The sequence below is a fragment of the Bacillus sp. CCNWLW194 genome, from assembly GCF_037120585.1.
GTDB classification, from domain to species: Bacteria; Bacillota; Bacilli; order Bacillales; family Bacillaceae_G; genus Bacillus_A; species Bacillus_A basilensis.
In genome coordinates this window covers 186,995-244,665 of record NZ_JBBBBL010000010.1, presented here as the reverse complement: position 1 = coordinate 244,665, position 57,671 = coordinate 186,995, and the positions used below count along the sequence as shown (strand labels likewise).

General features: G+C 34.5%; 50 protein-coding genes and 2 pseudogenes (2 of these 52 running past the window's edge). 35 read left to right on the top strand and 17 right to left on the bottom strand.

The annotated features are described in order from the left end of the window. The 8 genes from walK to V7S50_RS22570 all read left to right on the top strand — a co-directional run. A protein-coding gene (gene walK, locus V7S50_RS22605) for a cell wall metabolism sensor histidine kinase WalK (RefSeq protein WP_063223987.1) crosses the window boundary here: on the top strand, window positions 1-1,076 show its 3' portion. The gene continues 766 nt to the left of window position 1, outside the view; the window shows 1,076 of its 1,842 coding nt (coding positions 767-1,842); its start codon lies beyond the left edge, outside the window; the stop codon is at window positions 1,074-1,076. Then, on the top strand, window positions 1,073-2,389 hold the full coding sequence (locus tag V7S50_RS22600) for a YycH family regulatory protein (protein WP_242254058.1): 1,317 nt from the start codon (window positions 1,073-1,075) through the stop codon (window positions 2,387-2,389). Before walK ends, V7S50_RS22600 begins: the two co-directional genes overlap by 4 nt. After that, window positions 2,370-3,212: a two-component system regulatory protein YycI gene (locus tag V7S50_RS22595; protein WP_060633058.1), complete on the top strand. Its 843-nt coding sequence runs from the start codon at window positions 2,370-2,372 to the stop codon at window positions 3,210-3,212. The genes V7S50_RS22600 and V7S50_RS22595 overlap by 20 nt, the downstream gene beginning before the upstream one ends. After that, on the top strand, window positions 3,196-3,990 hold the full coding sequence (locus tag V7S50_RS22590; protein WP_000522836.1) for an MBL fold metallo-hydrolase: 795 nt from the start codon (window positions 3,196-3,198) through the stop codon (window positions 3,988-3,990). The genes V7S50_RS22595 and V7S50_RS22590 overlap by 17 nt, the downstream gene beginning before the upstream one ends. 63 nt (window positions 3,991-4,053) lie before the next feature. Further along, window positions 4,054-5,229: a S1C family serine protease gene (locus V7S50_RS22585; RefSeq protein ID WP_242254060.1), complete on the top strand. Its 1,176-nt coding sequence runs from the start codon at window positions 4,054-4,056 to the stop codon at window positions 5,227-5,229. A 53-nt stretch (window positions 5,230-5,282) separates the two neighbouring features. Further along, the gene (locus V7S50_RS22580; RefSeq protein ID WP_001052824.1) at window positions 5,283-5,468 is read left to right on the top strand and encodes a CxxH/CxxC protein; all 186 of its coding nucleotides are present in this window, start codon (window positions 5,283-5,285) and stop codon (window positions 5,466-5,468) included. Window positions 5,469-5,527: 59 nt separating this feature from the next. After that, the gene (gene rlmH, locus V7S50_RS22575; RefSeq protein ID WP_001027003.1) at window positions 5,528-6,007 is read left to right on the top strand and encodes a 23S rRNA (pseudouridine(1915)-N(3))-methyltransferase RlmH; all 480 of its coding nucleotides are present in this window, start codon (window positions 5,528-5,530) and stop codon (window positions 6,005-6,007) included. A gap of 181 nt (window positions 6,008-6,188) precedes the next feature. After that, window positions 6,189-7,067: a radical SAM/SPASM domain-containing protein gene (locus tag V7S50_RS22570; protein ID WP_000713633.1), complete on the top strand. Its 879-nt coding sequence runs from the start codon at window positions 6,189-6,191 to the stop codon at window positions 7,065-7,067. Window positions 7,068-7,105: 38 nt separating this feature from the next. On the opposite strand, the gene pepF is transcribed toward V7S50_RS22570, so the two are convergent. Together pepF and guaC are read right to left on the bottom strand one after the other, a co-directional pair. Continuing rightward, window positions 7,106-8,923 (bottom strand): oligoendopeptidase F, encoded by a 1,818-nt coding sequence (pepF, locus tag V7S50_RS22565; protein ID WP_242254062.1) that lies wholly within the window; start codon window positions 8,921-8,923, stop codon window positions 7,106-7,108. Window positions 8,924-9,059: 136 nt separating this feature from the next. After that, the gene (guaC, locus tag V7S50_RS22560) at window positions 9,060-10,043 is read right to left on the bottom strand and encodes a GMP reductase (RefSeq protein ID WP_063223981.1); all 984 of its coding nucleotides are present in this window, start codon (window positions 10,041-10,043) and stop codon (window positions 9,060-9,062) included. 240 nt (window positions 10,044-10,283) lie between these two features. Here guaC and V7S50_RS22555 point away from each other — a divergent pair, with 240 nt between their 5' ends. Continuing rightward, complete coding sequence (locus V7S50_RS22555) at window positions 10,284-11,315, top strand: acyltransferase (protein ID WP_063223980.1); 1,032 nt, start codon at window positions 10,284-10,286, stop codon at window positions 11,313-11,315. A 188-nt stretch (window positions 11,316-11,503) separates the two neighbouring features. After that, window positions 11,504-12,949, top strand: coding sequence for an ATP-dependent RNA helicase DbpA (dbpA, locus tag V7S50_RS22550; protein WP_242254063.1), 1,446 nt, complete (start codon window positions 11,504-11,506; stop codon window positions 12,947-12,949). A 42-nt stretch (window positions 12,950-12,991) separates the two neighbouring features. Here the strand turns inward: dbpA and V7S50_RS22545 are convergent, their stop codons facing one another. After that, complete coding sequence (locus V7S50_RS22545) at window positions 12,992-13,552, bottom strand: DUF1836 domain-containing protein (protein WP_242254065.1); 561 nt, start codon at window positions 13,550-13,552, stop codon at window positions 12,992-12,994. Between the two features lie 164 nt (window positions 13,553-13,716). On the opposite strand from V7S50_RS22545, the gene trhA reads away from it, so the two are divergent. Together trhA and galE are read left to right on the top strand one after the other, a co-directional pair. Continuing rightward, window positions 13,717-14,364, top strand: a complete 648-nt coding sequence (trhA, locus tag V7S50_RS22540) for a PAQR family membrane homeostasis protein TrhA (protein ID WP_063223977.1) — start codon at window positions 13,717-13,719, stop codon at window positions 14,362-14,364. Between the two features lie 223 nt (window positions 14,365-14,587). Next, window positions 14,588-15,604, top strand: a complete 1,017-nt coding sequence (gene galE / locus V7S50_RS22535) for a UDP-glucose 4-epimerase GalE (protein ID WP_242254067.1) — start codon at window positions 14,588-14,590, stop codon at window positions 15,602-15,604. Between the two features lie 170 nt (window positions 15,605-15,774). Here galE and V7S50_RS22530 read toward each other — a convergent pair whose 3' ends face one another. Beyond that, a complete protein-coding gene (locus V7S50_RS22530; RefSeq protein WP_242254069.1) occupies window positions 15,775-16,176 on the bottom strand; it encodes a hypothetical protein in 402 nt (133 codons plus the stop codon). 423 nt (window positions 16,177-16,599) lie between these two features. Between V7S50_RS22530 and V7S50_RS22525 the strand changes: the two genes are divergently transcribed. After that, complete coding sequence (locus tag V7S50_RS22525) at window positions 16,600-17,190, top strand: AmiS/UreI family transporter (RefSeq protein WP_000542569.1); 591 nt, start codon at window positions 16,600-16,602, stop codon at window positions 17,188-17,190. A gap of 105 nt (window positions 17,191-17,295) precedes the next feature. Continuing rightward, window positions 17,296-18,177: an NAD-dependent epimerase/dehydratase family protein gene (locus V7S50_RS22520; RefSeq protein ID WP_242254311.1), complete on the top strand. Its 882-nt coding sequence runs from the start codon at window positions 17,296-17,298 to the stop codon at window positions 18,175-18,177. A gap of 88 nt (window positions 18,178-18,265) precedes the next feature. Here V7S50_RS22520 and sodA read toward each other — a convergent pair whose 3' ends face one another. Continuing rightward, window positions 18,266-18,892 (bottom strand): superoxide dismutase, encoded by a 627-nt coding sequence (sodA, locus tag V7S50_RS22515; protein ID WP_242254071.1) that lies wholly within the window; start codon window positions 18,890-18,892, stop codon window positions 18,266-18,268. Between the two features lie 216 nt (window positions 18,893-19,108). Between sodA and V7S50_RS22510 the strand changes: the two genes are divergently transcribed. Both V7S50_RS22510 and V7S50_RS22505 read left to right on the top strand, forming a co-directional pair. Further along, a complete protein-coding gene (locus V7S50_RS22510; protein ID WP_242254073.1) occupies window positions 19,109-20,179 on the top strand; it encodes a nitric oxide synthase oxygenase in 1,071 nt (356 codons plus the stop codon). 361 nt (window positions 20,180-20,540) lie between these two features. Continuing rightward, window positions 20,541-22,109, top strand: a complete 1,569-nt coding sequence (locus V7S50_RS22505) for a BCCT family transporter (protein WP_242254074.1) — start codon at window positions 20,541-20,543, stop codon at window positions 22,107-22,109. Between the two features lie 117 nt (window positions 22,110-22,226). Here V7S50_RS22505 and V7S50_RS22500 read toward each other — a convergent pair whose 3' ends face one another. Then, complete coding sequence (locus tag V7S50_RS22500) at window positions 22,227-23,525, bottom strand: MFS transporter (RefSeq protein WP_242254077.1); 1,299 nt, start codon at window positions 23,523-23,525, stop codon at window positions 22,227-22,229. Window positions 23,526-23,852: 327 nt separating this feature from the next. Here V7S50_RS22500 and lytS point away from each other — a divergent pair, with 327 nt between their 5' ends. The 7 genes and pseudogenes from lytS (at window position 23,853) to msrB (ending at window position 30,058) form a co-directional block, all read left to right on the top strand. Continuing rightward, the gene (gene lytS / locus V7S50_RS22495; protein WP_098555263.1) at window positions 23,853-25,622 is read left to right on the top strand and encodes a two-component system sensor histidine kinase LytS; all 1,770 of its coding nucleotides are present in this window, start codon (window positions 23,853-23,855) and stop codon (window positions 25,620-25,622) included. Continuing rightward, a complete protein-coding gene (locus V7S50_RS22490; RefSeq protein ID WP_242254079.1) occupies window positions 25,600-26,340 on the top strand; it encodes a LytR/AlgR family response regulator transcription factor in 741 nt (246 codons plus the stop codon). The genes lytS and V7S50_RS22490 overlap by 23 nt, the downstream gene beginning before the upstream one ends. 132 nt (window positions 26,341-26,472) lie before the next feature. Beyond that, window positions 26,473-26,904 (top strand): antiholin-like murein hydrolase modulator LrgA, encoded by a 432-nt coding sequence (gene lrgA / locus V7S50_RS22485; RefSeq protein ID WP_060633042.1) that lies wholly within the window; start codon window positions 26,473-26,475, stop codon window positions 26,902-26,904. 34 nt (window positions 26,905-26,938) lie between these two features. Then, window positions 26,939-27,631, top strand: coding sequence for an antiholin-like protein LrgB (gene lrgB, locus V7S50_RS22480; RefSeq protein WP_224201039.1), 693 nt, complete (start codon window positions 26,939-26,941; stop codon window positions 27,629-27,631). 327 nt (window positions 27,632-27,958) lie between these two features. Then, window positions 27,959-29,002 (top strand): AI-2E family transporter, encoded by a 1,044-nt coding sequence (locus tag V7S50_RS22475; protein ID WP_242254081.1) that lies wholly within the window; start codon window positions 27,959-27,961, stop codon window positions 29,000-29,002. Between the two features lie 90 nt (window positions 29,003-29,092). Then, window positions 29,093-29,560: pseudogene (gene msrA / locus V7S50_RS22470) on the top strand (peptide-methionine (S)-S-oxide reductase MsrA); the annotation flags it as partial. 45 nt (window positions 29,561-29,605) lie between these two features. Beyond that, complete coding sequence (gene msrB, locus V7S50_RS22465; RefSeq protein WP_257148876.1) at window positions 29,606-30,058, top strand: peptide-methionine (R)-S-oxide reductase MsrB; 453 nt, start codon at window positions 29,606-29,608, stop codon at window positions 30,056-30,058. Window positions 30,059-30,086: 28 nt separating this feature from the next. Here the strand turns inward: msrB and V7S50_RS22460 are convergent, their stop codons facing one another. Continuing rightward, window positions 30,087-33,203: an efflux RND transporter permease subunit gene (locus V7S50_RS22460; protein ID WP_242254084.1), complete on the bottom strand. Its 3,117-nt coding sequence runs from the start codon at window positions 33,201-33,203 to the stop codon at window positions 30,087-30,089. Window positions 33,204-33,343: 140 nt separating this feature from the next. Here V7S50_RS22460 and V7S50_RS22455 point away from each other — a divergent pair, with 140 nt between their 5' ends. After that, window positions 33,344-34,216: a TetR/AcrR family transcriptional regulator gene (locus tag V7S50_RS22455; protein ID WP_242254086.1), complete on the top strand. Its 873-nt coding sequence runs from the start codon at window positions 33,344-33,346 to the stop codon at window positions 34,214-34,216. 29 nt (window positions 34,217-34,245) lie between these two features. On the opposite strand, the gene V7S50_RS22450 is transcribed toward V7S50_RS22455, so the two are convergent. Further along, a complete protein-coding gene (locus V7S50_RS22450) occupies window positions 34,246-35,217 on the bottom strand; it encodes a glycosyltransferase family 2 protein (protein ID WP_060633037.1) in 972 nt (323 codons plus the stop codon). Between the two features lie 36 nt (window positions 35,218-35,253). After that, entirely contained in the window at window positions 35,254-35,637 is a 384-nt protein-coding gene (locus tag V7S50_RS22445) for a GtrA family protein (RefSeq protein WP_063223961.1), read from the bottom strand. Window positions 35,638-35,940: 303 nt separating this feature from the next. On the opposite strand from V7S50_RS22445, the gene V7S50_RS22440 reads away from it, so the two are divergent. Then, window positions 35,941-37,398, top strand: coding sequence for a glycosyltransferase family 39 protein (locus V7S50_RS22440; protein ID WP_063223960.1), 1,458 nt, complete (start codon window positions 35,941-35,943; stop codon window positions 37,396-37,398). Between the two features lie 106 nt (window positions 37,399-37,504). Here the strand turns inward: V7S50_RS22440 and V7S50_RS22435 are convergent, their stop codons facing one another. The 4 genes from V7S50_RS22435 to V7S50_RS22420 form a co-directional block, all read right to left on the bottom strand. Beyond that, window positions 37,505-39,058 (bottom strand): ABC-F family ATP-binding cassette domain-containing protein, encoded by a 1,554-nt coding sequence (locus tag V7S50_RS22435; RefSeq protein ID WP_060633034.1) that lies wholly within the window; start codon window positions 39,056-39,058, stop codon window positions 37,505-37,507. A 195-nt stretch (window positions 39,059-39,253) separates the two neighbouring features. Continuing rightward, window positions 39,254-40,075 carry a glycosyltransferase family 2 protein gene (locus V7S50_RS22430; protein WP_336376478.1) on the bottom strand — a complete coding sequence of 274 codons (822 nt, stop codon included), beginning with the start codon at window positions 40,073-40,075 and terminating at the stop codon, window positions 39,254-39,256. A gap of 28 nt (window positions 40,076-40,103) precedes the next feature. Then, on the bottom strand, window positions 40,104-41,558 hold the full coding sequence (locus V7S50_RS22425) for an oligosaccharide flippase family protein (RefSeq protein WP_242254090.1): 1,455 nt from the start codon (window positions 41,556-41,558) through the stop codon (window positions 40,104-40,106). Between the two features lie 385 nt (window positions 41,559-41,943). After that, window positions 41,944-42,456: an acyl-CoA thioesterase gene (locus V7S50_RS22420; RefSeq protein WP_000412135.1), complete on the bottom strand. Its 513-nt coding sequence runs from the start codon at window positions 42,454-42,456 to the stop codon at window positions 41,944-41,946. Window positions 42,457-42,768: 312 nt separating this feature from the next. Between V7S50_RS22420 and V7S50_RS22415 the strand changes: the two genes are divergently transcribed. Beyond that, window positions 42,769-44,082 (top strand): ArnT family glycosyltransferase, encoded by a 1,314-nt coding sequence (locus V7S50_RS22415; RefSeq protein WP_242254092.1) that lies wholly within the window; start codon window positions 42,769-42,771, stop codon window positions 44,080-44,082. Window positions 44,083-44,172: 90 nt separating this feature from the next. On the opposite strand, the gene V7S50_RS34085 is transcribed toward V7S50_RS22415, so the two are convergent. The 3 genes and pseudogenes from V7S50_RS34085 to V7S50_RS22405 form a co-directional block, all read right to left on the bottom strand. After that, window positions 44,173-44,979 (bottom strand): methyl-accepting chemotaxis protein, encoded by an 807-nt coding sequence (locus tag V7S50_RS34085; RefSeq protein WP_375296236.1) that lies wholly within the window; start codon window positions 44,977-44,979, stop codon window positions 44,173-44,175. Then, window positions 44,977-45,354, bottom strand: a pseudogene (locus tag V7S50_RS34080) (protoglobin family protein); the annotation flags it as partial. The gene V7S50_RS34085 and the pseudogene V7S50_RS34080, both read right to left, overlap by 3 nt. A gap of 249 nt (window positions 45,355-45,603) precedes the next feature. Continuing rightward, window positions 45,604-46,236, bottom strand: coding sequence for a trimeric intracellular cation channel family protein (locus V7S50_RS22405; protein ID WP_000924376.1), 633 nt, complete (start codon window positions 46,234-46,236; stop codon window positions 45,604-45,606). Between the two features lie 271 nt (window positions 46,237-46,507). On the opposite strand from V7S50_RS22405, the gene V7S50_RS22400 reads away from it, so the two are divergent. From V7S50_RS22400 to V7S50_RS22365, 8 genes are all read left to right on the top strand, one after another. Continuing rightward, window positions 46,508-47,914: an O-antigen ligase family protein gene (locus V7S50_RS22400; protein ID WP_242254096.1), complete on the top strand. Its 1,407-nt coding sequence runs from the start codon at window positions 46,508-46,510 to the stop codon at window positions 47,912-47,914. A 78-nt stretch (window positions 47,915-47,992) separates the two neighbouring features. After that, on the top strand, window positions 47,993-49,093 hold the full coding sequence (locus V7S50_RS22395) for a glycosyltransferase family 4 protein (protein WP_242254098.1): 1,101 nt from the start codon (window positions 47,993-47,995) through the stop codon (window positions 49,091-49,093). Window positions 49,094-49,108: 15 nt separating this feature from the next. Further along, window positions 49,109-49,849: a WecB/TagA/CpsF family glycosyltransferase gene (locus V7S50_RS22390; RefSeq protein WP_242254099.1), complete on the top strand. Its 741-nt coding sequence runs from the start codon at window positions 49,109-49,111 to the stop codon at window positions 49,847-49,849. Window positions 49,850-50,137: 288 nt separating this feature from the next. Next, window positions 50,138-51,337 (top strand): MFS transporter, encoded by a 1,200-nt coding sequence (locus V7S50_RS22385; protein ID WP_242254101.1) that lies wholly within the window; start codon window positions 50,138-50,140, stop codon window positions 51,335-51,337. A 265-nt stretch (window positions 51,338-51,602) separates the two neighbouring features. Then, window positions 51,603-52,319, top strand: a complete 717-nt coding sequence (locus V7S50_RS22380; RefSeq protein WP_242254103.1) for a LytR/AlgR family response regulator transcription factor — start codon at window positions 51,603-51,605, stop codon at window positions 52,317-52,319. 121 nt (window positions 52,320-52,440) lie between these two features. Further along, window positions 52,441-54,516, top strand: a complete 2,076-nt coding sequence (cstA, locus tag V7S50_RS22375; protein ID WP_242254105.1) for a carbon starvation CstA family protein — start codon at window positions 52,441-52,443, stop codon at window positions 54,514-54,516. Beyond that, the gene (locus V7S50_RS22370; protein WP_063223950.1) at window positions 54,509-54,712 is read left to right on the top strand and encodes a YbdD/YjiX family protein; all 204 of its coding nucleotides are present in this window, start codon (window positions 54,509-54,511) and stop codon (window positions 54,710-54,712) included. The genes cstA and V7S50_RS22370 overlap by 8 nt, the downstream gene beginning before the upstream one ends. Window positions 54,713-54,858: 146 nt before the next feature. Beyond that, window positions 54,859-55,914 (top strand): GGDEF domain-containing protein, encoded by a 1,056-nt coding sequence (locus V7S50_RS22365; protein ID WP_242254107.1) that lies wholly within the window; start codon window positions 54,859-54,861, stop codon window positions 55,912-55,914. Between the two features lie 78 nt (window positions 55,915-55,992). Here the strand turns inward: V7S50_RS22365 and pdxK are convergent, their stop codons facing one another. Continuing rightward, window positions 55,993-56,817: a pyridoxine/pyridoxal/pyridoxamine kinase gene (gene pdxK, locus V7S50_RS22360; RefSeq protein WP_000174258.1), complete on the bottom strand. Its 825-nt coding sequence runs from the start codon at window positions 56,815-56,817 to the stop codon at window positions 55,993-55,995. 134 nt (window positions 56,818-56,951) lie between these two features. Between pdxK and V7S50_RS22355 the strand changes: the two genes are divergently transcribed. Next, window positions 56,952-57,671, top strand: the start of a protein-coding gene (locus tag V7S50_RS22355) for a GAF domain-containing sensor histidine kinase (RefSeq protein WP_242254109.1). Its footprint extends 831 nt past the window's final position; the window shows 720 of its 1,551 coding nt (coding positions 1-720); its start codon is at window positions 56,952-56,954; the stop codon falls past the right edge of the window.

Sequence of the window (57,671 nt, the reverse complement as noted above, 5' to 3'; positions counted from 1 at the left end):
AATTACAACAAGCTCGTTCTTCAACGGAAAGTGAAAGACGTAAATTATCATCCGTTTTATCACATATGACAGATGGGGTAATTGCTACTGACCGAAAAGGGGACATTATTTTATTAAATGATCCTGCAGAAAAGATGCTAAATGTTTCGCGTGAAACCGCGCTCGATCAATCTGTTTTAGAAGTATTAGGGATACAAGAAGAATTTACGCTCGATCATTTATACGAAGAGCCTGATTCTGTTTTATTAGATTTTAGTACGAGAAATGAGCCATATATTTTACGCGCAAGTTTCTCTGTTATTCAAAAAGAGACAGGGAAAGCGAATGGTTTAATTGCCGTATTATATGATGTAACTGAGCAGGAGCGTATAGAAAGGGAACGCCGCGAGTTTGTGGCAAACGTTTCTCATGAATTAAGAACGCCATTAACAACAATGCGCAGTTACTTAGAAGCACTTACGGACGGTGCGTGGCAAGATCCGAATATTGCACCGCAATTTTTAACAGTTACACAAGAAGAAACAGAAAGAATGATTAGACTTGTAAATGCGTTATTGCAACTATCTAAACTTGATAGTACAGAACATCGTTTAATGAAAGAATGGGTCGACTTTACTGACTTCTTTAATAACATTATTGATCGTTTTGAAATGTCTAAAGAGCAAAATGTAAGTTTCAAACGATCTTTCTCTAAAAAATCTCGATTTATTGATATGGATACGGATAAAATTACGCAAGTATTGTATAACATTATTTCGAATGCATTAAAGTATTCACCAGAGGGTGGAACAGTAACATATCGCTTACGTGATCGCGGGGAATTATTAGAGATTAGTGTAAGTGACCAAGGAATGGGTATTCCGAAAGAAAACGTCGATAAAATCTTTGAACGTTTTTATCGCGTAGATAAAGCACGTTCAAGACAAATGGGCGGTACAGGACTTGGGTTAGCAATTGCGAAAGAAATGATTGAGGCACATGGTGGCTCGATTTGGGCGAAGAGTGAGGAAGGAAAAGGGACAACGATTTATTTCACTTTGCCAATGGCAGCGGATGAAGAGGACGATTGGGAATGAGTATGGAAAATGTTAAAACAATAGTTTTAATTAATTTAGTTGTAATTAGCCTATTTCTTACTTTTAACTTATGGACGTATGTGCCAGATTCCACGTCTATGCAAAACGCGAAATTTGTGCAGGGGAATGAAGGAATTACTCAAACTAAAATCGCTGATGTTGTCCGCCCTACTTCTATCATCGTGCATAAAGATAAAAATCATTACGGAAGCAAAAGAGAGGGAGATATAGAATCAATCTATAAACCTTTGGAGGCCGGGGAATTACATGGTTTCAAAGAGATATCGATTGCTAAGGCTGACTTCCTTTCTTATGTGCATGGTGAAGGGAAAATTGAACTTATTTTCCCTACCAACATCCCATTTGATGCAGTTAAATCTATGTTTAGTATGAAAGAAAAAAGTATAGATAAGCCGAAACACTTTAATCGAATTATTCTCGATCCTTCTAGAAGTAGGGACCAGGAAATTAAAATTAGTTTCGTTTCTGATGGTGATAACTCTAGAATATATGAAGCAAAATTAAGTGGTGTGTATTTAAAAGATATTGTAAATGCACAAAATCAATTTATAGTATCAGCGAAACCTTATTTTGACTATCAAATTAATGATATGAAAAAGCTATTTTTACCAGATGGAACGACAGAATTAAGTAATATAACATATATTTCATCTAATTTAGCAGTTGATACATTTAAGAATGCTCTTTTTAGTGACCCACGTTATTTAAGCCCGATTGTCGAGCAATCGAAAGAAATATTTACAGATGGTATTAGGTCCATGGAGATTGAAAACAATCAGCATATGCTAAAGTATAAAAATTCTTCTGTTTCAAGCGACAAAACGACAGATAATTTAATGCTTTTACAAAAAAGCTTTGATTTTGTAAATGGTCACAGTGGAAGCCTGGATTCATATCGTTTGGACTATATGAATAAAGGGCAGACGGTATTCCGTTTACATGAAGATGGATATTCCGTATTCAATACAGATGGATTAGCTGAATTGAGGCAAGTATGGGGATCAGAAGAGGTAATGGAATATGAAAGACCATTGTTGTCTTTAAATACGAAAGGTATAGAACAGAAGGTTACTCTTCCATCAGGGCACGTTGTGATAGCATCCTTAGAAAATAATGCCGCTGTAGATAAACGACTCATTAAAGACATTGGTATTGGATACAAATTATCACTAGATGGGCAAGTAGCTCGACTACAGCCAATTTGGTATGTAAAGTTTGTTGAAGATGAAGCTGGCAAACAAAAAATATATGAGTGGAGTGAGGGAGGACTAAATGGATTGGGATCGGATTAAAACCATATTTATTGTGACCTTTTTTGTTTTGGATCTCTTTCTCATCTTTCAATTCATTCAAAAGCAAGATAGTAATCAATTGGAGCTTATTGCAGAAACAAAGATAGATCAAGAATTAAAAGCAAACAAAATTACTATGGGTAATTTCCCTAAAGAACCGAAAAAAGAGTCATTTATTAGAGCAGAAAACAAGGCATTTAAAGAAGAAGATGTACAGTCTTTAAAAAATCAAACAGCGCATATACAAAATATGTACAAGATAGAAAGTAAGCTAAAAGAGCCCTTTTTAAATACAAAATCATTATCCAAAGATAAGTATAATGATTTTTTGAAGAACTATGTATTGGATGGACAAAAGTATGAGTTTGGGGCAATGAAAGACTCTAAAATTTACTTCTTCCAAAAATATAAAGATAAGCCTATTTTCTATAACGAACAGGCAATGATTGTCGTGGAATTAAATGAAAAAAATGAACTTGTGTCTTACACGCAGACGATGCTAACTGATTTAAAAGAAATGGGCGAAAGTGAAAAAACGAAACAGCAAGAAATTATTACGGCCCAAACGGCTTTAGAAAACCTGTATTTAAAAAATAAAGTTCATGGGAATACACATGTAAAAGAAGCACAAATTGGTTATGCCACCCTTACCGCGTCTACTTCTAATAACCAAGTACTCGCTCCAACCTGGAATTTAAAAACGGAGCAGAAGCAGGACTTCTTTGTAAATGCAATTGAAGGACAAGTTATGGAATTAGGTGAAAGGGAAAATCAAGTGGTTGATGAACATACTGGAGTGAGAAAGAATGGGGTTGCATTTTAGCGTACTTGCAAGTGGAAGTACAGGGAATATGCTATATGTAGGAACGGATGAAAAAAAATTACTCGTCGATGCAGGTTTAAGTGGTAAAGCAACAGAGGCTTTATTTAAACAGGCAGAACTAAATATAAATGATGTATCAGGTATTCTTGTAACGCATGAACATAGTGATCATATTAAAGGATTAGGTGTATTGGCACGTAAATATGATTTACCTGTTTATGCAAATGAGAAAACATGGAATGCAATGGAACACTTAATAGGAAATATCCCAACTGAGCAAAAGTTCATTTTCTCAGTTGGGGATGTGAAAACATTCGGTGATATTGAGGTCGAGTCATTTGGGGTTTCTCATGATGCGGCAGAGCCGATGTTCTATGCCTTTCATAACAATAATAGAAAGTTAGCCCTTATTACAGATACGGGATACGTAAGTGACCGTATGAAAGGTGTGATTAAGGGGGCGAATGCTTTCGTGTTTGAAAGTAATCATGACGTGGAAATGCTTCGTATGGGTCGTTATCCATGGAGTATTAAGCGACGTATTTTAAGTGATGTAGGGCACGTTTGTAATGAAGATGCTGCATTAGCGATGGCGGATGTAATTACAGATGAGACAAAACATATTTATTTAGCCCATTTAAGTTTAGATAACAACATGAAAGAACTAGCGCGTATGTCAGTATCACAAGTATTAGAGGAAAAAGGATTTGGAGTGGGAGAAGCCTTCGAAATTCATGATACAGATCCAAAAATGCCTACAAAAATTCAATACGTATAATTCTTTATTTTAGTAAACAATAAAGGTGAATATAGTTGTTTTCAGGAAGATGGGTGAACAAATATGTCCTTTATTGATGAAGAAAATTATCGTATGAAACGTGCAAAGAAAAAGAAGCATAAAGGTATTGTTATTTCTAGCATAGCAGGAACAATTGTAGGAGCTTCGTTATTTGCATTTGGAGCTCCTTTATTTTCAAATGATGGGGGCGCGCTTCCGCAAGCTGAAGCAAGTGGAAGTAATATGGCCGAAGCTCAAGGAATTAAACAGATTAGCTTTGTGGATGCTGTTGATCGTGCGTCTGAAGCCGTTGTTGGCGTTATTAATATCCAACGAGATAATTTTTCAGAGGCAGATTCAGAAGCTGGCACAGGATCGGGTGTCATTTATAAAAAGACAGATGGCCAAGCTTATATTGTAACGAATAATCATGTTGTTGCTGGAGCAAATCGCATTGAAGTAAGTTTAAGTGACGGTAAGAAGGTTCCAGGAAAAGTATTAGGGACCGATGTAGTCACAGATTTGGCTGTACTAGAAATCGATGCAAAGCATGTGAAAAAGGTAATTGAAATTGGCGATTCCAACACTGTTCGTAGAGGAGAACCAGTCATTGCGATTGGAAATCCGCTCGGGCTGCAATTTTCTGGGACTGTCACACAAGGCATTATTTCGGCTAATGAACGTATCGTCCCTGTAGATTTAGATCAAGACGGACATTATGATTGGCAAGTAGAAGTATTGCAAACAGATGCAGCAATTAATCCAGGTAATAGTGGTGGTGCACTTGTAAATGCGGCAGGTCAATTAATTGGTATTAACTCAATGAAAATTGCAGCAAAAGAAGTAGAAGGAATTGGACTAGCTATTCCTGTTACTAGAGCTGTTCCGATTATGAATGAGCTGGAGAAGTACGGAAAAGTAAGGAGACCGTATGTTGGAATTGAACTTAGATCATTAAATGAAATTCCAAATTATTATTGGTCAAAAACATTGCATTTACCAGGCAATGTAACAGAGGGAGTTTGTATTTTAGATGTGAAAAGTCCTTCGCCAGGTGCAGATGCTGGTTTAAGAGAACACGATGTAATTGTAGCAGTAGATGGAAAACTGGTTCGCGATATTATCGGATTCCGTACGGCCTTATATGATAAAAAAATTAATGATAAAATGACTCTTACGTTTTATCGTGGTACAAAACGAGCAACAACAACCGTTAAACTAGGCATTCAAAAGTATTGAAAACAGGAGGGCCTACCTCCTGTTTTCTATTGTAGAAAAGTGAGGTGAAGAATATGAATTTACCTTGTTGTTTAGAACATGTTGAATTAGCTTTAGATATTATTGTGGATGAGTGTGAAGTTGCACCGGTTATTAACAATGTGGATAACTTAGAAAAAGAGAAAAAAACATGTGAATTTTGTCAAAATGAGGCGACATATGTTGTATCGAACACAGATTCTCACACAATATGTGGGTAACAATTGTGGATATGTGGATAAGTTATGTGGATAACATGTTTGTAAGGTGGGGAATAAGTGTGAATATCTCTATTATTTCAATTGGGAAATTAAAAGAAAAATATTTAAAACAAGGTATAGCAGAATACTTAAAAAGATTATCTGCATACGCAAAAGTAGAAGTAATTGAATTACCAGATGAAAAGGCACCAGAAAATTTAAGTGAAGCAGAAATGTTAATTGTAAAAGAAAAAGAAGGTATACGTATACTGGATAAAATTTCTGATGATACGCACGTAATTGCGTTAGCGATAGAAGGAAAACAAAAGTCATCAGAAGAATTTGCAGTAAGTTTAGATCGTCTTGCTACATATGGAAAGAGTAAAGTTGCGTTTGTAATTGGTGGATCACTTGGACTAAGTTCAGAAGTAATGAAGCGTTCAAACGAGTCACTTTCCTTTTCAAAGATGACGTTACCACATCAATTAATGCGATTAGTGTTGCTTGAGCAAGTGTATAGAGCATTTCGTATTAATCGTGGGGAACCGTATCATAAGTAAAATTACTTTTTCTATATAAAAAGAGTAAAAAAGGCCATTGGACAAAAATTACCGATGGTCTTTTACATATTAATAGGTGGTATATAGATTTCCTAAAATAAGTATGTTTCTATTTCTAAAAAAGTGTGCTGTAATATGAAGAGGAAAAAGTATAAGTAGTCATAGAAGTGAGGAGTTAAAGGTGAAGAAGTTTAAGAAATTTTACTTGGAGATTACGAGTGTATGTAATCTTGCGTGTAGCTTTTGTCCGCCGACGGAAAGGCAGAAGCAATTCATTTCTGTGGAGGATTTTGCTAAAAGATTAGACCAAATTAAACCTCACACAGACTACATTTATTTGCACGTGAAGGGTGAGCCGTTGCTACATCCGAAAATAGATCAATTGTTAGATTTAAGCCATGAAAAAGGGTTTAAAGTTAATATTACAACGAACGGGACGTTAATTAATAAGAGAAGGCATAGACTGTTAAATAAACCTGCTCTAAGACAAATGAATTTTTCATTGCATAGTTTTGATGGACACCCAGGTTCACAGGATAAAGAAGGCTATGTAAGAAGTATACTTTCCTTCATTAGAGAAGCGACAAGTCAATCGGATTTAATTGTTTCACTACGTTTATGGAATTTAACGCAGGATAATAAAACAAATGCTGAAATCCAGAAAAATAGAGAGTTATTATCCATCATTGAAAATGAGTTTGATTTATCTTATCAAATTGAAGAGAAGCTTACACCAGGAAAAGGTATAAAAATTGCGGAACGTGTCTTCATTAATCAAGACTATGAATTCCAGTGGCCAGCATTGCACGAAGAAGAGGATGATGGAAAAGGATTCTGTCATGGTCTTCGAAATCAAGCTGGTATTTTAGCGAACGGAACGGTTATTCCTTGTTGTTTAGATGGTGAAGGGATTATTAACCTTGGGAATATTAATAATGATTCATTTTCTAACATTATAGAAGGTGAGAGAGCGACAAACATTGTCGATGGATTTTCGAAAAGGGTTGCAGTCGAAGAACTATGTAGGAAATGTGGATACCGTAAAAGATTTGGAAAGTAAATATGAAATAAGCCCTCATAAAGCGAGGGCTTATTTTTTTATTCTTGATAAGAGCGCTCTAATTGATCGATTAAGGAACCGACGTAAGAAACAGCTTTACGGATTGCATCTGGTTTTGACATATCTACTCCGGCGTGTTTCATTAATTCAAGTGGTTTCATCGTACCACCAGCGCGAAGTACATCTAACCAACGATCAACGGCAGGTTGCCCTTCCTCTTTAATCATTTGAGCTACCGCAGTAGATGCAGTGAGGCCTGCGGAATAGGTGTAAGAATATAAGCCCATATAATAATGAGGTTGACGCATCCAAGTTAAGCCAGCACCTTCATCAATTTCTACAGAATCACCCCAGAATGTCGAAAGTACATTTGTTTTTATTTCAGTTAAAGTTGTGGCTGTAAGTGCTTCTCCTTCTTCTGCTAGAGTGTACACTCTTCTTTGGTATTCTCCCTCAAGTAAGTGAGTAACAAAGTTATGATAATATGTGCCGAGTAGTTGCAGAATCACCCATCTGTGCATTCTCTTATCGTCAGTAGTCGCTAATAAATGCTGGGCTAATAATAATTCATTCATTGTAGAGGGTGCTTCAACAAAGTACATGGATGGACGTACATTCATAATACGCTGGTTTTTATTTGCTAAATAAAAATGACCAGCATGCCCAAATTCATGGGCTAATGTGAAGCATCCACGCATCGTATTTTGCCATGTAATTAAAATGTATGGATGAGAACCATATGGGCTTGAACAAAATGCTCCAGTTGATTTGCCTACGTTATCTGCAAGATCGACCCATCTTTCTTTGAATCCTTTTTCGATAATGGAACTATATTCATCGCCGAGTACTTGTAAAGAGTCTTGAATAAGTTTTCCAGCTTCTTCGTAAGTAATTGCCGGATTAAATTCGGGATCTAAAGGTGCATGTAAGTCGCAGAACAGCATTTGATCGAGTCCTAATACTCTCTTTTTTAAATCTGCAAAACGGCGCATATGAGGCGCTAATTCTTTATAAATAATATCAAGTTGATTGTTATACATTTCAAGTGGGACTTTTTGTGGTTCTAAAAGCATATGAGTAACAGATTCAAATTTGCGTAAACAAGAAAGTGTTACTTGTTTTTTTACTTCAGTCGCATATGTTGTTGCCACTGTATTTTTATATCGTTTCAAGGTGGAAACAAATGATGAGTATGCTTTTCTACGTATGTCTACGCTTGGAGAAAACTCATATTTGCTCTCAAATAATGCAAATGAGACAGGTAGTTCCTTTCCTTGTTCGTCTTGTATAGAGGTAAAATCCATATCGGCTAATTTAGTCATACCGTAAATTTTGTATGGAGAACTATGTACTTCGCCAAGCGCAGCAAGAACTTCTTCTGTTTCGGGAGAGAGCGTGTGCGGCCTTTTTTGTAGTATGTCTAGTAATGATTTACGGAAAGGTTCAAGTTTTGTTTCTTCAGTTATATATTTTTCAATTGTGCCTTCATCGAATGAAAGGATTTCATTGTGAATAAAGGAAAGTGCAGTATGTACTTTCGTCCATAAAGCAGCAATTTTGGAAGAGTTCGCTTGAATAACTGGATTTGTACGATCAGCAGATTCTTTTAAATTTGCATAGGAGTATAGTTTTGTTAACTTCATTAAAAGCTCTTCTTCTAAAAGTAGGCAATGTAATAAGGTAGTGGGGCTAGTGTGTAATTGCCCTTTAAACGCATCAAGTTTTTTTATATCATTTGTTAATACACGTAATGCAGTTTCCCACTCTTTATCAGATTCGAATAAATCAGAGAGGTCCCATGTTAGTTCAGTAGGAACTTCTGCACGAATATGGCGTTTCTCAATTACATCTTTCATTTATTATATCCCCCTTATTATAAGTATCTAAAAACATGATACTAGAAAATTCAGTAAAATGAAAATATTTAACATTTTTATACATGAAAAGAAGGACAAGTATAAAAATACTTGTCCTTCGAGTTAAATTTTAAAATTAATATACTTTATCACCGTTGAAAATAGAGTTTTTCACGACTACATAATCTACAGTACGAATCGATTCTAATTTTGTTCCACCAGCGTAAGAGATAGAAGATTGAAGATCTTGTTCCATTTCGATTAAAGTGTCTTCTAAAGAACCTTTATGCTCAACGAACATTTTCTTACCTTCAACGTTTTTCTTCTCACCCTTTTGGAATTCAGAAGCTGAACCGAAGTACTCTTTATAAAGTTTGCCGTCTTTTTCGATTGTTTCCCCTGGAGACTCTTCGTGACCAGCGAATAGAGAACCGATCATAACCATAGTCGCCCCAAATCGAATAGATTTAGCTACGTCGCCGTGTGTACGAATACCACCGTCAGCGATAATTGGCTTACTTGCAGCTTTTGCACACCAGCGAAGTGCAGCTAGTTGCCAACCGCCAGTTCCAAAGCCTGTTTTAATTTTAGTAATACAAACTTTACCAGGTCCAATACCAACTTTTGTTGCGTCAGCACCAGCGTTTTCTAATTCTCTTACCGCTTCTGGAGTTCCAACGTTTCCAGCGATAACGAAGCTTTCTGGTAAATGCTTTTTAATATGTTGAATCATGTTGATCACAGCATTAGAATGTCCGTGTGCGATATCAATCGTGATGTATTCAGGTGTAAGTTGCTCAGCAGCTAATTGTTGTACGAATTCATACTCATCCTCTTTTACACCAACGCTAATAGAAGCAATTAATCCACGTGATTGCATATCTCTAATGAATGAAATTCGTTCCTCTGGTTGGAAACGGTGCATGATATAGAAGTAATTATTTTCAGCTAAATAAGTTGCAATTCTTTCATCAATAATTGTTTGCATATTTGCAGGTACGACAGGTAATTTAAATTTATGTTTTCCTAAAGTGACAGTTGTATCACATTCAGAGCGGCTATTTACAATACATTTTGCAGGAATTAATTGAATGTCTTCATAGTCGAATACGTTTTCCATCATTTACACCCCTAAAATACGAATATTTTATTCATTTTGTTTAAAAATGTTCGTCCAAAAGATAATTTACATTATTTTCACTCATAAGTCAAAGGTTTTCATGTTTATATTTGAAAATTAAAGTTTAGCTACGTATTTTGTAAGTTCATGTGATGAAAATGTGTTTAAACATAGTATTATTTGATGTAAAATTATGTTTGGAAAATAAAAGTTAAAGAGGGAATTTTAGGAGGGGTACTAATGAAGCGTCTAGTATATATGGATTGGTTACGAGTATTAGCGACAATCGCAGTTGTTACAATTCACGTTTCGGCTGGTTATGTTTCCGTTTTAGATGCAAATAATGCTTCACGCTGGATGGCTGGAAATCTATTTGAATCGATTTCACGTGCAAGTGTTCCGATTTTTGTAATGATTAGTGGAGCTTTATTGTTAAAGGGGACAAAGGATATTTCAGTCGGGGAATTTTTACAGAAGCGCGCAAGTAAAGTGATTATACCTTTTGTAGCTTGGAGCGCTATATTTTATGCATATGGGGCCTATGCAGGGTATTTTCCGGCATCTTTAAAGCAAGGGATAAAGCACTTTTTAACGGATACCATTGGGGGACATTTATGGTTCTTATACATGATTGTAGGGATATACTTAATTACACCTCTACTGAAAATCTTTGTGAAGAACGCTAAAAAAAGAGAGATAGAATACTTTTTAATTTTATGGCTATACGCGTCTGTTGTAGTCAATTTAGTTAAATATTATTATCCTATCAACTTTAATATTGAATTATTTTACGTTACAAATTATGTAGGGTATTTCTTACTTGGTTATTATCTGTCTAATTTTGACATTTCGAAAAAATGGAGAAATATTTCTTACATTGGAGGATTCGTAGGATTTATTAGTACATTCTTTATTACGTATTACTATACAGTAAAAGCAAATGGGCAGTTAGAGCAGTTTTGGTATGGATATTTTGCGCCAGGTGTCGTACTGATGGCGATTGGATTATTTATATTTTTTAAATATGCATTCCAAAAATCAGAACGAGAATTACCATTGTTATTCCGTTTTATAAATCAAGCAAGCCTTGGAATCTATATTCTTCACTTCTTCTTATTAAATAACTTGTTGTACATGGTTTTCCCTAAGGTAAATGAGCGTGTGCATGCAATATTGGCGATACCTATTAATGTAACGATTACAATTGTTCTTAGTATGGTAATTACGTTAGTATTGCAAAGAATACCAGTTGTGAAAAAACTAGTTCCGTAAAAAATGAATATGGTATAGATAGGGCAGACTTATTATTAAGGCTGCCCTTTACTATTTTAAAATTATACTTAGATAAATTTAGGTTTAAATGAATTAAAAACAGTGGATTAATATAGTATCTTACTATAGTCTAAAGTGAGGTATGAAGAACATAATAGGTTAAATATAAAATCAAATGAGGTTAATATATGAGTAAAAAAAGTTTTAGTAATTATGCATTAAGTAAAGAGATAAGACGAGCACTTACTGGTTTAGGATATGAGCATCCAACAGAAGTACAAGGAGAGGTTATCCCAGTTGCATTGCAAAAGAAGGATCTTGTTGTAAAGTCGCAAACGGGAAGTGGAAAAACGGCTTCGTTCGGTATACCACTTTGTGAAATGGTAGAGTGGGAAGAGAATAAACCACAAGCGTTAGTCTTAACACCAACGAGGGAACTTGCTGTTCAAGTGAAAGAAGATATTACGAATATAGGGCGATTCAAGAGAGTTAAAGCTGCTGCAATTTATGGAAAATCCCCATTTGCACGTCAAAAATTAGAGTTAAAGCAAAAGACGCATATAGTAGTAGGGACTCCAGGACGTGTATTGGATCATATTGAAAAAGGGACCCTTTCTTTAGAACGGTTAAAATATTTAGTGATTGATGAAGCAGATGAAATGCTAAACATGGGCTTTATCGATCAAGTAGAGGCAATTATTGATGAATTACCTACAAAAAGAATGACAATGCTATTTTCAGCAACCTTACCGGAAGATGTTGAAAGGTTATCCCGTACATATATGAATGCACCAACTCATATTGAAATTAAAGCGGCTGGGATTACAACAGATAAAATTGAACATACCCTTTTTGAAGTAAGGGAAGAAGAGAAACTTTCACTTCTTAAGGATGTAACCACGATTGAAAATCCAGACAGTTGCATTATTTTCTGTCGTACACAAGAAAACGTAGACCATGTATATAGACAGCTAAAACGAGTTAATTATCCTTGTGACAAAATACACGGTGGTATGGTACAGGAAGATCGTTTTGAAGTGATGGATGATTTTAGAAAAGGAAAGTTCCGTTATTTAGTAGCAACGGATGTAGCTGCGAGAGGAATTGATATTGATAATATTACACACGTTATTAATTATGATATTCCATTAGAGAAAGAAAGCTATGTACACCGTACAGGAAGAACAGGACGAGCTGGTAATAGCGGAAAAGCCATTACATTTATAACGCCTTATGAAGATCGATTTTTAGAGGAGATTGAGGCGTACATCGGTTTTGCAATTCCGAAGGCACACGCACCTTCAAAAGAAGAAGTTATAAAAAGGAAAGCTGCATTTGAAGAAAAAATACACGCTAAACCAATGATCAAGAAGGATAAGAATGCGGATATAAATAAAGGAATTATGAAATTGTACTTTAATGGCGGAAAGAAAAAGAAAATTAGAGCGGTGGATTTCGTCGGTACAATTGCTAAAATTCAAGGTGTTTCCGCTGAAGATATAGGCATTATTACAATACAAGATAATGTTTCTTATGTTGAAATATTAAACGGAAAAGGACCACTTGTTTTAAAGGTTATGAGAAATACAACGATAAAAGGTAAGCAATTGAAAGTTCATGAGGCAAATAAGTAAACAAAAAAACTATCCACTTTAATAGGTGGATAGTTTTTTTGTTTAAGATCCTTTTAAATCATCGACTAACTTCTCTGCTAAACGTCTATACATATTACTCATGTTCACTAAGGAGTTTAGTAATAGAAACTTTTCTAGTTTTGGATCTTCTAAGGAAGAAATCTCACTTACTTCTGAAACGCGGTTATTTATATCTTGTTTAAAGCTTTCGACGTTGTTTTCGGTAAGAGTAAGATAATCTTTATAGAGTGTATTTAATTCGAATGAACCATCGCTTAATAAGGATTCATTTATATGTTCTAAGGAACTTTTTATGTCATTAATGGAAAGAGCCCCTTTTAATTGATAAATTAAACTGATTAAAATCATATGCTCTTTTGAGTATTTTTTATTTTTGATTGGAATAAACAATTTACCTTTTGCATAATTGTTAATCATTGTTTTTGTTAATACCTTTTCATCATCGGTTCTTGTTGTATCCGTATAAGTGTTTTCAAATAGTTGGACAACCTGGTCTACATACAAATCGACATTTGGAATGTCTTTCAGTGTAATATTTTTTTCTAAATGTAATGTTTCAAGCAATTTATTTATATTTTCCACGTAGAACCCCTCACTTTTATGATTTAGTGGAGCGTAATGTTTAGTTTATCTCTAAATATGGTATTACGAAACAAATGAATTGTAAATGTTGACCTCTAATAATAATGTGTATATAATTACATATAGTTATTAAAACTACATGTAATTATATGAGGGGTGTTTATATGAATGCTTATATAAGAGAACCGGTTAATGCTTTTACCCATTTGGGAGGAGCTGTATTATCATTTATTGCATTACTAGCTATGCTTGTAAAAGTTTCTATTAAGATGCCATCTTTTGCGGCAATTACAGCTGTTATTTTGTTTGGCATCGGAATGATGGTTCTGTATACAGCATCAGCTGTATATCATAGTGTTGTAGCCAGTGAACGTGTTATTTATTTCTTTAGGAAGCTTGATCACTCTATGATTTTTATATTGATTGCAGGTACATATGCACCATTTTGTTTAATTACATTACATTCCGCACACGGTTTATTATTATTTTGTTTAGTTTACGCAACCGCCATTTGTGGTATTGTTTTTAAAATGTTTTGGTTCAATTGTCCAAGATGGCTATCAACAGCAATTTATATTACAATGGGGTGGTTAATTGTTCTGTTCTTTGCGCCGTTAGCTGCTAACTTAAGTACAGGTGGTATGGTGCTCCTAGTGCTTGGAGGTATTCTTTATACAATTGGTGGATTTATTTATGGAACAAAGCCCAAATGGTTAGAGTTTAACCATATGGGGCATCATGAAATTTTTCACGTGTTCGTGTTATTGGGAAGCCTTGCCCACTTTTTAAGTGTATATTGTTACGTAATTTAACAGTATGAAATTTCTGAGCAAATTTTATTTTTCTTGATTAATAAAAAAAGATATAGACACATATGTATGTTGAAGAGTTGCATAACGTAAAGGTTATGTGGCTCTTTTTTATATAAAAATAATTAAAGATAAATTTTTAGAATTATCAGTCTTTTTGTGGTAGGATAGATTTGTATTGAGGTTATAAAATTTTATAATTAATAATTAGTGGGGGACTATATATATGGCGATACTTATAACGGGTGGAGCAGGATATATTGGTAGTCATACATGTATAGAATTATTAAATAGTAATTATAAAATTATAGTCGTAGATAATCTTTCAAATAGTTCAATCGAGTCCTTAAACCGAGTAAAAGAAATAACAGGAAAACAATTTGAATTTTATAAAGAAAGTGTTTTAAATCGTGAAAAAATGAATGAGATTTTTTTGGAAAATAACATTGAAGCGGTTATACATTTTGCTGGGTTTAAAGCAGTGGGGGAATCTACTACAATCCCACTTACATATTATTATAATAATATAATAAGTACGATCGTACTATGTGATGTGATGCAGAAACATAATGTTAAAAATTTTATTTTTAGTTCATCTGCAACTGTATATGGAATTCCAAAAACATCACCAATTACAGAAGAATTTCCACTGAGTGTGACAAATCCGTATGGGCAAACAAAATTAATGATTGAGCAAATTATGCGTGATGTAGCAAAAGCTGATGATGAGTGGAGTATTGCGTTACTTCGTTATTTTAATCCATTTGGAGCACATCAAAGTGGCCGTATTGGAGAAGATCCAAATGGGATTCCGAATAATTTAATGCCATATGTAACGCAAGTAGCGGTAGGTAAGTTAAAGGAGCTAAATATATTCGGAAACGATTATCCAACGAAAGATGGGACGGGTGTCCGTGATTATATTCACGTTGTTGACCTTGCAAAAGGACATGTAAAGGCACTTGAGAAAGTACTTAAGACGAAAGGAATCGAAGCGTATAATCTTGGCACAGGTAAAGGGTATAGTGTATTGGAGATGGTAAAGGCTTTTGAGAAGGTTTCGGGTAAAAAAATACCTTATAAAGTGATAGAGCGTCGTCCTGGTGATGTAGCAATCTGTTTTGCTGATGTATCTAAAGCGAAACGAGAATTAGGATGGGAAGCGGAATATGGGTTAGAAGAGATGTGTGTAGATTCTTGGAGATGGCAAGTAAATAATAAAAATGGATATCAAATGATTTAAGATAGTTAGTAAAGTATTCTCTTATTCTTTTATGTATACAATAAATTGTAATCTTTATCATGTTGCTTGAGATCGGTAATATGTTCACTTGGGGAAAGAGAACATATTACTGATCATGGCGTTTGAACAGCAATTTGTTCTATATCAATTTTAGATACTGGAAAGAACTATTAATGAATGCGAACAAGTTGTTTATGATACACCGTATTACCTTCTTGGCTTGTATAAGGCGGTACGCTTCGTCCGAAACAATTTGCAATAATATTGGAGTGAGTAGGATAAGAAATACGAATTTCATACAAATTAATAGCTTCATCTAAATTGGCATAAAATACTGCTAGATTGTTGCCTTGTAAAGGGTATGGAAATTCTACAACTGTATCTTCACCAATGAGTACAGGTAATTTTACAGGACTAGAATAGTTAGACCAATCCCAAACCTCTATATTTATATAGTGTGCATAATATGCATCTAAATTTACAATGTTTATTACTGCTGAAACTGTTGCAGGCTCTCTTGTTAATACACCTGTTGAATGAATACCAGCTTGATGTGGATAATGAAGAGGCATAAATATCAGACCTTTCTAATTTAATATGATTGTACAATATTCTATGCAGATCATTGATAGAATGAAATAGGGAAAATGTATCATTCTATTAATTTTTTATAGAAATAAAAAATGTAATATTGAATAATATTCCAATACTTGTATCATTGGTAAAGTGCGTTTATAATCAAATAATCATTAGCTTTTTGATTGAATTACGTATTATTGAAAGCGTTTTTATTATGTGATACATTTCGATGGGCATGATTACTGTATGACATGTATCGAAGGGGTTTTTTTATCGTTTTTTAAGGTAGGAAGTCTGACTTATATTCGAAAAAACTTTGTATGTAGTTGTAAGTAAGAAGGAGAATAAGGAATAATATAATTTTTACAAGATGGGGAGGGACAGTGTGAAAATGTAAGGTTTTCACATGAGGATATATGGGTTACGTAGGATTATTACTTTCGGGTGCAGCTTTATTTTTAAATAGTCTTGTTATATTAGGAAAAGCAGAGATGAAAAGTGCGGGTGTTTTTAATTTATTTGTAGGAGCATTACAAATTATTATTCCGTTCTATCTGATCATGATTTCTGACCAAAGCAATTGGACAGTGTATTCATATGCAGCTACTTTCTTATTTGGATTAACCTATTTATATGTAGGTGTTACCTTTATAAAGGGAATGGATAGTAGCGGTCTAGGGTGGTTTTGTATTTGGGTAGCAATTATTGCTTTATTCTATATGGTTGTTTCATTTGTTCAATTCCATGATGTTGTTAATGCGTTAACGTGGTTTATGTGGGCATTACTTTGGTATTTATTCTTTGTATTAAATACACAAAAAAAGAATATCAATCAATATCTTGGAAGGATTGCTTTCGTACAATCATGGGTAACATTGACGTTGCCTTCACTCTTTTATTTTATGGGAGTATGGGGAGAGGGATTCGTATATGAACTATGGGTTTATGTATCCGTAATTTCTATTTTATACTTCTGTTATTGTATTTATAAATATCGAGTACGTTAATCTATTTTCTGTAGAAAAGCATGGAATCGTTACACTAATTCCATGCTTTTTATATGTTAGCATTTATAATAGAGAGGTAGTATTTTACAATTTATCAAAATGGGGATGATGAAGTTGAAAAAAGTATTGGTGCTAGGGGGAACTAGATTTTTTGGTAAACATTTAGTAGAAGCGCTTTTGCAAGATGGACACGATGTAACGATTGCGACGAGAGGAATTACGGAAGATTCTTTTGGAAGTGCAGTAAAAAGACTTATTGTAGATAGAGAAGATGAAGAGCAATTAACAGAGCATCTAGAAGATAAAAGTTATGATATCGTATACGATAATTTATGCTATAGCTCGAATGCAGCGAATATAATATGTAAAGTTTTGGAAGGGAAAACGAAGAAATACATTATGACATCTTCAATGGCAGTCTATGAACCTGCACTAAACTTATCAGAAGAGGAATTCAATCCGTTCGAGTATGAAATCGCGTATGGAGATAGAAATGACTTCAGTTATAGTGAAGGAAAGAGATTAGCCGAAGCAGTTTTATTCCAAAAAGCGACATTCCCAGTTGTGGCAGTTCGTTTTCCGGTTGTTATTGGAGAAAACGATTATACGAAAAGGTTACAATTTTACGTTGAACATATTGTGAGGCAAGAACCTGTCGCCGTGAATCATTTGGATGGAGAGTTGTCGTTTATACATGAAGAAGAAGCAGGGCAGTTTTTAGCTTGGTGCGGGACAGAAAGCATAGAAGGACCAATTAATGCTTGTAGTCACGGGGTAGTTTCTACTGGAGGAATTATTCATTTCATAGAAGAAAATACGGGAATAAAAGCACTCCTGCAAGAAGTAGGGAATCATGTAGCGCCTTATAATGAATTGATTAATTGCACATTACATAATGGAAAAGCTAATGAATTAGGATTCCCGTTCCGAGAGTTGAAAGTAGAAATAGCAAAAGTATTATGTTATTACATACATGCGATGAAATAATCATAAATCCCCCGGTGGCAATCCGGGGGATTCTGGAGGATTTCGACAATACTAATTTTACATTACCAAACTTACCTTATACGCACGACTAATGTTTTTGTGATTGAATTGCTTGTAAATACTTTTCATTTACCCGGTCCCAGTTCACTGTATGCCACCAGTTGGTAACAAATTCTGGACGCCGATTTTGATACTTTAAATAATAGGCATGTTCCCATACATCGATGACGAGTAATGGAATCTTACCTTCTTGCAAAGGTGTATCTTGATTGGGTGTACTCATAACAGCAAGTTCTTTACCATCAAGGACAAGCCATCCATATCCACTTCCAAAACGGCTAATTGCTGCTTTGGACAGTTGATCTTTTAAGTTGTCAAAGGTATTGAAATAATAATCGATTACTTTTGCAACGTCTCCATTAGGCTCACCGCCACCTCGTGGGCTCATTACTTCCCAAAAAAGACTATGACAATAATGACCACCACCGTTATTTCTTACAGCTGTAACAATTTCTTTTGGTAAAGTATCTAAATTACATAGTAATTCTTCTAAAGATTTATTATGTAATTCCGTATAATTTTCTAAAGTAGCATTTAAATTGTTTACGTATGTCGCATGGTGCTTTCCATGATGAATAGAAAGCGTGTTGCTATCGATATATGGCTCTAGTTCATCATAGTCATATGAAAGCTTTGGCAATTGAAATGAAGACATAACATTACCTCCTTTCTTTTTAAAAGTTGGCCTAGGTAAAAATAATTTACCTGAGTCAAAAATACACCTATTTTTCATACAAGTCAATAGTAATCTCTTTAATTTTCTGAAAAATATTACAATAAAAGTAACACTTCGACTTTCATTTGTGACTCGTATTCTTTTTGCTTATACTGTAAAGTAGTAACGTTTTGTTGAAATAGAAGGAGATCGTTTATGAGTAAAACGAAACAATTAATAGAAGAAGCGAGTCATTTTATTATGATTTGCTATAAAGAGCTTAATAAAGAACAATTCATAGAAGAGCGAATGAAAGAAATTCAAGCTGAGGTAGAGAATACAGGGACGTATGAGCATACATTTGAAGAACTTGTTCATGGATCGCGAATGGCATGGCGCAATAGCAATCGATGTATCGGAAGATTATTTTGGAGCAAGATGCATATATTAGATGCACGTGAAGTAAATGATGAGGAAGGTGTATATAATGCATTAATTCATCATATTAAATATGCAACGAACGACGGAAAAGTGAAACCGACAATTACAATTTTTAAGCAATATCAAGGTGAAGAAAATAATATACGAATTTATAATCATCAATTAATTCGATATGCAGGATATAAAACAGAAATGGGAGTGATTGGTGACTCTCATTCCACTGCGTTTACAGATTTTTGTCAGGAACTTGGCTGGCAAGGAGAAGGTACGAATTTTGATGTATTGCCACTTGTATTTTCTGTTGATGGAAAAGAGCCTGTATATAAGGAAATTCCTAAAAAAGAAGTGAAAGAGGTACCAATTGAACATCCAGAGTACCCAATCTCATCTTTAGGAGTAAAATGGTATGGCGTGCCAATGATTTCAGATATGCGCTTAGAAATTGGCGGTATTTCCTATACAGCGGCTCCGTTCAATGGATGGTATATGGGAACAGAGATTGGGGCACGTAACTTAGCGGATCATGATCGTTATAACTTACTTCCGGCAGTTGCGGAGATGATGAATCTAGATACATCGAGAAACGGTACGTTGTGGAAAGATAAAGCGTTAGTTGAATTAAATGTAGCTGTTTTACATTCCTTTAAACAACAAGGAGTGAGTATTGTTGACCACCATACTGCTGCACAACAATTTCAGCAATTTGAGAAGCAAGAAGCCGCTTGTGGTCGGGTTGTAACAGGGAATTGGGTGTGGCTCATTCCACCGTTATCTCCAGCTACCACTCATATTTATCATAAACCGTATCCGAATGAAATTTTGAAGCCGAATTTCTTTCATAAATGATATTTAGTATAGTTTTTTTCTGCAAAATATAATTTTTTTAAATTACCGTTACGTAGCAAATGGAAGCCTTTACCCTCGGTTATTTTTGGAAGGGACTTTTTGAACCAAGAAGTTCCTTATGTTATAATCAAATTTCTGTTTCGAAGACCTTATATAAATATAAGGTCTTTTGTTTTGCTTTTTTATGTAAGAGGAATAGAAATTTTCTTTTAAATAAGGGATTTAGCATATTTTTAGGGACAACATAAGTGTGTAGGAAATTGATAAATTATTATACTTATATAATCATTGTGTTTTGGGTGTAAAAAATAAAACATAATAAAGTTGTTTTTTTAGATTGCTGAGGAAGGAGGAAGTGTAAATGAGGATGAAGAGTCGAAAAACGGATTGGCCTGTATTTCTTATTAGTGGTGGCTCACTTTTATTATTTGTAATTGCGGTTTTTTTAAATAAAAGTTACGTAGAGGGAGTCATTAATAGCAGTTTTACAGCTTCAATTAAATATTTTGGTGCTTTTTGGCAAGTTTTATTAATTGGTACATTTATTGTTGCAATGTGTATGGCGTTCTCGAAATATGGGAGAGTTAAACTTGGGGGGCTAGAGAAACCTGAGATTAGTACGACAAAATGGCTCGCTATTATCATGTCTACATTGCTTGCCGGAGGTGGCGTTTTTTGGGCAGCGGCAGAGCCGATGTACCACTTGCTGACGGTGCCACCAATACATGAAGGTATATCTGCTGGAACGCAAGAAGCAGTCATGCCGGCTTTAGCACAAAGTTATATGCATTGGGGTTTCTTAGCTTGGACGATTTTAGGGACAATTAGTGCAGTAGTGATGATGTATGGGCATTACCATAAAGGTATGCCGTTAAAACCTCGAACGCTTTTATATCCTATTTTTGGAGAGAAATTGCGAAAGAGTATACTTGGAACGATGATCGATGCATTTGCCATTATTGCGGTAGCGGCAGGGACAATTGGTCCAATTGGATTTTTAGGACTACAAGCAAGTTATGGATTACAAGCATTGTTTGACATTCCTGATGTGTTTACTACTCAATTAGCCATTATTGTTTGTGTAGTAGCTGTTTCTACTATATCCGCGGTAACAGGAATTGATAAAGGAATTCAAATTATAAGTAATTTAAATGTTAGATTAGCAGTTCTATTAATGGTATTTGTATTACTATTTGGACCAGGTGGATTTATTATTGATTCATTTGTTTCTTCGTTTGGATTTTATATAAATGAATTTATTCCAATGAGCACATACCGCGGTGATACAGGTTGGTTAGGATCGTGGACAATCTTTTTCTGGGGATGGTTTATTGGATATGGACCGATGATGGCAATTTTAGTGAGCCGAATTTCAAGAGGGAGAACAATCCGAGAAATCATCGTTGCAATTGGAATTATTGCACCTATTATTACAACGTTTTGGTTTACTATACTAGGGGGATCAGGTGTATTTTATGAGTTAATGAATCCTGGTTCTATCTCGACCGCATTAAGTGAATCGGGTATGCCAGCGGCTATGATTGCAATTACAGAGCAACTGCCACTCTCCAATATTATTGGACCTGCATTTCTTTTATTAACAATTTTATTTGTAGTGACAACAGGAGATTCAATGGCGTATTCGATTTCAATGGCAGTGACTGGAGATGGAAATCCTAGAATTAGTTTGCGAGTTTTTTGGTCGCTTATTATGGGCGCAGTTGCAGCGATTCTTTTATACATGGGTGAGGGAAGTATTAATGCATTGCAATCATTCATCGTAGTAACGGCTGTCCCAGTGTCAATTCTGTTGTTCCCAATGCTATGGCTAGCGCCTAAAGTCGCAGGGGAATTAGCATTAAAACAAGGTATTGTAAAAGAAGAAGATAAAACTGCTTTCTTATTTCAGAAGGCTAGTAAATCAAAATAATAAATAAACAAATAAAAGAGGAAGCATCTTAAATGAGATGCTTCCTCTTTACTATTTATCCAACTACTTTTCTTGAAGGGGGATAGTTCTCGAACAATCATTTTGTACAGTTTTAATCTATTCTAATACTTTACCTTTCGTCTCTGGGACACATAATAGCATCGTAACTAAACCGATTGGATAGATAATGAAGATGAGAGAGAGTGCTCCCATTAAATTACCACCTGCAGCGAGTAATCCGATAATGACAGGCCCAAATCCAGCTAAACCACGTCCTGTACCGAAAATAAAGTTTTCTGCTGTAGAGCGAGCTTCAGCAGGATAGTTTTCAGCTAAAATTGCTCCGAATCCTCCCATCATGCCATTTGCAAAGAATCCAAGCAATGCACTTCCCCATAGCAATAATGTTGAATCTGTGAATAAGAAGAAGTAAATGAGACAGTAGATAGTACCACCGACATAATAGATTGTAAAAGTTTTACGGCGACCAATTTTATCGGCTAGAATACCAAAAGTTGCAATTCCAATGAGCATGCCGATTGTAGAGATGAACATCCAACCGCTCGCTTTTGCTAATGTGTAGTTATATTTATTCGCTAAAATAGTGGGCATCCATGTAAAGATTCCATAATATCCGAAGTTCTGGATGAATGACATAATAATAAGTCCAATTGTTGTTATCGTTACTTTTTTATTGGCAAATAACTTTCGAAGTGGGAACTTTTTCATTTGCTTTAGTTGTTCTACTTCAGTAGTTGTTAAATTACCTTCAGCTTCTTTTTGTAGCAATTCTTTTTTGTATCGTTGTTTTTGTTCCCATATTTTCGGTTCACTTAAACTTTTGCGAACGTAAACAGCTAATAAAGCGGGAATGAGTCCAAATAAGAAAACAGCTCTCCATCCAAAATACGGGACGATAAATGCTGGAAGGAGTGAAGCGACTAGTACGCCAAATTGCCATCCAAGTGCAACAACTGATGTCGCTTTAGCACGCATGTCTTTAGACCATGTTTCAGTTACGATGGCCATTCCAATCCCGAATTCACCACCAACTCCCATTCCAACTAAAAAGCGAAGAATTAATAATTGCCAATAATCGGTTGCGAAATAAATAAGTGCTGTTGCTAGTGAAAATAGTAAGATTGTGAAGGCCATCGTACGGATACGCCCAAATAAATCAGCAATAAATCCAAATAAATAAGACCCGATTAGCATACCTATTGTGGTAGCTAATGTTAAGTTTCCGCCTTCAACAGGGCTTAAATGAAATTCTTTTAAAATGTAGACAAGTACGAAAGATAAGAGCAACATATCTAAACCTTCTGCTGCATATCCTAGCGCAGAACCAAATAGTGTTTTATATCTTTTCTCTTTCGTCTCCTCTGTTGTTGATTGTAAATCAGTAGTGACGTTCATCATTATTCCCCCTTATTTTCTTCTACAGTCGCTATGGAAGAATAACAAAAGGCCTTCTCACCTGATATGATGAGAAGGCCAAAAAAGCATACGTATCCCTAAAAAGAACATACGTATATTGTATTCCGACTTCCTTCTCAACCTCACGGGGTTGGGTTAAAGGACTGTATTATATTACTTTATTTTTAGCACTCTTCTATTATATTGTCAAATAAAGATGGAATTGTTCTGTGTAAAATATTTCAAAAGGTATTTCATTCTTCTTGACGTCTACTTCATTATTTTCCCATAATAAAACTAACTACTATAAAAAGGAATGAATCACAGATGCTAAATTTAGTACTTATGATGATTGAACGCGTCGGACTTATTGTTATTTTAGGGTTTTTACTTTCGCATATTAAAACGTTCAGGCGCCTTCTTCATAAGCAAGACGGATATGTAGATAAGCTTAAACTTATTTGTATTTTTTCAGTGTTTACAATTGTAAGCAATTACACAGGAATTGAAATAGCAGGAAATACGATTATGAATGAAAATTGGCTACAAGGCGTTTCTTCATCGAGCACAATCGCGAATACACGTATTATGGGTGTTGGAATTAGTGGATTACTTGGCGGACCTATCGTCGGAATTGGAGTAGGATCAATTGCTGGTATTCACCGTTATATGCTTGGCGGGACGACAGCACTAAGTTGTGCAATCTCTTCAATTTTAGCGGGGATTATAACAGGTTATATCGGATACATTTTTAAAAGATATAATCGTACAATTACGCCTAAATTTTCAGCGGTTTTAAGTGTTTTTATCGTTTCTTTAGAAATGATTATGATCCTATTAATTGTAGAGGATGGAATGAGTATTGTGAAAACAATTGCGATACCGATGATCCTTGTAAATAGTTTTGGAAGTTTTATTTTACTTTCTATGATACAAGCTATTTTGCGCCAGGAAGAGAACGCAAAGGCACTTCAGACTCATAAGGTATTACGTATTGCAGATAAAACGTTACCGTATTTTCGCCAAGGCTTAACAGAAGAGTCATGTAAGCATGTGGCACAAATTATTCACCGCTTTACAGGGACAGATGCGGTATCCTTAACAGATACAGAGAAAATATTGGCTCACGTTGGATTAGCATCAGATCACCATATTCCTTCACATAGTTTAATAACTGGTTTGTCGAAAGAAGTGTTAAATACAGGGAAAATAATGAAAGCAAAATCACGTGAGGTTATTAATTGTCAACACGAAGGCTGTCCTTTGCAAGCTGCTATCGTTATTCCACTAACTTCACATGGAAATACGATAGGGACATTAAAACTATATTTCAAAAATCCTAACCAGTTAAGTCGTGTGGAAGAGGAATTAGCAGAAGGATTAGCAAAAATATTCTCTACACAACTTGAATTAGGTGAAGCTGAGTTGCAAAGCAAATTATTGCAAGATGCGGAAATAAAAGCATTACAAGCACAAATTAACCCACACTTTTTATTTAATGCGATTAATACAGTATCAGCTTTATGCCGAACAGATGTAGAAAAGGCAAGGAAGTTATTATTACAGCTTAGCGTGTATTTCCGTTGTAATTTGCAAGGGGCACGTCAGTTATTGATTCCACTAGAACAAGAATTAAACCATGTACAGGCATACCTATCACTAGAACAAGCAAGGTTCCCAAATAAGTATGAAGTAAAGATGTATATTGAGGATGAGCTAAAGATAACCTTAGTACCACCATTTGTTCTTCAACTATTGGTTGAAAATGCATTGCGACATGCTTTTCCGAAGAAGCAACCAGTATGCGAAGTGGAAGTGCATGTCTTTGAAAAAGAGGGTATGGTTCACTTTGAAGTAAAAGATAATGGACAAGGAATTGAGGAAGAACGTTTAGAACAATTAGGAAGAATGGTAGTTTCGTCAAAGAAAGGGACAGGAACAGCTTTATATAATATTAATGAACGTCTTATTGGGTTATTTGGGAAAGAAACGATGCTTCATATCGAAAGTGAATTAAATGAGGGGACAGAGATTACTTTTGTTATTCCAAAAAAGATAGGGGAGGAAGAGCGGGTTGTTAAAAGTATTAGTAGTTGACGATGAAATGTTAGCACGTGATGAACTAAAGTATCTATTAGAGAGAACGAAAGAAGTTGATATAATAGGTGAGGCTGATTGTGTAGAAGACGCATTAGAAGAGTTGATGAAAAATAAACCAGATATTGTGTTTCTAGATATTCAGCTATCCGATGATAACGGATTTGAAATCGCGAATATATTAAAGAAGATGAAAAATCCACCTGCAATTGTATTTGCTACTGCCTATGATCAGTATGCGCTGCAAGCATTTGAAGTAGACGCGTTAGATTACATTTTAAAACCATTTGATGAAGAGCGTATTGTACAAACATTAAAGAAGTATAAAAAACAAAAACAATCGCAAATAGAAACAAAGCAAGAAATAAAGGGAACAGATGTAACAGCAGAGATGCATAAATTAGCATTACCAATTGAAGAATCAATCGTACTTGTTAATATTGAAGATATTGTATATGTAGGGCTTGTAGATGGAAAAGTGACAGTAAAAACAATGAGGGAAACGTATGTAACACACGATACACTTGTAATTTTGGAAAAGAAGTTGCCACAAGCAAGTTTTATGCGTGTCCATCGTAGCTTTATTGCAAATATTAATCATATTACTGAAATTCAGCCATGGTTTAATTCTACTTATAATTTAATCATGAAAGAAGGATCGAAAGTACCTGTTAGCCGTACATATGCAAAAGAACTCAAGAAGCTGCTTCGTATTTAAGAAGCAGCTTTTGTATTTCATCCTTTTATATTTGTAACTGATTTTGTATATTTGACGTTCTGTTATGTAAACGCTTACTTAGGCGTTTGTATCCTATACAATAAAGGTACCAAATCGAAAGAGGTGGCCAAAATGAGTACAAAAAAAGTATATAGTTTCTTATCACAAGCATTCATATTCTCAGCTATTATGTTAATTTCTAATATTATTGCAACACATTTACCAATTCCGATGCCTTCATCGGTAATCGGGTTAGTCATTTTATTTAGTCTATTATGTTTAAAAGTAATTAAATTGGAGCAAGTTGAATCACTTGGAACAGCTTTAACCGGTATTATCGGATTCCTTTTCGTCCCATCAGGTATTTCAGTTATTAATTCTCTTGGTGTAATGGGACAATATTTTGTACAAATTTTAACTGTAATTGTTGTCGCAACAATTATTTTACTCGCTGTAACAGGGTTATTTGCACAATTTATTTTAGGAAAAGATGAAAAAGAAACAGAAGATACAAAAGAATTGAAAGTAGTAAATAAAGGACGCAAGCACGGAAAGGTTGCGTAACCATTTTAGAATATATTGTTAGGAGGTAATGAACATGGCAAGTACAATGACTCCATATTTCGGAATCGTCGTTTCATTAATCGCATACGGAATCGGCACATTATTATTTAAGCATTCTAAAGGATTCTTCTTATTCACACCATTATTTGTAGCGATGGTATTAGGGATTGTCTTTTTAAAGGTAGGTAACTTTACTTTTGAAGAGTATAATACTGGCGGAAAAATGATTAGTTTCTTCTTAGAACCAGCAACAATTGCCTTTGCAATACCATTATATAAACAAGTTGATAAGTTAAAAAAATATTGGTGGCAAATTTTATCAGCTATCGTAGTAGGATCTATTTGTTCAGTAATTGTCGTGTTCATTGTTGCAAAAGCAATTGGTCTAGATACAGCAGTAATGAATTCAATGTTACCGCAAGCAGCAACAACAGCAATTGCGTTACCAATTTCCGGAAGTATTGGTGGTATACCAGCAATTACATCGTTTGCAGTTATTTTTAACGCAGTTATCGTATACGCATTAGGAGCATTATTCTTAAAAACATTTAGAGTGAAACATCCAATTGCAAAAGGTTTAGCGCTTGGAACAGCAGGTCACGCATTAGGAGTAGCAGTAGGAATTGAAATGGGTGAAGTAGAGGCAGCTATGGCAAGCATTGCTGTAACGGTAGTAGGGGTTGTAACAGTAGTTGTCATACCAATGTTCATGCCGTTTATTGGATAGTAAAACTTACTTAAAAAAATGAGAAAAGCAAGCTATTTGTAGGACAGATTTCTACTGATAGCTTGCTTTTTATGTTACAGTAGTGGTAAGACCTATCTTTAATAAAATGTAAGTTTCCTTAAATCTTCATTAATACTATGTAGAATACGTTTTGAATTAGGTCATTGTATTGTAAAATAAGAAGTAAGCTACTATAGACCTACTAAGGTAGGCGTATAATGAGCTTATAAAAATCTTAATATGAATGAATAATTAAAAGTAGAAAAGAGAGAAAAATCTACTTATTAACGTTTTACTTTATAGGACAGGAGAGAGTACTCGTCGATTATGCAAATAAAAAACCTGTTTCAAAGCAAAGGATTTCAGAGGTTACTCGTATTAGTAATACTTGCTCTCGTGTTATACGGGCTGCAAAGTATGTTGAATTTAATTTTAATTACGTTTATTCTCACGTATTTAATGGATCGATTCCAAAAGTTTATTTCTCGTAAATTAGATCATTTTATGCCCATCAATCGAAAGCTCATTATAGCATTTCTATATGTCATGTTAATTGGTGGAATTGCTATTACGCTATTTAAATATTTACCAGTATTAACGATACAAATTTCACAATTGATTTATCAATTTAACGTATTTTTAAGAAACCCACCGGATAGTGAATTAATTAAGTATGCAGTTAATGCTGTTAATCATATGGAACTTTCTAAATATGTAGGACAAGGTGTAGACATTTTGTATAAATCGATTACAAATGTCGGGAAGTTCGGACTTCAAGTTTTACTTTCTTTAATTTTAAGTTTATTTTTCCTGTTGGAGAAATCTCGTATCGTTGCTTTTACTGCAAAATTTAAAGAAAGCCGACTTGCAATTTTCTATACTGAAATTGAGTACTTCGGTAAGAAATTTGCACGTTCATTCGGAAAAGTAATCGAAGCACAATTTTTAATTGCAGTTGTTAACTGTGTTTTATCCGTTATTGCATTATGGATATTAGGATTCCCACAATTATTAGGTTTAGCGTTAATGATCTTCTTACTCGGTTTAATTCCAGTAGCTGGGGTTATCATTTCGTTATTCCCACTTTGTATGATTGCCTACAATATCGGCGGTATTATGTACGTTGTTTATATTTTAATTATCGTAACAGTCATTCATGCGCTTGAAAGTTACGTGTTAAATCCGAAGTTTATGTCGCAAAAAACAAACTTACCGATTTTCTATACGTTTATGGTATTAATCTTCTCAGAACACTTCTTAGGTGTATGGGGACTAATTATCGGTATTCCAATCTTCATTTTCTTATTAGATGTCTTAGATGTGACGAGTGATGAAATGGAGAAGGACTTGGAAAAAAATAAAATGAAGTAGAGAAAAGCATCGATGTTCGATGCTTTTTCTTTTATAACATGATGTTTCTTATGCCATACTGTAAGAAGAATATAGAATAGGGGTGAAAGAATGGTTGTAAATGAAAAGGTAGAATTAGCTACATTTGCTGGAGGGTGCTTCTGGTGTATGGTTTCGCCATTTGAAGAGATGGAAGGGATTATAAAGGTTGTTTCTGGTTATACAGGCGGTCATAAAGAGAATCCAACCTATAAAGAAGTGTGCTCGGAAACGACAGGACATTATGAGGCAGTACAAATTACATTTGATGCAACCAAAATGCCGTATGAAGAGTTATTAAATATATATTGGAGACAAGTTGATCCGACTGATGTAGGTGGGCAATTCCACGATCGTGGACAGTCTTACGAAACAGTGATTTTTTATCATAATGAAGAACAACATAAGAAGGCAGAGGATTCAAAAGAAGAGCTTGCACAGAGTGGGCGTTTTTCAAAGCCGATTGCGACAAAAATATTACCAGCTACTACGTTTTATCAGGCTGAAGAATATCACCAAGGATATCATAAGAAAAACACATTCCGCTACGAGTTATACCGTAAGGGCTCAGGGCGAGATGCGTTTATTAAGCAACATTGGCCAAAGGATAATGCTCATTTAAAAGAAAAACTCAATGAGATGCAGTTTTATGTAACGCAGGAAAATGGAACAGAACCACCTTTTCAAAATGAATATTGGAATCATAAAGAAGAAGGTCTTTATGTAGACATCGTTTCAGGAGAACCTTTATTTACTTCTTTCGATAAGTTTGATAGCGGATGCGGCTGGCCTAGTTTTACAAAGCCAGTTATGTCAGCTAGTGTGAAAGAAAAAATGGATGTGAGTCATAATATGACGCGTACGGAAGTGAGAAGCAAAGAAGGGGATTCACATCTTGGACATGTATTTCCAGATGGCCCAGGACCAAATGGACTTCGCTATTGTATAAACTCAGCAGCCCTTCGATTTATTCCAAAAGAGGAATTAGAGAAAGAAGGCTATGGTGATTTTCTAATTTTGTTTGGAAATAAAAAATAACCTCGCAGTTAGCGAGGTTATTTTTTTGTTATTTTGCTTTTTTCTTTTTAAACTTACTTAATACTTCATAAACGATTGGAACGATAAGAAGTGTTAATAACGTTGAACTTGTTAATCCACCAATTACTGTTACACCAAGTCCTTTAGAAATTAAGCCGCTACCTTCAAATCCTAATGCAAGCGGGATAAGAGCCCCGATTGTTGCAATTGCAGTCATTAAAATAGGACGAAGACGTGTTGCACCAGCTTCTAATAAAGCTTCACGTGTTGATAGACCTTCATTTTCTTTATGAATAACGCGGTCGATAAGCACGATTGCGTTTGTTACAACGATACCGATTAACATAAGCGCACCGATCATTGCAGATACACTTAACGTTTCACCAGAGATTAATAAGGCAACAAGAGCTCCGATAATTGTAAATGGTAGCGAGAATAAAATTGCGAATGGTGCAAGAGCACCGCCAAATGTAACGACAAGAACGAAGTATACAATGGCAATCGCAGCTAACATCGCTAAGCCAAGTTGCTTAAATGATTCTTCAATATCTTTTGTAACGCCACCCATAGAAACATCTACGCCAGAAGGAAGATCCATTTTATCTACTTCTTTTTGAACAGCGGCAGATGCTTTTGAAACGTCATCAGATGTTAGTTTTGCACTCACTTCCGCATAAACACGGCCATCGCGGTGTTTCACTGTATTCGAAGTTTCCCCTTCTTTTACAGTCATTACATCTTTCACAGCCACTTCATTACCAAGTGGTGTTGTAAGTTTTCGATTTGTTAAGTCATCGATTGTTTCATAATTTTGTTTTTCAGCTTCTACATGTACATTGACATCTTTACCGTCTTTTTTAATTGTTGTCAGAACAGGGCGATCATGCTGATTAGAAAGTCCCATTCCAATTTGTGCAGCCGTTAGACCCATTTTGCTTAGTTTTTCTTGATCTGCGACTAAAGTGTACTCTGCATATGTTTTTGCAATACTAGAGTCTATATCTTTTAAGTCTTTATTTTTCTTCATGATATTTTGAATATCTTTTACGACAGGTGTAATCTCTTCAGAGCTATCTCCGTAAACGTATAGTTTAATTTCATTACTACCGCCACCCGCTCCGAAATCTTGGTTTTTCCATTCACCTTTTCCAGACATCTTCTGTAAATCTTTAACGACTTGTTCTTTCTCTTTTACAAAGTTTTTCGTGTCATTATCATATTGTACGAAGAACATTGCTTGATTTGATTGACCAGGGCTCATTGGGTTTTCTCCACCTAATGAGAATTGAATTGTTTTGACGTCTTTATTATTTTGGAAGTGCTTTTCAGCTTTTGTTGCAATTTTTTCAACGTCTTCTAATGTTTGACCTGGTTCAGGGTTGTATGTTGCAATAATCATTTTTTCTTCTTCAGCTGGTAAGAAACTTACACCGATAATTGGCACAAGTGCAAGGCTACCAACTAATAGAAGGGCAGCGATACTTGATGTAATAATTTTGTGATTTAAAGCCCATGCAAGTATGCGCTTATAACAATTTGCTAATTTACTTGGTTTTTCCTCATGATGTACTTCTTTTTCCCTCATGCTCTCTTTTTTAAATAAAGAATGCGCTAGCATTGGTACGATTGTAACTGCTACTAGTAATGATGCTAATAAAGCGAAGACGATAGTTAAGGCGAATGGTAAGAACATTTCACCGATCATACCTTTTACTAGTCCAAGCGGTAAAAATACAGCAATTGTTACAATGGTAGAAGACATAATTGGAATAAACATTTCTTTCGTAGCTTCACGAATTAAATCTTTCCCGCGTAGTTTTTCCTCTGATAATGACATACGTCGGTAAATATTTTCAATAACAACAATGGAATCATCGACGACGCGCCCGATAGCGACTGTCATTGCTCCAAGTGTCATAATGTTAAGCGTAATATCCATTTGCTTTATGACTAATACAGCAATTAATAAAGAAAGTGGTATGGAAACGACAGAGATTAATGTTGTTCGGATATTTCGTAGGAACAGCATAATGATAACAATCGCAAAGATAGCACCAAAAATGGCTTTGCTCAGCATTGTTTCTACTGATTTCTCAATAGGTGCACCTTGGTCGAATGTTGAAATAATCTCTAAGTCTTTATATTTTTTCTCAAGTTCTTTTACTTTATCTTTCACTGCATTTACAACATCAACTGTATTCGCGTCAGCAGCTTTTACAATTTGAATTCCAATTGCTTCTTTTCCATTTGTTCGAGAAATAGATTCTGCTTTTCCGACTTCTTTAATGTCAGCAATTTCGTCTAATGTAACTGTCGGAATCCCGTTCATAGCGGCTGGATTCATTTGCGGCATTTGTGTACCAGCTCCAGCATTTTGACTACCTTGACCACTCGGTGATGAAGGAACAGCTGGGATTTTCAGTTCTTTTAGTGCTTTAATTGTTGTAATATTTCCATCTACAACAACTGATTTTTCCGTGTCTTTAAATGTATATAAGCCAAGTGGTAAAGATACGTCCGATCCTTTAATTACATTTTTTACAGTATCTTCACTTAAACCTAATTCTTTCATCTTATCTTTCTTGAAGACAAGTTGTACTTCATCTACTTGTTGACCTGAAATTTGAACAGATGCGACCCCATCAAGTCCTTTTAATCCTGGAACAACATTTTTTTCTACATTTTCAGTTAAGGTAGCTAAAGATTCACTTTTACTTGCTACGCTTAACGAAATAACTGGAAAGGCATTGAAGTTTACACGTGAAACTTTCGGGTCCTGTACGCCTTCTGGCAGTTTCACATTTGCGAGAGCTTCTTTAATTTCTGTTTCAGCCTTCTCCATGTTTTTATCAAAATCATATTCTACCTGAATAGAAGATGCGTTTTGAAAAGATGATGAGCTAACAACATTTACACCACTTAAATTTTGTAGTTGCTCTTCCATTGGTTTTGAAATTTTGTCAGCTACTTCTTCTGGTGTAGCACCAGGATAAACCGTAGTTACTGTTACAACCGGTGTTGTTATATCAGGAATTGTTTCCAGCTTCATATTAAGCCCAGAATAAATACCTGCAATGGTAACAATAATGGTTAGTAGCCAAACTGCGAACTTATTTTTTAACGAGAAATTAATGATTTTGTTCATGTTTGCGCTCCCTTTTTATTGTATTGACCAACTGGTCAGTCTAATACATAATATAACTGACTGATTGGTCAGTCGTCAATGAAAAGAGATGGTATAATAAATTCATGATAAGATGCGAGATTAAGTTTAGGAGAGAAGATATGAAAGAAAAAGAGCGCTTAATTATAGAGATGGCTATGAAGTTATTTGCGACTAAGGGTGTAAATGCGACATCAGTGCAGGAAATTGTGACAGCTTGTGGCATATCTAAGGGAGCTTTCTATTTATATTTTAAATCGAAAGATGAGCTTTTATTAGCAACACTTCGATATTACTATGACAAGATTCAAAATAAAATGATGGATATTGATAAAGAATCATTATTACCACGTGAAAAATTTGCAAAACAATTGCATTGCCAGTTTAACGATATACAAAAGCATAAAGAATTTATTATTATGCATGCGAGGGAAAATGCTATTCCTTTTAATAAAGAAGTGGAAGAATTTATGATGCGGATGAAGTTAGAGTCTCACGCATTTTATCGTAATAGTTTACTGTCTATTTATGGTGACAAGGTTATTCCATATTTGTTAGATTTAGTAATTATGGTAGAGGGCATATGCCGTGGATATTTAGAACTAATCATTATACAAGCATCAGAAATTGACTTATCGTATGTCTCTGCGTTTATTTTGAAAAGAGTGGATGATTTAGTAGATGGATTGGTAGAATCTTCGGAAGAACCCGTGTTACATGAAGAAAAGCTTGGAGAATTCCTTTGTAAATCAGAGCTTATTAAGGAGCAGGTTAAGGAACATTTTTTGAAAGAAATTATTGTTTTTAAACGTACATTAGCTGATCAATTAGAAGATGATGAATTAATTGTTACGCTAGATGTTTTGGAGGCGGAAATGAGATTACCAAATCCAAGGATTCCGGTCATCCAAGGAATGCTGTCTAATTTAGAAGTATATCCAAATTTAAAAGAATTCCGTTTACGACTTATGGGATATTACAATATAAAAAGGTAACAATGACAGTTTTCATTGTTACCTTTTTTTTATGCATTCACTTTTTCTTTTGTTTGTGTAGTCTCTTCTTGCTCAATATTGATTGTTTCTTTTACGATATAAATCGGACGGTTTTTACTTTCGTCATAAATACGAGCAATATATTGGCCGACGATGCCAAGGCCAAATAACTGAATACCACTAAAGAATGTAATAGCAACCATTATAGATGCCCAACCTGTTTGCGTATCATGTCCGAGAATTTTCACAGTAATTGTATATAGTAAGACAATTATAGAAATAAGAACTGATAATAAACCTAAAGACATAACGATGCGTAATGGCTTTGTCGAAAATGCAATAATGCCATCAGATGCAAATTTAATCATTTTCTTTAATGGATATTTTGTTTCACCAGCAAAGCGCTCATCGCGTTGATATTCAACATACGTTTGGCGGAAGCCAACCCAAGACATCATACCGCGGATGAAGCGATTTCGCTCAGTCATTTGATTGAAAACATCAGCTACCTTGCGATCGATGATTCGGAAGTCACCAGTATCTTTTGGGATATCGATATCAGACATGTAGTTTAGGAATTTATAGAAATATTTAGCTGTTAAAAGTTTAAACCAAGTTTCACCTTTACGTTGTTTACGTTTTGCATAAACAACTTCATATCCTTCTTCCCATTTTGCAATAAGTTCAGGAATAACTTCAGGTGGATCTTGTAAGTCTGCGTCTATAATTACAATAGCGTCACCTTTTGCAGCAGCAATACCAGCTGTAACGGCTACTTGGTGTCCAAAGTTACGCGCGAAATTAACGATTTTTGTACGGTAATCATTTGCTGCAATCTCAGATAAAATTTCCATTGTACGGTCTGTACTACCGTCATTTACAAAGACAAACTCGTAATTAATATCATTTTGAAGCATAACGGACTTTAAACGGTTATAACATTCCTGTGCTACTTCTTCCTCGAAGTACATAGGAACTACAACCGAAATTAATTTTTGCATGTTGTATCCTCCGTATTTTTAATAAGTCGTTCAAATTTAATTAGTAGCATTTTCAGTTTGGTTGAATGTCCAAATTTTATTAAGGACAAAATTTATAACCATTCCGACACCAATTGCGAAAATCTGTGCAATTAATGCATTCAAGGCAAGCTTATCTACTAATATAAATAAACATAATGTATTAAAAGCCAATACAATTAAATTTACAGTTAGAAATTTAAAGAACATTGACGTGCTTTTATTATTAGGTTTAAACACCCAATTTTTATTCCAATAGTAGCTATTGGCAACACCAATTAAATAGGCAATGGTATTCGCAACAAGATAGTTCATCCCGAACTTTAATAAGATCCAAAAGCTAATAATGGTAATGAGCGTATTAAAGATTCCTACTAAACCAAACTTTAAGAGTTTCTCCATAATAGTATCCTCATCTTTATAAAATATATAAATAAAACAAGAAATGTAGAAAGGTTATTCTTATATAACAACTATCAATTATAGCATAGTTTATACTAAGATGTTATATGTTTTGAGTGGATATCATTTTAGGATATAGAATGAATTTGTCAATAATAAAAAAGGTTATTTTAAATTGGCATACCGGACAATATGAGAGCAAACATGGAAATCATGGTAATATTAATGTATAGTAGCTGGTAGTGTAATTTTTTTAGGAAATATAATGTTTTCCCATATAAATATGTTAAGGAGTGAGTTTTTTTGGAACGTTTTTCTGGATTGTTTTCAACTTTTTCTACACGTGCCATATACGGCATTTATAGCTTTTTCGTTGCAATTTTAATTTTTGATTATTTTTCAGATACTCAAAAATATAATTATGTAATGATATTAGTTGGAGTTTTATTATTATGTACAATTGGAAACTTTATACTTAGTAGTGGATCGCTATATCTTGAGAGAGTAAATGAAAAAATATGCTTTTTTGTACTGCTAATTATTTGTGTAGCAGTGAAAACTGCATGGATTGTTACATATAAGATTGATCCGATTGGTGACTATGAAGCCTTTTTCAATACTGCAAAAGCATTAGGTGATAACTTTGTTATTCATGATAGATATGTTGCATTATTTCCACATATTTTTGGTTATGCTTCATTCTTAAGTATCTTCCTAAAAATATTTGGTGCAAACTTTATGATTCCGCCAATTATTAATGTTGTTTTAACTACAATTTCGATGGGATTAATATATTTTATAGCTAGAAGAATTGGTGGAGTGAGAACAGCGATAACAGCAAGTGTTTTATGGATTCTCTTGCCATCACAAACGATGTATAACATGTTTGCACTTTCAGAACCGTTGTATTGTACAGTACTGTTATTAGCCTGGGCAATTATGATAATTGTTTATGATAAACTTGAAAATATAACGATTGCAAAGGTTATTATGTATTCAATTCTATTAGCTGCATTACTTGTATTAATAAACATGGCAAGACCAATTGCAGCAGTGCCAATTATAGCCTTAGCGATATGGATGTTTATTATAGATACAAAACATATCGGGAATAAAAAGCTACTTATTAATAAGGTGGCATACTTAGGGGTTATCATTATTGGATACTTAATGATGTCTTCGGCGGCAAATCATTATGTAACATTACGTTTAGGTGAAGAGATAGCAACAGTGCCGGGATACAATATTCATGTAGGGTTTAATAAGGGAGCCTCAGGAACATGGAATCCAGGAGATTCAGCATTACTATATCATTATAGTGGTCAACCAGGATGGAGTGCTCAGGACGTCCAAAAGCAAATGCTTGAAGAAGCGAAAAAGAGAATCAAAAACGATGATATAGATTTCGGGAAACTAATGTATGATAAATTTATTATCTTTTTAGGTAATGATGACCAAGCTGTTAAATATGCAGATCCAATTATGGACCATAAAGTACGCTATACTATAATTTCTAATGTCTTCTATTACTTTTTACTAGTTACTTCACTGTTCGGAGCGTTAGTAGCTATAAAAAATAAAAATAAATCTTCACTTTTAATTATTTGTTTATATGTAATTGGGCTAACAATGGCACAAATGATAGTAGAAGTAGCACCGAGGTATCATTATTCGGCTACAATACCTATGATCTTTTTAGCTGCTTTTGGTATTAAGCATATTTATAATAAAAAAAGTGACAGAGATATAGTAAAAAGATAAGTAAAAAAATAGTAAAAAAAGCAGTTGTTTCAAAAGGGTGTGTACGAATCCTTTTAGAAGCAACTGCTTTTTTACTTATAAAATTTGAAAGATAGTTCTTATTGGATTAAGCGTTTTGCTGAGCCCATTTCTCTACATCCCAAGTTTTTGTTATCCAACCTTCATAAAAGTCTGGTTCATGGCATACAAGAAGAATTGTTCCTTTATATGCTTTCATCGCCTTTTGTAGCTCTTCTTTTGCTGTAACATCAAGGTGGTTTGTTGGCTCATCAAAGAGTAACCAGTTACTTTCTTCACCCATTAGTTTACATAAACGAACTTTTGCTTGTTCGCCACCGCTTAATTGGTTCAGTGGACGAGAGATATGTTCGTTTTTCAAACCGCATTTCGCTAACATGGCGCGTATCTGATGTTGGTCTAAGCTAGGGAAAGTATTCCAAACATCATCAATTGGTGTTATATTATCAGCTTTTACTTCTTGTTCGAAGTATGATGGATTTAAGAAGTCACCAAGGCTTGTTTTTCCGCTTAATGGTTTAATCTTACCTAAAATTGTCTTCAACAGTGTTGACTTACCGACACCGTTACATCCAACAATTGCAATTTTTTCTCCGCGTTCAATTGTCATCGTTAATTTTGGTAATAGCGGATGTGTATATCCAATTTCTACATTTTCCCCTTCAAAGACGAATCGGCTACTTGCACGACTTTCTTTAAATGAAAACTCAGGTTTAATAGCTGTTTCAGGGCGATCGATACGTTCCATGCGATCAAGTTGCTTTTGACGGCTCTTTGCACGTCCTGTTGTTGAGTAACGAGCTTTATTTTTCGCAATAAAATCTTCTTGCTTTTTAATGAATTCTCGCTGCTTCTCATAAGCGTTGATATGTTGATTTTTATTCATTTCTGCTAGCTCTAGGAATTTTTCATATGTCGCTGTGTAACGCGTCATTTTTGTGAATTCTAGATGGAAAATAATATCGACGCATTTATTCATAAATTCCGTATCATGGGAAATTAATAGGAATGCGTGTGGATATTCTTTTAAATAAGTTGTTAACCAATGAATATGTTCAACGTCTAAATAGTTGGTAGGCTCATCTAATAGTAGTACTTCTGGTTGCTCAAGTAGTAATTTTGCGAGTAATACTTTTGTACGTTGTCCACCACTTAATGCTGCAACGTCACGATCTAGACCAATTGCGTCAATTCCAAGACCACGTGCTGCTTCTTCAATTTTAATATCTAATAAATAGAATCCGCCTGCCTCAAGAGCATCTTGAATTTCTGCCATTTGCTCAAGAAGTTCCTCTAATTCTTCCGGTGTAGCAGTTCCCATTTTTTCTGCAACTTCATTTAAAGCTTTTTCTTTTTCAAATAAAGGTAAAAACGCATCTGCTAATACATCACGAATTGTGCGACCAGGTGTTAAAATAGTATGCTGGTCTAAGTAACCGTAATTTGTACCAGGTGTCCATTCTACACGACCTTCGTCATGGATAAGCTGACCAGTAATTATATTCATAAATGTTGATTTACCAACACCGTTTGCTCCAACTAATCCAACATGTTCCCCTGCAAGTAAGCGCATGGATACATCTTTAAATAATGTACGATCACCAAATGTATGGCCTAATTTTTCAACAGTTAATAAGCTCATAATGTCCTCCGTTCATTTCTAAATAGTGTCTTGAATCATGATACTAAATTCTTGGATAGAATGCTATCATTTCCAAAATATATAATGTATTTGACCAGTAGGGTATGCGATTCCAAAAGGATGATGGTTTGCTATGATGTGAAAGAAATAAAAATAAGGTGTAACCATTTAATAAAAGTGGTTACACCTTATTTTTTATTTTAAATAACCACGAACAATTCCACGTAAGCGATTTGCATGGAATTTGCGCTTATCATTAGAAATATTTTGTGTCATACGGAATGTTGCGGCAGCAACAGCACGTAAGAAATAAGAGAATCCGTAGTGTAAGCGAATAACCCTACCAAAACCACCAGCATAAGAAATGGCACGTTTTAATGATTGTTCATTAATAATTTCCTCTTTTACAGGATGGTATACGAACAGATCTTTTCTAAATAAACCAGTATAATTTTGTTTCATACCGCGTAGTACAAAGTCAGTTTCTTCACCAGCTCCATAAATCGTTCCCGAACCAACACCTAAATCTTCATCAAATGTACCTACATCTTGTACAAATTGCTTTGTAAAGAATAGTGTGAAAGAAGGTCCCATGAATCCATACTTATTATTTAAAATAATGTCTGTATTCGGCGAGTGTATTAAAGAACCCGTTCCTTCAACATTTGTCGTGTTTGTTGAGATAAAATGAACATCTTTATTAGAGTTGAAGGTTTCTAATATACTCTCTAAAACATTTGTTTCATAAATACAATCATCATCTGGAAAAGCGATAAAATCGCCATCCGCTACTTTTAAGCCTGCATTGCGAGCTCTCGATAGTCCTTTAATAGGTGTATAAATGTAATTAATAGAAAATCTATCTTTATATTCATCAAATAAATCAGAGATTGGCGTATCGTTTTGATCTACTATGATAAGTTCGAAGTTTTTGTAAGTTTGTTGTTCAAGTGATTTTAGTAAGTCAAGAATATCATCACGTCTGCCACAAGTAGCCATGATTAAAGAAAATTTCAAGTTTAACAGCTCCTTTTAGAGATTGCGTTTAAGCCTTTTTGAATCGTGCTAGTATCTTTTCGAGTAGTGAAAAGAGAATTTCATCCTTTGTCATAAAGAGGATAAGGGCATAAGTTAATCCACACGTTATTATTACTAGGATAACTTGTAGTATTTGTCCAGATACGATCATATCAATAACGAATGCTATCGGTATAAATGTTAGGGAATAAAAGAGATATTTAAGTTTTTGTATATCGAATAACGTATAATTCACTTTTAGTTTCTTTTTCACATAAATATATTCAAATGTGATTAAGAAACAATTCGCAATTGTTGTTGTAAAAATTGCGGTTGTTGGTGTAAGTACATGGAAGAATATTAGTGCAATATTAGATGCTAAGTTGATAAATCCGCAAATAAATAAAAATCGCACTAAAATGCTTTCTTTCTTTTTCACATAAATAATTTGATTCGATAAAATGGACTCAATGCCAACTGTAATCATATAGAAGGCGAAAACAATTAGTGTATTACCAGCTCCGGCAAACTGTTGTCCACCGTAAATGACAACAGCTTCATGAGCAATGAGCATTAAACCGATTGCAGCAGGGAATAGGGTAATGAAATATACTTTTGAAATTTTATTTAGTAAAGATTCATACTCCATTTCAGACGCATTTCCTGATAAATAAGACAGTCTTGGAACGGTTACTTGTACAACACTTAACATAAGTGTATTAATAATCATCATAATTTGAAAAGCCATTACGTAATATGCAACTTCTTCTTTTCCAACATATATTCCTAAAAAAAGACGATCTAATTGAGTATATAAAATATTAGCATTTGAAAAAATCAAGACTAATAGTAACGGTTTTAAATGAGGAATAATCGTTAAGTCGGAAAAATCAAATTTCACTTGGCGTTTCACATATATAAAGCTAATAGAGTGGTTTAAAAATGTGGATAATACTAATAAACCAGCATATGTTTTGTAATCGTCGACCCCATGAATGAAAGAGAAAAGAAGTACGACATAGATTAATCGAACGATAACGGTTTTTTTAGTGATGAAGTCATAATTTTCATATGCCTCGTTGAACCATTCCACATAAAACATGTTAGATATGAAATTAAAACCAAAAATAAGAAGAACTGGAAATAGACTTTCATGTCCATATCCAATATAACTAAAGAGCACAAAGGCTGATAAAGCCAAAATACTAGTTGTGAAGTTAATTACATAGAGACTTGTAAATAACTTAGAAACTTTCTTCTTATCGTTTTTAATTAAGCTAATTTCACGTAAACCATATTGGTATACACCAAATACGGCGAACACGAAGAAGTAATTGAAAAAAGTTTCAGCAATATTAACGGTTCCGATTGAAGTGGCTCCTAACGTTCGATATGCGTAAGGACCAACTAAAATTGGAAGGATAATATTAAACGTATTGAGCAGTATTTTATAAAAAATATTTGAAGCAATTGATTTCTGCATAATTTCACCTTTCCATTAAAATAATCCAATTTAATTAAAATACTTGCTATGTCATAGTAAGGTTTTTAACTACAGTTAATTCTTTCAATATCAATGAAGTGTAAGGTGTTTTCTACACGATTTACAAATCCTTAAATTGTTTTGTTGACCACCCGTATAAGTGTACCCTACATAAACTTTGTAAAGCAACTGTTGATGGAATAGAACCGTGTTATAAATGAGATTTTATCAATTAGAAAAAGTGAATAGCGAACGGATCTGTATAAAAATATTACATAGTATGTGTGAAAAGGAGTAATGGTTGTATGAAGGTGTGGAAATGATTATAAAAAATGAGCGAATATATGATAATTATTCGCTCAGAAGATGTTTTAATGGTAAAGTCCTATATACTCCAAGGTTTACTTAAAGTTAGAACTTCAGCCATTTCCTTGCTTTTGACACGCCCTTTTTTTCTACTTTCTGCACGCTCAGAACCAGTTGTGTGTAGCCAATGTTCTTCTTCAGTTTCAGGCAGTACTTGTGGAACAGATGAAGGTTTTCCGTCTTTTAATGCAACGAATGTAATGAAACATGTTGCAGCTATTCTACGTTCTCCTGCTAATAAATTCTCTGCAATTACTTTTACGAACACTTCCATTGAAGATTTTCCTGTATAACATACGAATGCTTCGTAACAAACAGAATCTGCTTGGTGAATTGGAGTTAAAAAATCTACAGAATCGATAGATGCTGTTACGCAATGTTTACGGCTATGTCTTGCAGCTGCAATTGAAGCGATACTATCAATTTCTGCTAATAATTTTCCTCCGAAAAGTGTTTGATGATTATTTAAATCATTCGGAAAAACACGTGTTGTTTTAATTGCTTTGGATTCTCGCATGAATTTCTTTTCCATATGGTCAGCCCCTATTTTCTGTTTTCAATCAGAATGACATGTATTGTAAGTGGAGTACAAAAATATTAAAAATCCATAGATATTTAATGAAGTAAAGAATTCCAGAAGAGGGTGAGTAAAACTTCTGTATTTGTATTCATGTAACTGAAAGAAAAGTTATCTTATATAAAGTGTAGTGTAAAAGAGGATTCGCTTACATTGCAAGTGAAAAAATTAGGACCCTGTATTTGTCATAGAAATTCCCTATCAGCTGTGTGCCTATTCATGATAGAATCGTTTTGTTATGAATGGAAATAGAGGTGCAATGGACATATGAATCATATACAAACAAATTTTTCGTCTTTTTTCAGTAAAATAATGATTGGTGCGATGCTCGCATTTTTTGTTTACAGTTGTTGGTCTGCGTTCGAAACAAGCAAACAATTTTTTGGAGACAATACAACAAGTGTAACAATTGTATTGGTTATTTTCGTTATTCTCATGCTGTTGGTAGCATCGATTTTACAGTATCGTTTTACAGATAAACAATTTCTTATTTTTCTTATCAGTACATGTATAGTTGTGAGACTTAGTATGGTTTTATTTGTAGATGTTCCGTTAATCGGTGATATGAAAGCTATGTTTGAGTCTGCAAAGCAGGTTGCAATTGGTAATAGCGTAGAGAATATAGCACAGTTACCTTTTATTATTTATGAATCAATTATTATTCGTATATTTGGTGATACAGTATTCGCATTGCAGTTATTTAATATTTTATTTTGCACAGGGACTGCATTTTTCATTTATCGTATTGCAGCAATCGTTTTTGGAGAAGAATGCGGTCGTATTGCGTCTGTATTTTACGCTTTATATATTCCAAATATATTTATGAGTTCTTTATTAACATCAGAATCACTCGCAATATTTTTATTTTATTTAGCTTGTTACATACTTTTATATAAAGGTTTAGATCATCCTTATATGTGGGTGCTTGCAGCAATTTTATTTGCATGTAGTAATATGATTTTCCCAATGGGGTTATTTCTTCCTATTTTTATTGCTGTATATGTATTGTTAGTTGAACTTTTTCAATCAGCAATGAAGCAAAAAGTATTATTAAAGATGATAGGGATACTTATTCTATTTTATAGTGCCCATTTTGGTGTGAGTTATGGAATTCAGACAATGGGAATGTCACAATATACGATTTCAAACGAAACGTATGTTCAATCTGTTTTGATTGGAAAAGGTAAAAATGAGAGGGAAATGACAAAGAATCAAAGCGTAACAGAGCGTATTGACCAAAAGCTAAAAGAGATTGAAGAAGAAAGGTTTAAACTTTTAAAGCCAGTCATTAATCAATTCTCAGATGAGGGAATACATTCTATTCTATTTAAATGTGAAAAACTTATATATATAGCAGTAACATTGTTTATGTCTATTGCTTTATTACACTTTCTTATTAAGAAACAACAAAACGAAGGATATATGTTGTTCTTATTGTTAATTAGTGGATACGTATTGTTAAGACTCTTCCAAGTAGATATGGCATATTACAATCTTATAGTGCCAGCTTTGTTTATTTTGCAAAGCTTTGGTGTTTATATGAGCTATGTGTACTGTCAAAAAATATTCTTCAGAAAATAAAAAGAATCCAGATTGGATTCTTTTTTTGAATGGAAGATGAGGACTAAGAATTAGTGGAGATAAAGAATCCCTACTGACATAATCTGCACTCTATCGGTTCAGTTCCAGTTGTAAACTATCGGCTGTTAAAGCCATTTTTGAGGAATCGTCTTGAATTCCTTTCATTACTTGTGAAATGGTTTCTAACTCATTTTCAATTTTTTTATTCTGCTCTTTCGAGTTAGACATGTCTTTTACAATTTCTTGGAAGTATTGATCTGTTGCAGACATACCATCTGTTCCTTCAGATACGAGGGAGCTAATTTGTTTGACTGAAGAAGAGACACGAATAATTTGTTCATTTGTTTTTTCAACGAGCTTTGTCACGTTGGATATGGATTCTTTCGTTTGCTCTGATAACTTTCGAATTTCTCCAGCTACAACGGAGAAGCCCTTACCAAATTCCCCAGCACGAGCAGATTCAATCGCAGCATTTAGTGCGAGTAAGTTTGTTTGCTCTGCAATTGATTTTACAATATCTATGATTTCGTTAATTTTGTTAGAAATATCGAGAAGTTCATGAGTATCTGTAATGATAGTTTCCATGTTCGTTTGAATGTATTCCATTCGTTTATTTTGCTGATTTAATTGCTCTTTCCCTTTATTGGCTTTTTCCTCCGATGTTGTAGCTAATGATGTACCTGTTTTGGCAATTTCTACAATAGTTTCAGATTTAGCGGTTAACTGTTGAATAGAAGCGCTCGTTTTTTCAGATACAGATGCTAGTTCTGTTGCAATATGCGTAATGGTCATAGCTGTTATTTCTTTTTCTTTTTCATGTTCTTTTTGCATTCTTTCATATTCAGATTCGTAAGCCGCAATAACGAGTTCTTGTTCAAGGGTAAATAATTTATTTATAACGTTTATAGAATGTGAAAAATCGTCAATTGTTTTAATTTTTGTTTGCAATATCTTCATGATTGAGCGGAATAATTCTTGATAAGCGGCAGTATACCATTTTCTATGTAAGCCAATTTGTACATGTCTTTTGGCAATTCGAACACGTTGTTCAATAAAATCTTCATGCATATCTCCGCTGAATAATTCTTTTATATGTGTTTTTAAAGTTTGCTTTAGTTTTGGAATAGAACTATAACGTTCAATAATAGTAATTAAATTTGGCTGTTTTGTAATATTGACATAGAATTTTTCCGTAATCCAATCAATTTCTTCATAAATAAAGGGCTGTAGTACCTTTACGATTTGTAAATCTTCCTTTGAAATATGTAGCATATCCATTTGAATTTTCAATTCAGAATTAGTAGGTACGTTAAAAGTGATTTGTTGATCCTTACTTAATTCAAGTATACTGGCGTATGTTTTATTTGTATGTTTTTTAAAAACCCCAAGCATCGTTCTTCCCCCTGTGTATAAAGCGTTTTCATTTTTGGTTCTATTATAATTATATATTTTTATATACAATTACTCTATATTAGTGTGTAGAATAGTATATAAATTAAGAGAATTCTATGCAGAATTCTCTTAATGGCCTTTATTAATTTTAGCATGTGTTTTAAAGAAAACTGGGAAATGTACATTATATATTACAGTGACAACACGAATAATGAATGTTACTAATAAACAAACATAGAAAGCTAATACGTGTGCCCCCATTGCATATGTGATTAGGAAACTAATTGCTCCTAAAATAGAAGCGATTGCGTAAATCTCTTTTCGGAATACGTAAGGGATATCTTGAGCGCAAATGTCACGCAAAATACCGCCTCCAATACCTGTAATGACTCCCATTGAAACAACTAGAAATGAGGCGTCAACATGATGTGACATTGCCGCATTTGCACCAATGGCTGTAAAAACACCTAGGCCAACAGCATCAGAAAGCATAATAACGACTTGCAGTTTATTGATACGTTCAAAAAACATACAAGTAAATAATGCTGATAATACGCTTACGAAAAAGTAAATGGGTTTAACAAATGCGACAGGAGGCAGGTTACCGATCATAATATCACGAATAATACCGCCGCCGAGCGCAGTAGCTACAGCTAAACAAAGGACACCAAATAAATCTAAATCTTTTTTTAAACCAACTAATGTACCGGAAATAGCAGCGGCGATAATGCCAAGAAACGTAAATATGTCGATTAATAACATTGCTGTAATCCCTTCCTCCTAAAGATGTTCCAGAGAAAAAATATACACTAAAGTTATGTAAATAACAATGCATTTTCGTTACATGTAGAAAAAAAGAAAAAATGAGGAAAGAAAGCGCTTGAAAATACAAATAATCTTTTTTCTGTAAGGTAAGGTTGGGGTAGAAATGTGAGACGTTTAATTAAAAAATATATGTTATAATAAATATTTGAGATGAGAAAAAATATTAACTGTATAGATTGAAATTAGGTAATAGTTATGGAGGTTCTAGATGTTAAGCGAAAATAGTAAAAGTAATAAATTTGAAAATTTTCTACTAATCTTTATTTTGTTGCAACCGATTTTAGATTTGCTTACAGCGTTCTGTATCATGGTTTTAAAAATTGATACGACCATTGGAGTTATTACACGCTTATTCGTTATGTTCCTAAGCGGGATATATATTTTAATTCAAACGAAGAAACAAGGAAATATAAAATATATATTGTATATAATCTTAGTAGGGATAGTCTTTACAATCGGATTAGTAAATAACAAGCTTACAAAAAACCCTATGGTACTTACAGAAGAAATTAAATTTATAGCAAAAGCTTTATATCCTTTTGTTATGCTTACTTGTTATGTGTTTGTATTCAAGTCTTTAAAAGAAAAAAGCCATTCAAATTCAAAAATGCGTGACTATATTACGTATGCATCACTAATTATAGGGGTAGTAATGGTAGCTTCGATTACTACTGGAACAGATTATAATAGTTATGAATGGGTAAAATTAGGATCACGCGGTTGGTTTTATGCAGGTAACGAGCTAGGATCTATTTTAGCCATCATGTGTCCGATTGTTATTTTGTATTCAATTGAAAAAACAAAAAGTATAGGTAAAGCGTACTATTGGATTCCTTCAATTTTAGTTGTTTATTCACTATTTGCAATTGGAACAAAGGTTGGCGTAGGAGCAATCTTTGGATCAATGGCTATCGCAGTTGTTATGTGCTTTATTCAAGCATTTACACAACGTAAAGATGGAAAGAAACATGCCTATTTATTAAATGGTTTTCTTGCAATGACTGTATTTGTAGGCATATTGGCATATACACCTTTTTCACCATTTATGAAAAATATGGGATTCCATTTCCAATTGATTGAACAAGAACAGAGTGTGAAAAAGGAAGAGAAAAAGAAGGAGGAAGCTAAAGAGCATAAACCTCCTGTGACAGAGAAAGAAAAGGAAAAAGAGAAAGAAAAAGAAAAAGTAGCGGAGAAAAAAGAAGAAACGCAAGCTCTTATTTTTAGTGGGCGTCAATTATTTGAACAGATGTATAAAGATTTCTATAATGAAGCTCCAATGTCTCAAAAATTATTAGGAATGGGTTACGCTGGTAACTATAAAGAACAGCCGAAGTTAATTGAACGTGACTTCCATGATTGGTTCTATTCTTTCGGAATCATAGGGTTCATTTTACTTGTAATTCCATTTTTATACTTTGGTATTAAATTTATTGCATGTATATTTACTAAATTTAAACAAATATTCACTGTGAAATATGCAATGGTGATTGCAGCGATATTTCTCGGATTAGGTATTTCATTCATGGCTGGTCATATTTTAATTGCACCTGGAGTGAGTTTCTACTTAGTAGTAATCATGGCATATTTAATAGTTGACCTGGAAATTGAATGATAGAAAAATAAAAGCTAGCATATGTTAGCTTTTATTTTGTTATAGTAAATAAAAAGAAAAAAATGGGGGATGTAAGAAATGAAAGTGTTGCATATGAATGCTGGTGCAGAAGAAGGTGGGGGAAAAACACATATTATTTCACTTTTATCTCAATTTTCAAAGGAAGAAGTGGAATTAATGGTATTTGAAGAAGGTGCAATTGCTAGAGAGGCGAGAAACCTTGGCATTCAAGTGCATGTTTTTACCCAATCATCTCGGTACGACCTATCAATTCTTTCAAAAATAAAAGCATTTATTAATGAAAATCAATTTGACATTGTGCATACACATGGCGCACGAGCAAATTTCTATCTCTCCCTCTTGAAAAAAGGTATAAAAGCGAAATGGATAATGACTGTCCACAGTGATCCAACTTTGGATTTTATGAAGAGGGGATTAAAAGGATGGGTATTTACGAAGTTAAATTTACGTTCTTTCAGGAAGGTAGATTTGTTCTTTGCAATTACGGAGAACTTTAAGAGAAACATAATAAAACTAGGTGTACCAGAAGAAAAGATTTGTACAGTTTATAATGGAATTGAGTATGATAGTAATCCGGTAAAACCTTATGATAAGAGTGAATTTGGCATCGGTGAAGGAGTATTTACAGCTATTCAAGTAGCGCGTCTTCATCCTGTTAAAGGTCATGATATTTTATTTGAAGCATTACAAAAAATTAAAATTCCCAATATAAAGGTACTCTTGCTTGGTGATGGTCCTATAGAAGTAGAATTAAAAGAGATGGTGAAACAAAAGGGTCTAGAGGATAAAGTAATGTTTCTAGGTTTTCGTACAGATTCAAAAGAATTATATGCATCTGCACACATTAATTTGTTAACCTCTTATAGCGAAAGTTTCCCTCTTGTTTTATTAGAAGCGGCTAATCAACGCTTAACGTCTATTGCAACAAATGTAGGCGATATGAGAAAGTTAATAGTTGATGATACGTATGGATGGATTGTACCGATTGGTGATGCGGATTCATTAGCAAACGCATTAGAAAATGCTTACGAAAAATGGTTGAATGGTGAATTAGAAGCGATGGGAAATCGTTTATATAATCACGCATCTACTCATTTCTCGCTAAAGAATTTGTATGAAGATACTTATAATGCATATAAAAAACTTTTACTGAAATAGAGAGGATAGTTAATCATGGAAGTAAAAACGGTTGATATTCTAGGTGTTCCTTTTTCTACAATGACAATGGATGAAACAATCCAATATTTGAAGGGACAACTAGAATTGGAGCGAACACATACTTTTCAGGTAGTAACAGCGAACCCTGAAATTGTTATGTGTGCAAAAAAGGATGAAACATTCCATAAAACATTATTAAATACAGATTTAATTACACCTGATGGTATTGGAGTTGTAAAAGCAAGTGGTATGCTAGGTACACCTTTAAAGGAACGTGTAGCAGGTTTTGATTTAATGTGTAATTTATTTGCGAAGCTATCAGAAGAGAATAAACCGGTATCTGTTTTCTTACTTGGTGCAAAACCGCATGTTGTACAAGCTGCAGCAGATCATTTAACGAAGACATATTCAGCTGTATCTATTGTAGGTATACAAGATGGGTATTTTAAACAAGAAGAAGAAGAGAATATCGTTTCTCGTATTCAAGAAGCAAAACCAGATCTATTACTTGTCGCGCTTGGTTTCCCAAGACAAGAGAACTTTATCCAAACTAATAAGTATCGTTTAGAAACGAAAATGGCTGTTGGAGTAGGTGGAAGTTTAGACGTATGGGCTGGAGAGGTAAAACGTGCACCAAAATGGATTCAAGCGATCCATTTAGAGTGGTTTTATAGATTGTGTAGTAATCCAACGCGCTGGCGCCGTCAGTTAGTATTAGCGGAATTTTTAAAAGAAATCATGCGTTCGAAAAAGTAGCGGAATATCGCTACTTTTTTATTTGGCTATTTTTGATAAATTGAAGTTTTGTTAATCTAATACTGATTGTTGCCCCTCAATAATCGGGCGTTTCATGACAGTATATTTTCAGTCTAACTTCTTTGCTCCAGCTGAATTTTGAGGTAGGGTTCTTACGGCCCTCAAATAGTGGGATATGTATTTTGCTTTTTGGGAATGATGAAGGAGAATTTTTTACAAAGTATTTTACTTATACAATTCACACATGTAAAATGATGTGTAAAGACAGCTGTGTAAGGAGGACTTCTTGTGGGCAAGGTGAAAGAAATTTCGAAGCGAAAGCTACTTGGTATAGCGGGGCTTGGATGGTTATTTGATGCAATGGATGTTGGGATGCTTTCATTTGTAATGGTAGCGTTGCAAAAAGATTGGGGATTAAGTACGCAAGAAATGGGCTGGATAGGCAGCATTAATTCAATTGGTATGGCAGTCGGGGCGCTCGTTTTTGGAATACTATCAGATAAAATAGGGCGGAAATCAGTCTTTATTATTACATTATTACTATTTTCTATCGGTAGTGGTTTAACTGCTTTAACGACGACACTTGCGATGTTCCTTGTTTTACGATTTTTAATTGGTATGGGGCTTGGTGGAGAACTTCCAGTTGCTTCTACATTAGTATCAGAGAGTGTTGAAGCACATGAACGTGGCAAAATAGTTGTGCTATTAGAAAGTTTTTGGGCAGGTGGATGGCTAATTGCAGCTCTTATCTCGTATTTTGTTATCCCGAAATATGGTTGGGAAGTGGCGATGGTATTGAGTGCGGTTCCGGCACTATATGCTTTATATTTAAGATGGAATTTGCCAGATTCTCCGAAATTCCAAAAGGTTGAAAAAAGACCATCTGTTATCGAAAATATAAAGTCAGTTTGGTCTGGGGAATATCGTAGGGCAACAATTATGTTATGGATTCTATGGTTTTCTGTTGTCTTTTCCTATTATGGAATGTTCCTTTGGTTACCTAGTGTAATGGTATTAAAAGGATTTAGTTTAATAAAAAGTTTCCAATATGTACTTATTATGACGTTAGCTCAATTGCCAGGGTATTTCACTGCTGCTTGGTTTATTGAACGTCTTGGTCGTAAGTTTGTTTTAGTTACGTATTTGATCGGTACAGCGTGCAGTGCTTACTTGTTTGGAGTGGCAGAGTCATTAACGGTACTAATCGTAGCAGGCATGTTACTATCCTTCTTTAATTTAGGTGCTTGGGGTGCATTATATGCTTATACACCTGAACAGTATCCAACGGTTATTCGTGGTACAGGTGCAGGGATGGCAGCAGCATTCGGTCGTATTGGTGGTATTCTTGGGCCTTTATTAGTAGGATACTTAGTTGCTTCACAGACTTCATTATCACTAATATTTACGATTTTCTGTGGATCAATTTTAATTGGTGTAGTTGCTGTAATTGTACTTGGGCAAGAAACGAAGCAACGAGAATTGGTATAAGGTAAAACTTTAATCAGTGATTGATCTGATTATTGGCCCGTACCAATTGTGTTTTAGAGCAGTAAAACTAAGGGCTCATGTTTTCGCATTCCGTTATTTGTACTGCCTACAAATAACGGAATAAAAGGGCAGGGGGAACCGTGGTGGTTCCCTTTTTTCTGTTTTTTTAGATAAATGATGGTATAGTAAGAAAAAGGGAATGTTCCTTATAAAAGCGAATGTATACAACAGGACATACGGACAAAAGAATTAGGTGGTTGAAGAAATGAAAATTTTACTAATCATGGAAGAAGCAGAAGAGCGAAGAAGTTTAGTTGAAAAATTTACTGAAAATATAAGGAATGTAGAATGTTTTGAAGCAAATACAGGAACAGAATCATTATTTATGATGAAGAAGCATACACCAGATTTTGTTTTTTTAAATTCCAAATTACTAGATGGAACGGGTTTTGAATATGCAAGTTTATTACGGGAAGTAAATTGTTATACGAAATTTATTTTTATGGGTGAAGATATAGAAGAGTCCATTACAGCATTTCGTTTTCAAGCAGTTTATTATTTACTACGCCCATTTCGCGAAGAAGATTTGCAATTCCTTTTATATAGAATGGGTAAAGAGCAAGGCGAGAAAGCAAAGAGTTATTTGCGAAAACTACCGATAGAAGGTCAAGAGGGGATTAGGTATGTTTTCCCTGATGATATTGTATATGTAAGCAAAAATAAGGAAAACAAAACAGTTTCAATTTATACAACAAATAATCAGTATATTTCAACATATACACTTCAGGAGCTGGAAAATAAGCTAAATGTATATGATTTTTTACGCGTGCATAAAAGTTATTTAATTAATATGTCATATGTACAAGAACTAAAACCTTATTATAATGGCACATATAATCTGTATTTAGATAAATATGATGAGCAACCGATTCCAGTTAGTCGTAATTATGTGAAACGACTTCGAAATAAAATTGAATTATAGCAGATAATGCGAACTTTTTAACATGATAAACTAAAAATCCTTCATGATAGGGAGGATTCAAGTTAAATATTCAGAAAATTTAGTACAATCCCACTAAGAAATAGTATTGGAGGGATTGTATGTGAGAACATTGAAGTCGATTTTACTTTGGGGAGTTATTGCAGCAGTAGGAGCAGGTGCTTTTGGTGTAATAGCTTTATCACAAGGTGAAACTATTAATGCCGTATGGCTCTTAGTAGCTGCGGTATGTGTGTATGCAGTTGCTTATCGCTTTTATAGTAGATTTATAGCGAGAAAGGTATTCGGTTTAGATAATAATCGGCAAACGCCAGCCCATACATTAAATGATGGAAAAGATTATGTTCCGACAAATAAGTGGGTATTATTTGGGCATCATTTTGCAGCAATTGCTGGGGCGGGGCCTTTAGTAGGACCAATTTTGGCGGCACAAATGGGATATTTACCAGGGACAATATGGATTATTGTTGGGGTAGTTGTCGCTGGAGCTGTTCAAGATTTTGTAATTTTATTTGCTTCGATGAGACGTAATGGTAAATCTTTAGGAGAAATGATTAAAGATGAGATTGGTCCTGTTACAGGACTTATTGCAATGATCGGTATTTTAGGCATTATGATTATTTTATTAGCGGTATTAGCATTAGTAGTAGTAAAGGCGCTTGTCGGAAGTCCTTGGGGAATGTTTACAATAGCAGCAACGATTCCTATCGCTATTTTAATGGGAGCGTATATGCGCTACATTAGGCCTGGACGGGTTGGTGAAGGGTCAGCAATCGGAATTATCCTACTTATACTGTCTCTTATTGGAGGGCAGTATGTAGCGGAAAATCCAGCACTTGCAAGCATATTTACATTTAGCGGCGAAACAATTGCTATTATGCTTATTGTATATGGGTTTATCGCATCGGCATTACCAGTTTGGATGCTTTTAGCACCACGTGATTATTTAAGCACATTTTTAAAAGTCGGAACAATTGTAGGATTAGCAATCGGTATTTTAATTGTAGCACCAGAGCTACAAATGCCAGCAGTTTCGAAATTTATTGATGGAACTGGTCCTGTGTTCTCTGGAAACTTATTCCCGTTCTTATTTATTACTATTGCTTGTGGTGCAGTGTCTGGATTCCATGCTCTCGTTTCATCAGGTACGACGCCGAAGATGATTGAGCAAGAGGGACACGCACAGCCAATCGGTTATGGAGCGATGTTAATGGAGTCATTTGTAGCGGCGATGGCGATGATTGCAGCTTGTGTATTAACACCGGGAACTTATTTTGCAATTAATAGTCCCGCAGCACTTATCGGTACAGATGTCTCACAGGCAGCTCAAGTTATTTCCTCATGGGGATTTGCTATTACACCAAATGAACTAAAAGATCTCGCTGTAAACGTTGGAGAGCAAACGATTTTATCACGTACAGGTGGTGCGCCAACGTTAGCGATAGGTATGGCATATATTTTCTCACAAGTAATAGGTGGAACGGCCATGATGGCATTTTGGTATCATTTTGCGATTCTCTTTGAAGCGCTATTCATTTTAACAACGATTGATGCTGGAACGCGTGTAGGCCGATTTATGATTCAAGATATTTTAGGGCATGTATATAAGCCATTTGGGAAAACGGATTCTACATTAGCGAATGTAATAGCTACAACGTTATGTGTATTAGGATGGGGCTATTTCTTATATCAAGGGGTAGTTGATCCGCTTGGTGGAATTAATACATTATGGCCACTTTTCGGTATTGCAAACCAAATGTTAGCAGGTATTGCATTATTACTTGGAACGACAATTTTGTTCAAAATGGGGAAAAAGGCATATGTTTGGGTGACGCTTATTCCAACTGTCGGATTGCTTATTGTAACGATGACGGCGGGTTATCAAAAGCTATTTCATGAAAACCCTAAAATAGGATTTCTATCCCATGCAAAGGTGTTTCAAGGAGCATTAGATGAGGGGAAAGTGTTAGCGCCAGCTAAAAATGTCGCTCAAATGAAGCAAATTATTTTCAATGATTATATTGATGCGGCACTTTGCGGGATTTTTATGATAGTTGTAATCGCTGTATTAATTTCTGCAATTCGAATTTGGATTCAAGTATTAAGAAATAAGCCGATGCCGCTAAAAGAGGCACCATATATCCCTAGAGATGAAAGTGAGTCGAGGAACTATGCTTAAAAGACTATGGAAAGTATGGGGACAAAGGAAACACTTTATTAGTTTACTTGTTGGAGTACCAAGCTATGAAACATATGTAGAGCATATGAAAAAGCATCATCCAGAAGAAGAAGTTGTATGTCAAAAACAGTTTTTTGCAGAAGCACAAGAAGCTAGATTTAATGCAAAGGGTGGAAAAATCTCGCGCTGTTGTTAGTGAAAAGGACGAATTTTCGTCCTTTTTTATTTTTTGCTGTTCCACGTGAAACAGCAAAAAATAAATAAAAATCTTTGGGAATTATAGGAACTTCGTATACAATAAAATAAGGAAAGGGATAGATAGAAAAGTAGGGAGATTATTTTATGTTAAGGGATTTATTTGTAAACACAACAATTATTCTTTCCTTTATTTTTATTGGAGGTCAGCTTTTAAGGGACAGGCCGTTAAAAGAAGAGTTCTCTTTTTGGAAGAAATGTGTAGTAGGTATTCTTACCGGAATATTAAGTGTACTGTTGATGCATTTTGGTGTACATATTGAGGATATTATGTTAGATCTACGCTATTTAGCTGTTATTTTGGCAATTACAATTGGAGGTCCAATAGCTAGTAGTATAACAGTTACTATTATTTTAATTACTCGATTGTTTTTCACTGATTACTCTTTAGCCTCTGAATTGGCTTGTTATACTATTGTATTGATAGGCGTTGGAATTATTTTTATTTGGCGGATGAAAGCTTCTATATTTACAAGGTGGATCTGGTTTAATGTATATAGTTTATCTATTTTAGCGGTGCCACTTTCTATTTTATTTAAGGATAGATCTATAGTAGCATTATATTTAGTTTGTAGTAGTATAGCAGCATATATCACGTTTATAAGTGCAAATTATGTTTTACAATCCAATGAGTTATTTCAAACGATGAAGCAATATGCAACGATAGACGCATTAACAGGTTTAGGAAACGTAAGACAGTTTGACTTAGAGATGAATCGTCATATTAGTAATAAGCGCATGGAAAATGATTCAATTTGTTTACTACTTATAGATATTGATCATTTTAAGTATGTAAATGATACGTATGGGCATCCTGCAGGAGATGAAGTATTAAAACAAATAGGGCGTATTTTACGAGAAGTTTCAACGTTTCCAGATTTGGCCTTCCGAAAGGGTGGAGAGGAGTTCGCGCTTCTGATACCGAGGAAGGGATTAACTTACGGAATGCGTATGGGGGAACAAGTTCGCACAGCTGTTGAGAAACATTCATTCCAATTGTTAAATGGAACAAAAATAAAAATTACAGTTTCAGTAGGAATTTCAGTATATGAACAGTCACCAGAGCAATTTATTCAAGCTGCTGATGACGCGTTATATTACTCCAAAAGAAATGGTAGAAATCAGGTCAGTTCTGCATCTTAAAGGTAAGATGACCGGAAGAGCTTATAAAAAACACCCACAGAGAGGGAATATCTGAACTCTGTGGGTGTTTTCATTTAGTTAGACAAGTTCTTTTGATACAACGAATTTACGATATGCACCATGATGTGTTGGGCCTACGTATTCGTTGATCTTGAATGAATAACGAATAGCAGCTGTGATAAATTCTTTAGCAGTTTTTACCGCCTCTTTCACAGATTTTCCTTTTGCAAGCTCTGCTGTAATTGCAGCAGAATATGTGCAACCTGCGCCGTGTGTATTTGTTGTATCAATTTTTTCTGATTCTAAAAGATCAAATGTTTCTCCATCATATAGGACGTCGATGGCAGTTTCCGTACCAAGCTTGCTACCGCCTTTAATTAGGACATATTTCGCACCTAAAGCGTGGATTTTTTTCGCTGCTTCTTTCATGTCTTCAAGAGAATTAATTTTCACACCACTTAATTGGTAAGCTTCAAATAAGTTTGGTGTTACAACTAATGCCTTTGGAACAAGAACATCACGTAAGCAATCATTCGTTTCAGGATGTAATGCTTCATCAGCACCTTTACATACCATAACAGGGTCAACTACTACATTTTTGAAATTATGTTTTTCGATTGTTTCTGCAACCATTTCAATAATTTCTACTGATCCAAGCATACCTGTTTTTAAAGCATCTACTCCAACACCTTCAATTGTCGTTTCTAACTGTGGTTTTAATGTAGAAGCTGGGATTGGGAATACGTTATGTGCCCAACCGTTATGTGGATCCATCGTTACGATTGTCGTAAGAGATGTCATTCCGTATACACCAAGTTCTTGGAATGTTTTTAAATCTGCTTGTATACCAGCACCGCCACTTGTGTCAGAACCAGCGATAGTAAGTGCTTTATTTAATGTCATTATGAAAGCCCCCTCAGGTGATATAATGAAAACTATGTTTTCACCATTATATCAATGTTATGAATAAGTACAAAGTGAAAAGTAGATGATTTATTTGAGGAGCTATTTAAAATCTTGTATGTAGGAGACGAATTATGTTTCAAGAGAATCGTACAAATGAATTAGTTATATTAAAAGAAATTGCAGAAACATTAAATACATCAAATGATATGTACCATGTACTGCAAGCGGTGCTAGAAAAATTGCTCAGTGTAACAGGTCTAACGACGGGCTGGATTTTTCTTGCGGATGAAAATGGGAAATATACGAGGTTAATCGATTACCAGTTACCAGAGGCACTTACATATGAAAATAAACGCCCGATGTGTGAAGGTGAGTGTTGGTGTTTACGTGGCTTTGTGGATGGGAAATTAGAGCGAGCGGTTAATATTATTGAATGTAAAAGAATTAATAATGCAATTGAATATAATTGGGGAGATACAGAAGGAATCCTTCATCATGCTACGGTTCCTTTAAAGGCTGGAGGAGAGAAATTTGGTGTTTTAAATGTAGCTAGTCCAGGTAAAACACATTTTTCGGAAGAAGAATTAGTATTGCTTCAATCAGTTGCTTTCCAAATAGGGACGGCCTTAAAGCGAACAAAATTATATGAAAATGAAAAGCGAAGAGCACATTATTATGTGAAATTGGAGCGGTTTATTCAAGCTTTAAAAACGATTCATAAGTTTAATATATTACCTGAAAAAGTGGTAAATCACGTAGGTGAAGTATTTCAGTGGAATCAAGTGGCGTTTTTTATTAGGGAAGAAATAGAGTTATCTTTGCGAGCTTCTTATGGTCAGGAAGAGTTACAA

Bases quoted from the DNA above. Each gene is read 5' to 3' on its own strand.
- V7S50_RS22600 (WP_242254058.1), top strand. From the start codon at position 1,073: ATGAGTATGGAAAATGTTAAAACAATAGTTTTAATTAATTTAGTTGTA.
- V7S50_RS22555 (WP_063223980.1), top strand. From the start codon at position 10,284: ATGAAGCGTCTAGTATATATGGATTGGTTACGAGTATTAGCGACAATC.
- V7S50_RS22365 (WP_242254107.1), top strand. From the start codon at position 54,859: ATGTTAAGGGATTTATTTGTAAACACAACAATTATTCTTTCCTTTATT.
- V7S50_RS22370 (WP_063223950.1), top strand. From the start codon at position 54,509: ATGCTTAAAAGACTATGGAAAGTATGGGGACAAAGGAAACACTTTATT.
- V7S50_RS22435 (WP_060633034.1), bottom strand. From the start codon at position 39,058: ATGAGCTTATTAACTGTTGAAAAATTAGGCCATACATTTGGTGATCGT.
- V7S50_RS22580 (WP_001052824.1), top strand. From the start codon at position 5,283: ATGAATTTACCTTGTTGTTTAGAACATGTTGAATTAGCTTTAGATATT.
- dbpA (WP_242254063.1), top strand. From the start codon at position 11,504: ATGAGTAAAAAAAGTTTTAGTAATTATGCATTAAGTAAAGAGATAAGA.
- lrgA (WP_060633042.1), top strand. From the start codon at position 26,473: ATGAGTACAAAAAAAGTATATAGTTTCTTATCACAAGCATTCATATTC.
- V7S50_RS22500 (WP_242254077.1), bottom strand. From the start codon at position 23,525: ATGAACGTCACTACTGATTTACAATCAACAACAGAGGAGACGAAAGAG.
- V7S50_RS22420 (WP_000412135.1), bottom strand. From the start codon at position 42,456: ATGGAAAAGAAATTCATGCGAGAATCCAAAGCAATTAAAACAACACGT.
- galE (WP_242254067.1), top strand. From the start codon at position 14,588: ATGGCGATACTTATAACGGGTGGAGCAGGATATATTGGTAGTCATACA.
- trhA (WP_063223977.1), top strand. From the start codon at position 13,717: ATGAATGCTTATATAAGAGAACCGGTTAATGCTTTTACCCATTTGGGA.
- pepF (WP_242254062.1), bottom strand. From the start codon at position 8,923: ATGAAAGATGTAATTGAGAAACGCCATATTCGTGCAGAAGTTCCTACT.
- V7S50_RS22390 (WP_242254099.1), top strand. From the start codon at position 49,109: ATGGAAGTAAAAACGGTTGATATTCTAGGTGTTCCTTTTTCTACAATG.
- guaC (WP_063223981.1), bottom strand. From the start codon at position 10,043: ATGGAAAACGTATTCGACTATGAAGACATTCAATTAATTCCTGCAAAA.
- V7S50_RS22595 (WP_060633058.1), top strand. From the start codon at position 2,370: ATGGATTGGGATCGGATTAAAACCATATTTATTGTGACCTTTTTTGTT.
- V7S50_RS22405 (WP_000924376.1), bottom strand. From the start codon at position 46,236: ATGTTATTAATCGACATATTTACGTTTCTTGGCATTATCGCCGCTGCT.
- V7S50_RS22525 (WP_000542569.1), top strand. From the start codon at position 16,600: ATGGGTTACGTAGGATTATTACTTTCGGGTGCAGCTTTATTTTTAAAT.
- V7S50_RS22585 (WP_242254060.1), top strand. From the start codon at position 4,054: ATGTCCTTTATTGATGAAGAAAATTATCGTATGAAACGTGCAAAGAAA.
- sodA (WP_242254071.1), bottom strand. From the start codon at position 18,892: ATGTCTTCATTTCAATTGCCAAAGCTTTCATATGACTATGATGAACTA.
- V7S50_RS22450 (WP_060633037.1), bottom strand. From the start codon at position 35,217: ATGCAAAAATTAATTTCGGTTGTAGTTCCTATGTACTTCGAGGAAGAA.
- pdxK (WP_000174258.1), bottom strand. From the start codon at position 56,817: ATGACATTAAATAAAGCACTTACTATCGCTGGTTCTGACACAAGTGGC.
- V7S50_RS22445 (WP_063223961.1), bottom strand. From the start codon at position 35,637: ATGGAGAAACTCTTAAAGTTTGGTTTAGTAGGAATCTTTAATACGCTC.
- V7S50_RS22475 (WP_242254081.1), top strand. From the start codon at position 27,959: ATGCAAATAAAAAACCTGTTTCAAAGCAAAGGATTTCAGAGGTTACTC.
- V7S50_RS22380 (WP_242254103.1), top strand. From the start codon at position 51,603: ATGAAAATTTTACTAATCATGGAAGAAGCAGAAGAGCGAAGAAGTTTA.
- V7S50_RS22520 (WP_242254311.1), top strand. From the start codon at position 17,296: ATGATGAAGTTGAAAAAAGTATTGGTGCTAGGGGGAACTAGATTTTTT.
- V7S50_RS22505 (WP_242254074.1), top strand. From the start codon at position 20,541: ATGAGGATGAAGAGTCGAAAAACGGATTGGCCTGTATTTCTTATTAGT.
- V7S50_RS22400 (WP_242254096.1), top strand. From the start codon at position 46,508: ATGTTAAGCGAAAATAGTAAAAGTAATAAATTTGAAAATTTTCTACTA.
- lrgB (WP_224201039.1), top strand. From the start codon at position 26,939: ATGGCAAGTACAATGACTCCATATTTCGGAATCGTCGTTTCATTAATC.
- V7S50_RS22425 (WP_242254090.1), bottom strand. From the start codon at position 41,558: ATGCAGAAATCAATTGCTTCAAATATTTTTTATAAAATACTGCTCAAT.
- lytS (WP_098555263.1), top strand. From the start codon at position 23,853: ATGCTAAATTTAGTACTTATGATGATTGAACGCGTCGGACTTATTGTT.
- V7S50_RS22395 (WP_242254098.1), top strand. From the start codon at position 47,993: ATGAAAGTGTTGCATATGAATGCTGGTGCAGAAGAAGGTGGGGGAAAA.
- V7S50_RS22460 (WP_242254084.1), bottom strand. From the start codon at position 33,203: ATGAACAAAATCATTAATTTCTCGTTAAAAAATAAGTTCGCAGTTTGG.
- V7S50_RS22510 (WP_242254073.1), top strand. From the start codon at position 19,109: ATGAGTAAAACGAAACAATTAATAGAAGAAGCGAGTCATTTTATTATG.
- V7S50_RS22590 (WP_000522836.1), top strand. From the start codon at position 3,196: ATGGGGTTGCATTTTAGCGTACTTGCAAGTGGAAGTACAGGGAATATG.
- V7S50_RS22530 (WP_242254069.1), bottom strand. From the start codon at position 16,176: ATGCCTCTTCATTATCCACATCAAGCTGGTATTCATTCAACAGGTGTA.
- V7S50_RS22455 (WP_242254086.1), top strand. From the start codon at position 33,344: ATGAAAGAAAAAGAGCGCTTAATTATAGAGATGGCTATGAAGTTATTT.
- V7S50_RS22415 (WP_242254092.1), top strand. From the start codon at position 42,769: ATGAATCATATACAAACAAATTTTTCGTCTTTTTTCAGTAAAATAATG.